Here is a 57,671-nt window from a genome sequence, read left to right as displayed (position 1 = left end):
CCGTTGTTATTGCTCGTAGTAGTATCAACTATCTGACCATTGGCATTTCTGAGAGTCAGGTTGACATTGGGAATTCCTGTTTCGCCTGAGTCTTGTCTGCCATTACTATTGTTGTCGTTGAAGATCAAGTCACCAATAGAACCGCCAGTGGGTCGCCGCAACCCAAAGTCAACGTTAGTCAGTGATTGACCTGGTTGCAGATTTACATTTACTTGAGAACTACCAGTGGTAATTTGCGGAAAGTTGAAGGGAGGGTTGACTGTGACTCTGTAGTTACCTCCTGGTAGATTAGTAAAATTGTAGATACCGTTGCCATTGGTGGTAGTTGTTTGGGTAGTATCATCGCCAGTTCCCAATATGCCATCATTTCCAGGAAGAGTCAGGGTAATAGGAACATTAGGAATTCCCGATTCGCCTGAGTCTTGTATACCGTTGCCATTTGTATCGTTGAATACGGTATCACCGATAGAACCGCGATCGCCAGTAAAGGCGTTGGGACGAAAACCAAAGTCGGCACTATCTAATCTTTGACTAGGTAAGAGGTTAATGTTGAAGGGGTTGATACCAGTGGTCAGAATATTACCTTGAGGCGGATTGGCACTTACTTGGTAATTACCTGGTGCCAAATTAGGGAAGCTGTATTTACCATTACCATCGGTGGTAGCAGTTCGCGTAGTACCATTTGGCAGTGTTAATGTAACTGCAACGTTCGAGATACCTGGTTCATTATTGTCTTGTGTACCATTACCATTGGTATCGCTGAAAACGGTATCGCCAATCGACCCATCAGTAGGCGGACGAAAACCAAAATCAACGGTATCGATATTTTGATTGGCAGCGAGGTTGACAGCGCCAGGTTGTAGAGTCGGAGTAAAGCCAGCAGGCGGATTGGTAACTGCTACTGTGTAATTGCCAGCCGGGACATTAATAAATCTGTAGACACCGTTGGTATCAGTTTTAGTAGTGGTAATTACGTTTCCATTGGTATCTCTAAGTACAAGATTGAGGTTAGCAATTCCTGGTTCTCCAGGTTCAGCAACGCCGTTACCGTTAGTATCGCTAAATACAAAATCTCCAATCGAACCCGTACCTTGTGCCTGTGGAGTAAAACCAAAATCAGCTTGATCGTAATTTTGTCCAGAAGCTAAAGCAATGGGATTGGGCTGGGTGAGAGTGGGTGTAAAGCCATTAGGTGGTTTAGAGACGGCAACTGTATATTGACCCGCAGCTAAATTAGGAAAGCTGTATTTACCATTATTATCAGTAGTTGTAGTGCCAACTACGTTACCGTTGCGATCTTTGACATTGAGTTCAACACCACTAATTCCATTTTCACCAGGGTCTTGGCGATTGTTGGCGTTGGTGTCATTGAAGACAGTATCGCCTATTGTACCCGGAAGTACACATATACTAATTTTATTTAGACCCACAGTTTCATCTTGTCTGGGTTCACCAAATTCTCTTCCGGCTTCGTAGAGTACCCGAATTTGGTTGATAGCACCAGAGGGTGTAATCTCAACGTTGGCATCGCTAGTATTCGGGAAAGCATTTTCTCTAATTCCTTCTGCAAGGACGCTGTTACCGTTATTAGTTACTCTAGTATTTGGACCGATCGCTCTACCAGTTAAGGGAACAGATGCAGTTCCATTAGATGCTGTGACTGTAATCCGATCTTGAAATATTCTCTGAATTTGCGATGGAGGATCGAAATCTCGTGCACCATCTCGGTCAACATCCATAAAAAGTAGCGGAGTTGCCAAGGTGACTGGTTGAGAGAAGGTAATGATGAGTGTGGAATTACCTTGTGTTGGGTTTTTGCCCAAACCGATATTCCAACGCAGATGCGATCCTAAGATTCCGCCGTAGATATCTGTAGGTGAGGGTGTATCAATTCTTGTTACTTGATTATCAGAGTTAACATTGAAATTTTGGGTGTCAGTGACTGTTCCCAGAGGTGCAGGGTTATCGATAAACTGAAAAGTAGCTCTAACACCGCTAGCCGTTAGGTTTTGAGTTAAAAATTCTGCAAGATTAGTGGTAGGACTCCACTCAAAAGTTGCAGGTTGTGTACCACCTGGACAGCTATTTGCTTGGGCTAACACCTTTTTACTGGAAAGACCGCCTACAAGAGGAACCTGAGGCACAGTAAACAGTAGTGTCAGGAATGTACCTCTTAAGGGTTTAACTAAATTTTTCAATAAAGGTTTCATTTCTGGCTTCCTAAACAAGATGTAGATTTTTGACCAAAAAATATAGTGAGATAAGGTTTTTAAAGGTAGGTTTTGTAGATTTTGGGTTTTGATGGAGGCGTAAAGCAGAAATTTGCAGGGGAAATTCTGATTCCCCTACCCAGTTCCTACCTTCTGCTTCTATCTGGTTCTAATTGCAGGTCTTGTTCTTGGCCTTCAATGATGATGTCAATCCCTCTAACATCTTTGTAGATGATTTCGGCACGGCGATCGCGTGCGTAATCTAGGCGGCTACTACCTTCACTGACTCTTTGACTTTCACCCAAGGTACGGATGGTCATCCGTTCTGGGGGAATACCTTGGCGTAATAAGTAATTTCTCGTAGCTAAGGCTCTTCTTCTACCCAAAGCTAAGTTATAATCATCACTAGCGCGAGGATCAGTGTGACCTTGAATTTCGATGATGATCAGGGGATTCTGCTTTAATACTTGCGCCACGCGATCAAGGACGATCGCACTTGCAGGGCTAATAAAAGATTTATCTAAAGCAAAGTGAACATTTCTTGGTGCCCGTATCCGCAGAGGAGTGGGTGGTATTACCGTCGGTGGTGTTGGCGGTTGGGGTGGCGCTGGTCTGGAAGTACATTGAGGAATGGGGTTTTGTTTACCTGCGGGTGGAAGACTAGGTGTAGCGCCTCTGGGGCCAATAAAGGCAGCGATCGCAGGTTCGGAGGTGCCGTATTTTGGATCTGTGGCGATCGCACTGACTATATCCCCCGCCCGTAGATTTGCAACTGTGATACTAAAATTCCCCTTTTCGTCTACAGGTATGTTAGCTAATGGCTGGCTAAGTGCCCCGTAACCTGGTTGATAAAGTGCTTGCTTACCTTGTTGATAATCTCCTAAACGATAAATAGTCACCTCAGAACCAGGATCGGCTTTACCTTGTAAGGTGACACTATTACCACTAGGTAAAAATTCTCGTGTTTTAAATTCTGGGGCATTAATTGCACCGTTACCTGTATCGAGGCGGCGATTGCCAGAATTGCGTTTAGGATTTGGCCCGTCTCCCCTTTGCCAATCACTTACGTCTAAATCTCTTTGGGCATTCAGGTCAATACTCAAACCTTCTAATGCCGCAAACGAGTTATTTTGAATAATATTGCGATCGCTTTGGGGAAAAGCTGTTACCACTACCCCAGGTCCAGTTTGATAGGAAATTTCATTACCTGTCACTTGATGATCGCTGCCCATCAAGTAAACAGCTGCTCGCCGCAAACGTCTGCCATTATAAGTGATGCGGTTATTACGGATTTCTAAATCACCTTGTGGTTTAAATAAATACACTCCGGCGCCATCATTGGCACAAATTAAGTTACTAGTAATTTGGGATTTGCTCACCACACCTTCTATCCGTAAGGCATCAGGCATCCCAGCAATTCCATTACCGACAATAATATTTTCTTGAATTAAGGTATTTTCTGCTCGCACCGAGGTAATAATAGCGCTGCCATCATGGTAGTAAATTCGGTTGCGACGAATTGTTGCTCCTTGAGAATTAAATACGTAAACTCCGAAAGCTGATGTTTTTTCTGGGACTGACTCAGCAGTAGTCAGCCCTAACCAGTTATTCTCGATGACCACGTTTTTTGGTGGCACATCCTTGTCATAGAAGGGAAAATTGCTGTTAGGAGGTTGTTGTTGGCTGGTATCAGGAGGCGGTAGACGGTGGGCAATAACAATATCCCCAGGTGGCGTAGTCAAAGTTACGGGTTTGGGAACACCATCGTAAACTAAAAGATTTCCTAATTGCTGCTTAATTGGGCTGGCATTGAATCCGTAAAGGCTCAAACCGCGAATCGTCACACCATCGGCGACGACAGTTAAACCGCGAAATATTTCTTTGTCAGGTGCAGGTGCGATCGCTACTACAGGAATTGGAATAGCAATTTCTGCTGTGGCTGAAGTTGAAGCGTTATATCCAGGCTGAGTAGCGCCATCTATAACTAGTCCTGGACTTGCTAGATCTGGCAGTTGTGACTGTAAAACAATGGTGGTTGCGTTTGTAGGTAGACTAAACTCAATCCGTGAACCACCAGTTAGAGGTTGCACTAGCGCTTTTTCTGCACTGCTAAGTTGAGCAACTGATAACGTACCATTTACCAGCTGGATGGCTTCGCGTAAAGTCAACTGGTCATCAGGTTGAACATTACCATCTTGGTTGCTGTTAACGACTACCCGTAGAGAAGTGGGAAAAGGAAGTTGTGGTGATGGCGTAAGTGTTTGGCTGAGTGCGACTTCGGAAGTTAAGAGGCAGAAGATCAGAGGAGAAACGAACCGCAGAGGGCGCAAAGGACACGGAGAAAAAAGAGTTTGAGAGAGATTTTGCGTTGATGCTGAGATAGTATTTTTTTGAGTTTGGGAGCTGACGCAGAAGAAGTTGTTTCTAAATAAGCTGGATTTTGTCTGTTTTTCTTTGTCATCTTTGAGTTTCCACCAAGGGAAATCTTGTAGCCATCGGACTTTCAAACTGGACATCACTCACTCCTATACACCTTGAACCTGGGCTGCTACTTCATTGCTTGTGGCTGATATCGAACCACAGATAAATATCAGTATTTATCTGTGTTCATCTGTGGTTCCTTTTTGATGCGGATTTTTGCTAGAAGTTTAGAAATTTCACTGTTTGATGTATCTGGCTTAACCGCTTGTTGCTGTGATTGCTTGAGAGAATTAATCAGCTCACTCTTAGACGCATTGGGCTGTACCTGGGCTGTCGGTTGTACTTCCGATTCTTGCTCCTGTTTAGGTACGGGTTTTTGTAATCCAAAGCCGCCTAAAAGTTCGTTCAGCTTCAAACTGATGTTTAGATAAATACCGCCTTCAGAACGGTAGCCAGTAAAATCTCGGTCATCAACGCTGCCAAAGCTGTAGCCTAAACCCACTCGCAAATCGGGAGTTAAGTAATATCCAGACTCTAAAGCTACGCCGAATTCGTTGTAGTTGCCGCCGCTATTGGAGGTTTGTCCAATCCAGCGTCCTTCCACTGCTAAATCGGTACGATAACCCAGTCTGTAAGTTGCGCGTAGCTGGGCCAAGTTGACATCAGCATCGTAGCGATCGCCATCAAAGAAGGTAACACCATTACGGAGGGCGTATTTACCATAAAACTCCCATCGCCAGTCAGGAGCATAGATAGCTTCTGCGGAGAAGATATGTCCTGTAGCTGTACTACCTGTTAATTGTGTTTCGGGAATGGAGTCATAGTTTTGCCGCCACTCATACTTCAGTAAGGCGTTGAATTTATCGCTACTCGGATCGCGGTAAGCTAAACCGAGTTTTAAGTTGGCGGTGTCGCCCAATTCTTGGAATCTGATTCCGTCTGTAATCACTCCTACAGTAGAGGGAAGAAAGACGTTAGCTTCACCTGCTTGTTGATAGCGAACTAATGCTGTTAAAGCTGGTGAGAGTTTCCCCGCAGCAGCAGCAGAAATTACCAGATTGTTGCCTTCATCCCCATCACGATACTCAAACCTCGTGCTGGCTTGGAATTGGGGATTATCGGTGTACTCTAGCCCCACACTATAGACGGAACCGGAAAATAGGCCCAACGAGGAAGCTGTTTGACCAACTGCATAGTATTGACCGAATTGAGAACCAGCAGCCGTGCCATTAAAGATGTTCTTGAATATATATTCGTAACCAACGTTAACCCGTAATCCTGGCGCAACGGCCCAGCGATGATTCAGTCCGACAGCACCTTGTCCTTGCAATCCGTTGAATGCTGATAACACTGAATAGCGACCGATCAAACTGGTATTGTCTGACAACTTGCGATCGAGGATCGTGTCTAGGGTAGTGATCGAGTTACCAGGAAGTAAGCTGCTGTCATCGTAGAATTGGTGAGCTAATCGCAGTGTTACTCCTGGATAGGCTTTCCAATCTAATCCTAAAGTTGTGCGGTTGGGATATAAGGGGTCGCTATTTCCCAAATTCAGTTCATTTTGCCCTTGAAAGGTTAAAGACTGTGTTAACGGAACTTTGAGACGAGAGACTAACTGATCGGCATCGCCACTAAATCGATTGCTGATCCGGTCTTCCCGAGAACGATTAACATACTCTAAACTCACATCCGCAACTCCCAGTCTTTGCAATATCCCAGCGCGGAAGGTTTTGAGCGTGTTGTTGACTGTTTCTCCCGGACGGGCTTGGGGCTGCGGATCAAATAAGTCAAAAAAGCCCAACAAGCTATTTAGACCAGCAGCAGCAGTACCATAATTTTCTTCAAAGTCGTAGGCAACATTAAAGCTGGTGGTGTCAGTTAATTTAGCGAGAACTGATGCCCCGTAGCGTGTTTGGCCTGGTGTAAAGCTAAAGGTGGAGTTATTGGTGAAGTTAGGTTCTACTGCTCGGTAGTAGGCTTGTCCTAATAAACTATCGCCGAGTTTGCCAAAGGCTTCTAAGCGGTAAGCAGAACCATTGAAATCTTGACCATTGACGAGGTTGCCATTAGAACGAGCATATTCCCCGACAATCTTACCGACATTGCCTAAAGATACTAAAAAATCTGTGCCAAACAGTTGAAAATCTTGGCTACCTTGGTCTTCTTGGAGGAAACTTGCACCGATAAAAGATTTGTTTTCCAAATCTTGGGAAATATTATATTGCAGCCGTCCACCGTAGAGTTTGGAATCTTGTCCGCCTTCGTTTTGGTAGGTGATGACAATACGTCTGACTAAGGTAGCCCCAAAAGGATTGAGTTCTGTAGCTAGGATGGGACGGCGAAATAGAAGTGTGCCGCGATCGTAATCAATTTCGTAATCTGGGCCACGGAACAACTGTTGACGCTCAATTACTGTACCGGGGCGATTAATTTCTTCTGCTTCTAAATAAACGGTTTCACTTCCCGGAACTAACAGCCGCTTGGAGAGGAAGTAATTCCCACTCAAACCGTTGGGGACGATAGTATCTCGTTGGAAGCCCTCAATATTGTTAGCGTACAAGCCAGTGATTTGGAGAGGGCCGAAGTTGTAGTTAGCTTTAAAACCGTGCAGCTGACGGGAGGTTGCTGTATAGAGTTGGGAAGCTCTAGCAAATTCTTGGGTGCTGTAGTCCCCCCACATTACATAGTCTGGATCTGCTCCCACTATTGAGGAACTGCGCTCGAAGCGAGCATAGAAACTATCAATAGAGGGTGTGGTGGATGTAAATGTGGAACTATCGCCGTAGACAGGATATTGCTGTTCGCAGAACTGAATTCCCCCAAATAGGCGGTTTCTGCCTTCGCAGTCTTGGTTAATTGGGCGTTCGCTGTTAAATGCACCTGTAAATAACCAATCTCCAACTTTACCTGTGGCGAAGACTGCGGCTGTCAAATCTACTTGGGTTCCCCCTAGTTTGTCAGGATTGAGAAAGTCTCGAAAACTTCCCCAATAATCAGTGCCACCAGGCCCAATGCGTAAATTGACTATCCCTGTTGCGAGTGAAGGACGTAGATAGGTGGTGAATTCTACTTGAGTGTAGGTTTCAATGGGTGCTTCGCCAACCCTATCCAACAGTGAAATATCTGTTTGTTGGGGAAATGATAAATCTCCGGGTTTTAGTTGGGGCGATAGCGAAGCGCTGCCGCCTACGGCAGATCGCGTTTTTATTTTCTCTACTGCTGCTCGAATCTTTACTTGTTGGGGTTTGATATCTGATTGCAGAGTTGCAGTAAATTCTCCACCTATGGCACGTACCTGAAATCCGCCTTGGTCTTTATCTTGATCTGCTCCGACAAATTTCCCGGCACTGCTGGTTAAAGTTACCATCAAATCCTCAGGAAGCAGTTGACCCTTGTCGTCGGTAATTTGCCCTTGCAGCTTGATTGTTGAGCGTCCATCGGCTTGGACTCGGGGATCGCCTACTGGTGTAATTTCAATTCGTACTTTACTGTTGGCATTCTGCGGCAGACTCGTTGGTGTTGTTGGTGGTGTCGGAATTGCTTGTGGTTGAGCAACAGGAGAGGCAGGGTTTTGCTGAAATTGGATTGCTGGATCTTGTGGAAATACCGAGCCTGGATCTGTTGTAGAAGGTGTAGTGACTGACGGCAAGGTTTGAGCGACTATCCGATCAACTTCTTTTTGCTCTTCTTCCGTGACTGCTTCTGAGGAAGCAACAGTTTGTGAATCGTTTTTATCTGTCTCTGTGGCAAAGGCTTGGTTGCTAGTTGCGGTTGCCTTCATTCCAAAAAAAGCAGGTGCGATGAATGCCAAAAAAGCCAGTAATATAACTTTTTTTCCCTTGCTTTGCAGAGCCAAGCGCAAAATAGATAATTGTTGCGTTTGGAAATTACCCCCGTGCGGGAGGTTGCATCTTCTTTGGGAAAGACTACCCAAATCTTTGCTAAATATTACCTCTAGCTTTATATTGTTCATCGCTTACCCCCTGAGAAAGCAGGCGTAACCCCAAAATTGACCCGTGCCAGACTACTCGGTGCTAATTTCACCATGCGTGACTGGCTATTTCTTTCGATGAAGTAGTTGTTAGGTGCCAGCGCATAGCCTGGTAAGCTAGTCAGATCCAGCGTTGCTGACCGATAACCCGATATAACATTTGCCAAAGAAAATAATCCATTGGCATCAGTGACGATGCGATTGCCATCATCCATATAAATCACGGCGTTTGGCACTCCAGGTTCGTTTGGTTGCTGTTCGCCGTCAAAGTTTTTATCAACAAATACCCGCCCGATTAGAGTGCCACAATCAGATACAATCCCTGGTCGAATCCGCAAAAGATGGCTGGATTGGTTACTTGTCAATGTACCTGCTTGAGCTTGCGCCAAGTTTCTGCCAGTTCCCCGAACCGCATCTGGTGTCACCTCAACCGCATACGCTACATTCAAGGTTTGATTTGGTTGTAATTCTGTCGCTGGGTTTAGTGAAATTGTCACCGCCCGATTGGCACTAGAATTAGCAGTTACGGAAACTGATGTATTTCCTATAGAACTTTTCAGTGATTTGGAAATAAATCGCAATCCCAAGGGAAGCCTATCTGTAACTGTAAGATTCCTTGCTGGCGATCTTCCTGTATTTCTAATAGCAAGGCGATAAATTACTGTATCACCTGGTTCTGCGGCAGATCTATCGCCTGTTTTGATAATTTCTAAAGCAGCTTGAGAAGCCGTTAATCTCACCTCATTTGAGCTGCGTCTTGGGAGACTATTTGCACCCGCACCAGCAGTATTTCTGATAACAGATACTTGAGCAAAAACTGGGATGCTTGCATAAGCAAGTATACCCAAGGAAAAAAAAGTACAAAAGAGGCCCTTATGCCTCAACCATGAGAAGGTAGATGTCATTGGAAGGCATCAAGCAACAACAAAGGTTTTTCTGAAATTTAAGCTTTTTTAATTAAACAAAGTTTATTTTTTTGATATTTAAATCTCTCAAAATTGCAATCATAGTGTTACTGAAAACTTTATTTTTCTATGGTTTTCAAATTTTTGGAGAACACAAAGCATGATCTTAGCTAAAAAACATTAAGGCTATCTAGCCTTTTACAAAACTCTAGTTAATACTAGCCTCTTTACAAAATCTTTAATTACTTGGTCATTACAGCATCTTATCAGAATGTGAAACTTTTAAAAAAAAGATATTAATTTTATGACATTTAATTTGCTGGAAATTTTATTTCTCGATGTTCAACCTTTTTTATTAACAGCGATGATGCTTGTAAGTTTTTTTAATCAACAAATTATATAGGAAAAGATTGACACGAAATGAATGTATGCAAATTACACAATAAAAATGCATACATCATCCTAAATCTATAAAATAAACATATACCTGCCGTCTATTAGCTCTCTGATGGACAAGAGGGTAATATTGAGCACAGGCTTTTAATCACTAGCATCTGTAGCCTTCAAAGCAAGAAATAAAATTCATATTTCTTCTTGAAGACCAAAGGCTATTTGATTGCTTAGCTAAGGTTTATACCTTGTTAAGCCCATTAAAATACTCTACTACTTCTTTGTCATTAGCTTTTACTTTTTATTAGAAAATCTATTTACAAATTCAAACACACATTAGGCTGCCATGTTAACAGCAATACTAGATATAGCTAGATATAGATCTATACATCAAAATACAGAAGATGTTAGTTACTGCGATCGCAGTGGCACCAGTTATAAAACTGTCATATTTAAGTAACACAAGTAAGCATGACAATGCTTTAAGTAGAGCTAGAATATTTAATTCAGATAGCTGCTGTTTATTAGCTAGCTAGTTAACTATTACTAAAGGAACAAGTATTCTTTTTTTATAACTCTAGGAAGATAACAATTGAGGTTAAATAATGTAGTTAGGATTCAGTCAAGATTAATGCATCCAAACTAATAGAAACTTATTAACGAAACTTTATAGGTCAAACTTATCTAAGTAAGGGTAGTAGTTTTTACCCTAGCAAAAATGATAAAAGGAAGCTAAGCTGTGCAACTGACTCTGAAGAAATTTTGTGAGGAGTGGCAATCGCACTCTCAGCAGCGTTACCCTGCAAATAGAGTGACAAAGCTGATCGGATGTAAAACAGCAACAAGTTAAATTGAAAATCAAGTATCATGCAAGCTGTCTACTCTATTAGTAGAGTTACCTACACGCAGGAGAGAAAAAAATGAGAGTTTGGCTTGCTTGCTTTTTTGTATTGTTTGCCTTGGCAGAACTGTTTGACTGGGTAAAAGAATTTACTCTGCCATTACCTATTTATATTTTGGGGGGGGCTTTTTTAGCCGTTGCTTCTAACTACGACAAAATTGTGGGATCTTACTTCAATGATGGAACTATCGAGCGATCGCCTGAACCACCACAGTTAGATTTATCACCCCAAGCCTTGAATCAGATTTCTTTAAGTCCCGTAGAAAATAAGACAGAGGGCAGAGGACTGGAGGCAGAAGGGTAAATGTGGAAAATAGGAAACAGCGGAAGAACAAATGACTAGCAACCAATCAACCGCTGATATATAAATAATTCCAGCCATGCATACTGTCTGATTCGCTAATTTGGATTGTTAATATTTTGGCTAACAGCCTAGCTTTTTCTTGATTATCTTTTTGATAATTGCATATATGAATATCAATTGTGACCTTTGCTTCCTCCGGCCAAAAGTGTAATGCTACATGAGATTCTGCAAGTAAAATAACTGCTGAAACTCCCTGTGGCTGGAATGCATAAGCAAGCTCACCAATAACAGTCAATTTCGCTGTCTTGGCAGCATTTTTGACAACTCTGATAAAATCTGCTGTATCCCAATGGAAAACATTCTGTGAAGCTGGCAGAATTGCGTAAAAATGATGGGATTGAATCACCTATGCAAGTTTTTGATTCTAAATAAGAGTTTTGAGCGTAGGAAATTTTAACTTACTATGGTTACCTAGAACTAGCATAGCGATCGCAGTACTTAAACAAGCCCCCTTTTTCGGTAAGGCGAATTTATTCTCAATCTGTTTGCCATGTGATTCCCATACTAAGGATGCTGTAAATGGTTGCCCAAATTCAAGAATTGGATGCCCAGCAGTGGGTGAAAACACGTTCTTCCCTCGATTCTAGCCAATCCACCTTCCTGATTTGGACAGGGAAAATTTACGCATTTATCCCTGGGGAAAAACGAAAACTCCTATTTAAAATAGTTGGAATGAGCGTGAGTAGATGCATAGCAACAGAAGAGGGTAAGTGGGATTTTACTTCTAGAGAACTGACATACTACCTTAACCCAGAGACAGGCGAGATATTGAACAAATGGGAAAATCCTTGGACAGGCGAGACAGTTACGGTAATGCACGTAGCGAATAACCCCGTGCAGGGTGAATTTAAGGGTAAATTTCCTGCCCAAGTAGAAGGTGACAGCACAACTTTTGTTTTTGATATCTTTCCCACTTACCCTAACCCCTTAGCAGCAGACTCTAAATTTGCCGAATACAGTCCACAACAAATTTATCAGGCAGCAGAATTATTTAAACTCACCGTGCCCACCGCAGATTTAGAGAACTCAGAAATGACTTCAGTTTCGCAACTTAAACTGAGTTGGGATCGGATTGGTCAGTGGCTTCCTTGGATGAAAATGGGCGATCGCCCTGGTCAACTCATCTATAGTGCAACTGGGAGTAAGGTAAATGGTTTTACCGAGTTACCCCAGTTGCTACAAGATGAAATCAATACTCGTGTCCCTCTGTACAAAAATGCCCCAAAATCATTTCTTGATGGTGAAGATATGACTTCTTGGCTATACTTTCAACAACACTTTGATGCTTACTTAGCTGGTGAAATGTTTCCCAAGTCGGTAGCAGAGGAATTTTAGCAAGAAAGCTTGCGATCGTCCGAGAAGCACAGTTAGCCGATGTACCAGCGGAGAACCAAGCGATATAGACGTTTAGAAACCGCACGCCACTTGCTATTTGCTACCCTGCGGGAACGCCAAGGGCGAACGCCTATATAGCCCAATACAGTTCAGTTAAGAAAATTCATTGACAACAAAGTTCACAAATAATTCCTAAACAAAAAACCGAACAATTATTTTGGAGGGGGCTTGGGGGACGCAACCGTCCCCCAATCGGGGGTTTGGGGGATTCTCCCCCAAATCTTGGTTTTTGTTCGACAGATGAGAACTATTATCACCTTAACTGAACCGTATTGCTATATAGCCAAGCCACTGCGTTGGACGGGTTTCCAAGGCAGTCCGTTCGGTAGCCGGACTTGTTCGCTGTTCGGCGGAGCCTTCCCGCAGGGTCAGCGTTCCCGAAGGGTAGGAACTGCCGTCGGCTTGAAGCAAGTGGCGCGCGAATTCTATTCGCCAAGGCTTAAGTTGACACAAGTGAGTGCAGATGTGCGATCGCTTCTTCCTGCACCATCAGCCGTGTAGCTTGGCGCAATTAAAATATTCCTTGGTTGCTTCCACCATCGACTTGCAGCATAACTCCATTCACAAACGAGGCGACGGGTGAACAAAGAAATACAGCTACGTTGGCAAACTCTTCTGGTTTACCCATGCGACCAGCAGGGATATTTGCATTGATAGCTGCAATTTCTGCTTCTTTTGTTGTGCCACTTTTAGCAATGCGGGCGTTGATTAATTCTTCTACTCGCTCTGTATATGTCCAGCCTGGTAAGATGCTGTTGACACGAATGCGATCGCTACCTAGTTCTTGGCTGAGTGTTTTAGTTAAACCAATTACTGCTAAACGAATTGAATTCGACAAAACGAGATTTTGAACTGGTTGTTTGGTCGAGGTTGAAGTAATAGTGAGAATCGCCGCAGCACTAGATTGGCGTAGGTAAGGTAAGGCAGATTTTACCAAGTGAACTGCACTGAGCAAATTCAGATTGATTGCGGCTTCCCATGCTGCAACATTAATATCATCAAACGTGCCAGCAGGTGGTCCCCCAGCATTGGTAACTAGGATATCTAACCCGCCAAATTTCTCTACTGTCGTACTAATTACGCGCTCAATGTCTGCTGGTTTAGTAACATCTGCACGCACAGCCAGCACTTGTGTACCTGTTTCGCTTTCGATCTCCACAGCAGCTTTATCAACTAACTCACTGCGCGCACAAATAGCCACTTTTGTACCCTCACAGGCAAATTGCCTTGCTGTAGCTTTACCCAGCCCTTTACTCCCAGCTGTTACTAAAGCTACTTTGCCATTAAGTTGTAAATCCATAATCTTTAGTCTTCTCAGTTAATTAATAAAAATAGCGATAGGTAATATTGTTTAAGATGACTGGAACTGATTGATGAGGATTTTTAATTCTAAATTCCAAACTACTCAAGTAAATCTGGTTGTTCGCGCACAATCCTGTTATAAAGGGGCTGAAAGCAGAACCAGCCATTAAAATGCGTGCCAACTTGGGTGTGTGTTAAACGTGCGCTATCATGTTCGATGATACTGGGTCTTCCCGCAGCCTCAGCCAAAAGTTGTGCTTGGCTTGAGCGTTCTAGGTTAATAAACCACCAAGCAGCTTCATCTACTGAATGACCCACAGTGAGCATACCGTGGTTACGTAAAATTACAGCTTTACAATGACCCAAGGTTTCAGCAATATGTTTACCTGCGGATGGATCTAGTGCATCATCTGTACAGTCATGAAATACACTATGGTCTTCGTAAAAAGCACAGGAATCTTGATTGAGAGGGTCAAGTGGGCGACCTAAGCTAGACCAAGCTTTACCATAAATTGAATGGGCATAAACTGTGGCGATCGCATCGGGTCTAGCTTCATAAATTCGGGAGTGAATGGCAAAAGCTTCTCGATTTACAGGCTGATCGCCTTTAACAACATCTCCGTCCTTATTTACTAATATCAGGTTGGAAACTCGAATCTGACTAAAATCTATCCCCAGAGGGTTGATCCAAAAATGATCTGTAAACTCTGGATCGCGAGCTGTAATATGACCATCTGTACCCTCATTCAAGTCATACCGATCAAACAGGCGAATTGCCGCAGCTAGGCGTTGTTTGCGGTGCAAGCGTTCATCTTCAACGCACTCGAATACAGGAGGTTTAGGTTTATCTAATTTAGACATATTATTTTTCCTAACTCTCAAGCAACTAAATTGTCTTTTAGCAATATCTATATTCCTCAATTTGCAAAGTTATCGGCATCAATACCGATTCTCTTGCTTTTGGTGACAACAATTCTATGACCGATTGCAGCAGTCAAAAAATGTTTATTTTAAGCTGTTGTACTGTTGTGCATGAACATCTTTATCGACGCTGCACGCTACTCGTTTGATTAACATTTAGGTCAATTTTGAAGCCTAGCTGCTCCAGTCTTGAGTGGGTTAGGGGTTCCTTCAGAATGATGGTAAATGGGTATCGCCGGAATACAGCAGCTTCACCTTGTGACAACAGCTTTCTGGCATAGCTGATGTGTATTGGGTATAAAGGTTGTTTGTCAACATCAAGGATAAAAACTTTAGTCATTATGGATAAATTTAGCCTAAGCAATAGTTACAAGGTTTTTCATTGAACTAAGCAACCATAGATAGCTGTCCTGTTGCCGTTGCACTTTTGCTCGTATTGTTAAAAAATTACGTCATGAATGTAGGCGATCGCATTTTCTACGAGCTTTCATCTTCAAATCAGTATAGTATTTACTCCAATGTCGTAGTAATTTACAAGAAATTTTGCTACCTATTTTATGACTAATAACAAGGGTAGACTCAATCGGAGTACCATAACGCCACACTTGGTAAAAAATTTCTCAGTAATATCTCTAAAGCGATCGCCAATATCTTGTCTGGTATAGCCTATGAGGAATATAGCAATAGATTAATGTGATGTTAAGTTTTGTAGACTCGTAATTGCTGACCGCAAAATAACCTAGTTTGCTAAGTTTTGTTTAAATGCAGTTTTAATCGCCCTGTTCAAGCTATGGTGCTTTGCTGTTAAAACATTAACCCAGACCGAATAACTTAGAAATTAGCGGCAATAACTTATTACCAGCTTCCACCAGCGAAGCCACAGCAGGTAAGCCTGTAAATATTCCTTTCAACATTGTGATTGCAGTCTTTGCAGTCTTTTTCGTTGCATTCTCTTGGGGCTTTTTCGCTGCTTCTGCCAAAGTTAACTAATGAGATTATTACTAATAGCGCATCAATTGACCAACGACGTTGTAGTCCCGCTTTGGCATAGCTGAAGTTTGCATCTTTTAAATTAGCATTGGTGAAGTTTGCCCCTCGGATGTCGGTATAACTAAAGTTTGCACCCGCAAGGTCTTTTCCTTGGAAGTTGCGTCCTCGGAGTTTTTGCCCGGAAAAGTCTAATCCCATGTTCCAATGCACGGAGAGGAGAAAATATTACTACACGCTTCAGCCTGTATATTCAGCAATGGTGAGATATTTTTTATCATTCTGGCTTAAAGGCGCAACTTTGAGGGTAAAAGCCGCAACTTCGAGGATAAAAGGCTCATCGTTGAGTGTAAAAGGTGCAAAATTGAGGTTGCAGGGACTACCAATTTCAAAAATACCCCCAAATGACAAGCGAAAATAAAGTACAGAGGTAGGGGCATCGGCAATGCCGTGCCCTGACGATAAGTAGGTACGCAAAAATATTTATATAATTGCAATTGCGGAAAGCCCAAACCCTTGCGATTGTTTCAGTTAGCTCTTGTGGGCAGTGCCCGTATTCGTCGCCATGTATGAACTGATACTGTACTTCCGACTTCTTTAATGACCCACCGCAGTGATGTATATCAGTAAATGAGTAACTGTGGCAATGTGGATATATAGCGGTTCTCGTGTGGATGCCATACATAATCGGGCACAGCAGTGCTATGCCCCTCGAATGGTGTGTATTCTATGCAATAGAGAACGCTATCGGCACAGTATAAACATTCACTTACAGGAAAGACTAATGGAACGCTCAAAAATAATTGCCATTATTACAGGTGCGATTTCTGTGCTTTTAGCGATCGCCTACCTAATTATTGTCCAAATCCTCGACTACCGAGACATGAAACCCGCTCCCATCAGCCAAGTTAACCAACCGTCCGCAATGGTTGCTTGTAGTTATGACAATAAATTTACCCAAATGTCAACTATCATTTAGCGGATTTTTAGAGACGCAATCAGCTGCGTCTCTTGTCATTTATGTCAATTAGAAAAAATCAATGAAAACTATTGATTCTTTGCAAGATTATCCATAGATATGAAGTAATAGTTATTATTCATTAATTAAATACTTACAACATATAAGAATTAGTTAGAGTAATTATCGTTCATTTGTTTATTCTAAGTATTTCCTTTTTGGCATAGATAAAGGTAAGCTATTTTTAACAAGATTAAGCAAAAATAAAATTGAATTGCTAGTGATGGCTAGGTTAGTTGCAATCAAAGCTGTTTGATTCGTAACGCCGAAGTTTTGTTGCAAATTATAGAGGTAAGTTCATGGCTCAGTTTCTCTTAGAGACTGTTTGGCTAGTTCCGTGCTATGCCTTAATAGGTGGGCTTTTAGCCGTTCCTTGGTCACCGGGGATCATTCGTCGCACTGGCCCAAGACCGGCAGGTTATGTCAATTTAGTAATGACATTTTTGGCGTTACTGCATAGCGCGATCGCATTTTTCGCCACTTGGAATCAGCCACCAATACAAGTATTTATACCTTGGCTTTCTACGGCTGGTTTAAATCTTACCATCGCTTTAGAAATTTCTTCTATAAGCGTGGGGGCGTTGATTGTAATCACTGGTTTAAATTTTTTAGCGCAAATTTATGCTATTGGTTACATGGAAATGGATTGGGGTTGGGGACGCTTCTATTCTTTATTAGGCTTATTTGAAGCGGGATTGTGCGCCCTGGCTTTGTGTAATAACTTGTTCTTTAGTTATGTAATTCTGGAAGTTCTGACTTTAGGAACCTACTTACTAGTTGGCTTATGGTTCAGTCAGCCTTTGGTAGTTAGCGGTGCGAGAGATGCTTTCCTTACCAAACGGGTAGGTGACTTGTTTCTACTGATGGGTGTGCTGGGACTATGGCCTTTAGCCGGAACTTGGAATTATACAGAATTAGCTCAATGGGCTGCAACTGCAAATGTTGACCCGACAATGATCGCACTGGTAGGTTTAGCCTTAATTGCCGGGCCAATGGGTAAATGTGCCCAATTCCCTCTGCATTTGTGGTTGGATGAGGCGATGGAAGGCCCGGTTCCCAGTACGATTTTGCGGAACTCGGTGGTAGTTGCGAGTGGTGCCTGGGTGCTGATTAAACTGCAACCTGTATTAACTTTGTCTCCCATAGTTTCCTCCGCCATAGTAGCGATTGGTGCAGTTACAGCGATAGGCGCTTCCTTAATTGCGATCGCCCAAGTTGATATTAAACGCTGTCAATCATATTCTGTCAGCGCTTATATGGGATTGATGTTTATCGCTGTCGGAACAAAACAAGACGAAGCGGCATTATTGTTAGTACTGACTCATGCTGTATCAGCCGCATTGTTGGTCATGAGTACCGGCGGAATTATCTGGAACAGCATCACCCAAAATGTTACCCAACTGGGTGGACTATGGTCACGCCGTCCAATCTCTGCAATAGCCTTTATCATTGGGACTTTAGGGTTAATTGGATTTCCACCCCTAGGCGGCTTTTGGGCGTTGATGGATTTAACAGATGGACTTTGGGGAAATCAACCTTGGTTGGTTGGTGTAATTATAGCCGTGAACGCTTTAACCGCCGTGAGTTTAACCAGAGAATTCGGTTTAATTTTTGCTGGTAAACCCAAACAGATGAGTGAGCGATCGCCTGAAGTACACTGGCCAATGGTATTACCGATGGTGACTTTACTAGGCTTTGTCTTACATCTACCATTAGTGTTGCAAAGCTTATCATTACTACCAGAATGGGTAATCCTCAATAAAGATGTTGCGCTGTTGTTAATTTGGTCAACTATTTTTGGTTGTGGTATCACTGGCGTAATTTATTTAGGTAATATTCCTAAACCAATTCGCCTACCTTGGCAACCTTTACAAGACTTGTTTGCATACGATTTTTACACTCCAACAATTTATCGGATGACGATTATTTTCAGCGTTGCTCAACTTTCCAAATTTGCCGATATGCTTGACCGATTTGTAGTTGATGGCATTGTAAATTTGGTTGGTTTGTTCTCACTATTAACTGGTGAAGGTCTGAAATATAGTACATCTGGACAAACCCAATTTTATGCTTTCACTGTACTTTTAGGTGTTGGTGTATTAGGCATGTGGGTAACTTGGCCATTCTGGGGAGTGCAGTTTTTAAATTTGATGTTTTAGGAATTAGGGACTAAGGATTAGAGAAGAGAGATTTTTTTGGCATTGATTGATTTAAAAAATTCTCAAGACTAATAAAAATACTAGCCTCTAACCCTTAGTCTCTATACTTAGACAATTTTTCAAGGCTATTCAGAACCTGATAATTTTTGAAGTGTGAGGAAAGACAATGACAAAAAAATATCGCCAAGCAAATGTTTCACGCAGAAATTTACTCAAGTTAAGTGCAGGTGCAATTAGCGCAGGAGTATTAGCAGCCGGAGTTGGTTCAAATTTGGTTGCACCAGAAAAAGCCTCAGCACAAAACAAACAAGATCTTAGCCCCGATGAAGCACTACAAGCATTATTGGATGGAAACGATCGGTTTGTAAAAGCAAAAAGACGCAACCCTAACCAAAGCCAATCCCGTTTACGCGAAGTTGCTAAAGGTCAAAAACCCTTTGCATCAATTTTAAGTTGTGCAGATTCACGAGTTCCTTCAGAAATTATTTTCGATCAGGGACTAGGAGATTTATTTGTCTGTCGTGTAGCTGGTAATATTGCAACAACAGAGGAAATTGGTAGCCTAGAATTTGGCAGCTTAGTTCTAGGTACCAAAGTCATTATGGTAGTAGGTCATGAAAGATGTGGTGCTGTAGATGCAACTATCAAAGGTGCCTCAGTACCAGGGCAAATAGGTAGTTTATTAGTTGCAATTCAACCTGCTGTAGAAAAATCTAAAGGGCAACCTGGAGATAAATTAGAAAATGCTTGTAAAGCTAATGTTTTAGGACAAATTGAGAAGTTAAAATCATCCCCAGTTCTCTCTGCGTTAATCAAAGAAGGCAAACTGAAAATAGTTGGTAGTTATTACGATTTAGATACTGGTAAAGTCAGCTTAGTTAGTTAGGTTTTTTGTCATTGGTCATTTGTGCTTTGACTCTTGACCATTGACCGTTGATAACTTGAAAAAATGCTCCTCTTTACTAATTTACCCAAATTGCCATGTTAAGTGTTTTGATTTTGCTCCCGATTTTGGCAGCAGCTATCATAGCAGTAATACCTAAAAATCTTCCCGCCAATGGTGTACGGTTAAGTGCATTATCCTTTGCTGCCATAGCTTTACTCTGGAATATTTTTATTTTGTTCAAATTTGATATCAGCAATCCGGGAATGCAATTTCAAGAGTATCTTCCTTGGAATGAAACTCTCGGTTTAAGCTATCAATTAGGTGTTGATGGGCTTTCTATATTGATGTTGGTATTAAATAGCCTGCTTACCTGGATTGCGATTTACAGCAGCAGCAAAGACACTCAAAGACCTCGGCTTTTTTACTCGTTAATTTTATTAGTTAGTGGTGGGGTAGCTGGTGCGTTTTTAGCAGAGAATTTACTGCTATTCTTCTTGTTCTATGAACTAGAATTAATTCCCTTCTATTTACTAATTTCGATTTGGGGAGGGGAAAAACGCGGTTATGCAGGTATCAAATTCCTGATTTACACTGCTGTTTCTGGGGCGCTAATTTTAGCAACTTTCTTAGGTATGGTATGGCTAACTGGTTCTACCAGTTTCGCCTTTGATGCAGTTTCTACTCAAACTCTCTCCGCCGGAATGCAAATTATTCTTCTAGCAGGAATAGTATTAGGTTTTGGCATTAAAATTCCCTTGGTTCCCTTCCATACCTGGTTACCTGATGCTTACGTGGAAGCTTCTTCCCCAATCGCGATTCTTTTGGGTGGTGTATTAGCAAAGCTGGGAACCTATGGACTGTTAAGATTTGGCATGGGTATGTTTCCACAAGCTTGGAGTACCATTGCACCAACTTTGGCAACTTGGGGTGCTGTTAGTGCAATTTATGGGGCAGTAGTTGCGATCGCCCAAAAAGATATCAAGCGCATGGTAGCATACAGTTCCATCGGTCACATGGGTTATATCTTGTTAGCTGGTGCTGCTAGTACTTCCCTGGCGCTAGTTGGCGCTGTCGCCCAAATGTTTAGCCACGGTTTGATTCTCGCTATCTTATTCCATCTGGTGGGAGTGGTGGAAACCAAAGTTGGGACTCGTGAGTTGGATAAACTCAATGGTTTAATGAGTCCAGTTCGGGGCTTACCTTTAATTAGTGCTTTATTGGTATTAAGTGGAATGGCGAGTGCTGGTATTCCCGGTTTAACAGGTTTCGTTGCAGAATTTATCGTTTTTCAGGGTAGTTTTTCAGCGTTTCCTATCCCCACCCTTTTGTGTGTCGTCGCCAGTGGTTTAACCGCGGTTTATTTTGTCATCCTTCTCAACCGCACCTGTTTTGGTAGACTCGACAATTTAGCTTATTATCCCAAAGTTCAATGGTTTGAGAAAACACCTGCGTTAATTTTGGCAGCGTTAATCATCTTTTTGGGAGTTCAACCTACTTGGCTAGTGCGTTGGAGTGAACCAACAACTACAGCAATGGTGGCTACAATTCCGGTGTTGGACAAAACCGTTAACTCTGAAATTGCTTTGAAACCATAAATTCTCATCTTCTCTATGCCTCTGCGTGAGATTTATTTTGAAAAATGAACCACAGAGACACAAAGGAGGACACTTCCGTGCGGGGGTTCCCCCCGTTGAGGAAAGTGTCCGTGACACAGAGAAAATAAGGAGAATTACGCATTGATATGCAGGAGGAAGGATGAATCTTAAATTAATTCCCAGCGCTTTAGTACTATTTCGCTTTTTAATTTCTCCCTTCCTTCTGTGGGATGCCCTTGATGGTAAAACCAGTATTTGGTTCATTGTTGGTTTTATCGCCGCCTTTATATCTGATATTTTCGATGGCATTATTGCGCGAAGACTTGGTATCAATACTGCCGAATTAAGACAAGCTGATAGTTGGGCTGATGTTTGTCTGTTTAGTTGCATATTTGTGAGTGCTTGGCTGGTATGCCAAGATGTTTTAATTGCTTATCGAGTGCCTTTACTGACAGTTGTTTTTGCCCAGTTGGTATGGTGGATAGTGAATTTAGTTAAATATGGTAAACCTGCTAGCTATCACACCTATTCAGCTAAGTTTTGGGGAATCACTCTTTGCATTGCGATTGTTTCTTTGTTTGGCTTTAACTACGCAGGAATCGCTTTATGGCTGACTTGTATTGCTGGTTTAGTCTACAGTATCGAAGAAATAGCTATGACAATTATTCTGCCAGTGTGGACTCATGATGTTTTGAGTATTTTTCATGCCTTGAAATTACGCGAAGAATTATTAGAGAATTTTTCAGTTAAATAGACCAATCTGTAGGGTTTTAGCCTTGCTAAACACCTACAAGACAAATGACTCAAAAAGGATTTAAATATGACAGCAACTTTTGATAAAGCAACTAAATTACCTCCTTCCCGCCATGAGTTTGCCGAAGTAATTCATCGCTTAGAATCTGGCGGTTCAATGTTGCCCGATACGCCAGAAAATTTGATGCAAATTATTGGCTTGTATAAAGCTTATGCAGTGCCGATGGATTTTTACTGGCGTGATTTACTTTATATAGCTGAACGCGAATTTTTAAACCCCTTTCCCTTCTTTAAATACTTCTTACCAAAAGAGTATTTAGACCGCCATAATCATTATGCTGGTGATGATGCCGATTTGCGAATTTGGCGCGGACAAGCTACAGCCCATCCTGAGTTATTAGCATTTATCGAAAAAGGTGAAACTGGCAAAATACCCAAATTATTTCATCATTTATTCCACGATCGCATTAACATGGAGTTTGCTGAAGCTTGTATGCGCGCTATGCTTTGGCATCGGCAGATGTATGCACCAGTAAACCAGTTTGATGCTTACCTAGATTCAGAAGAATATAAAGCTAACGCCGATAGGGCAATTAAAGCTTACTTCAAAGGTAATCCAGTGATGTTGACACTGCACAAGCTGTTTCCCGATTTGTTCATAGAACAGTGTCGCCAGATGTCTTACTACTCTAATTTAGGGTTATTCTGGGAAGTCATGGCCCCCGTGTTCTTTGAAATGTCAGATATCTACGACGAAGGCGGGTTTAAAGGTGTCCCCGACGCGATGAATTTTTTGGTAAATGGCATTTTTGCGATCGCAGGTCGTCCGATTTACCATCATGTATATATAGATGGGGAATGTTACGAAATCATTCCCAAATCCAAGGGTTTCACTTGGCTATACGAAGCCGCCTTACCTTATGTAGAAGCTGTTTTCTACCGCACCGCACCTTTTAGGGGAACAAAATCTTATAATGCTCAAGCAGGTCAAGTACCTGACGATCAAGAAGACTTTCACTATGGTATTCTCTACGCTGATGTCTTCCCAGTTGGTACGGCGGGTATTCCCCCCACATTGTTAATGCAAGATATGTTGCACTTCTTGCCTCAATATCTTGTGGATTATTACAAACAACATTGTCGTGGCGAAGAAGATATGTTGATTCAGTTGGGAGTGAGTTTCCAACGTTCAATGTATAATGTAACTTCGGCAGTAATTCAGGCATTAAGAACTGCACTTTTATATCCTTTAGATGATCAAAATCCCAAGCATTTACAAGCCAACCGGGATTTCTTTGAAATGCAGCTAAGTCGCTTTACTCGCGCTGATTACAATATGCGTGATGCTGCACGTTTACGTGATATTCAACGCCAGGATTACAGGTAAAAAATTCTCTGTGCCTCTGTGTCTCTGTGGTTTTTTACCACAGAGACATAAAGAAACTAAGAAAGTTCTGAAAATTTCCCATCAAGACGACGAAACAGAAATATCCAAATTGGTAGAGAACTGTTAATTGCAATCAGTCTTACTAAATGACCTGTGGTGACAACTTCAACATTATGATTCAATACTAAGGAAACTAGAATCATTTCTGCTGAACCTCCTGGCGCAGTAACTAATAGACAAGTTAACCAATCCCAAGATGTTAATTGCATAGCCAGCATAGCAGCGATCGCACCAGCAATTAAAGTCATTACTACAGACATCACAGCATAGCCTACAGTCCGTTTCCCAAAAGTAGGTTTATCTCCCCAATACTCACCGATGGTAATTCCTAATAGCATTTGACCAACTATATTAATCAGTGACGGTGGAGTAAAGTGAATATCATGAGCAAAAGGCAGCAAATTTAGCACAGGATTAAATCCTATGCCAATTAATAACGCACCAAAAAAATCGCCTGCGGGAAGCTTAAATAATATCGACAAATAAACTACAAAACTAGTTACCCCAAGTGATAACAAGAGTAATCCTAATTGTGATGGCTCGAAACTCAGGAGATTACTTTGAATAGGGATTGTTTGTGGATTCCAAGCATTACCAACTGTGGTTCTAGCGATAAAAGGAATCAGAAAAACTACAGAAGTAACGCGCAAGGCTTGAACTAATGCCACTAAGGTAACATTTCTGCCATAATCGGCGGCAATAGCTGCCATAATTCCCACACCACCGGGAACTGTAGCTAGCATTGCTGTTAACAAGTTAGTTTTGCTCAGACGGGAATAAATGTAGCCAATACCGCTACCACAAAGTAGAAGAAAAAATGTTAATAAAACAAAAATTGGAATTCCAGAAGCTACAGTAGCTAAATCACTATGGGTACTTGAGGCTCCAACTGTTAAACCTACTAATCCCATGCCAACCTTTCTGGCAGTCCGGTTAGGTTTGGGGGAATATTGATAGAAAATTCGACATCCCTGCAAAACTACAGTACCAGCAACAATCCCCCCAAATATCCAAGCAATTCCCCCAATGTGGAACCTTGCTAAACTTAAACCTAATGGCAATGCCAACAACATTTCTAAAACTAAAACCGCTAGTTGCTTGATAAATAGGTTTTGTGAAGCAACGGTAGGATTTTCAGCAGTGGATTCTTCCACAATGGGAGCAATGCTAAAGCTATGATTCATTGATAAAGCGCGTTTTTCATTAGTTTAACTTTGCCCATCAGCTAATGCGCTCGCGCAATACCCCAGCCAGCCTTTAAATTCAAATATTCTAACCAATGGTATAGGATTGGTATACACAAAGTATAGTCTTAGCATGATCAAAAGTAGTTACTAAATACTTTTTGTAGTTAATCTTACAGTAAAGACACAACATGAGTTGTGCCCTTACGTACAGACTGTATTTTTTCCAGAGTCTAGTTTTCTACTGTTTCAGCTATCTTGGCATCTGTATTTCATTAGTCTTCATCAAGAGCCGGGAAAGCTTCTTCTAACTGCCACAACTCATCTTTATATTGCATAAACCAAATACGAGTTGCTGGAGTCAATTGGCTCCAAATGATTTCAACAGGAATATGAGGAGATGCATATCGATACTGCTCACCAAGTAATTTGAGATTTTCTACCACATCAAGGGGAATACCGAACTCTCGCCAGTCAACGTTTACATGTCTGCCAGAAAGTCCTGCTGCGGGGTCGAAAATTAATTGTGCTGCTCTAACTAAATCAGCAAAGTGATTTGCTTTCAATCCGATTATTTGCTGAATTTGGGGTGATTCATTATGCTGTTGAGACATTGTCGCTGGAGTGGTGAAGATTAGTCGTTGGTTGAACTTACTGCCAGAGATTTTGCTCCCAATGCCTCTAGTCTAGCGCACAGCCGCTAAGGTGGATAGTTTGACCTGTAAAAATGGTAATTTTAAGCGCGCAGTTGAGCCACCATTGCTGCTGGATTCCAGTAAGCGCGAATAGTTTGAATTTTATCTGCTTCGTTAATCTCAAAAATCGTAATACCTTCAAAGGTTACTGATTTACCAGTTTTGCTCAACCCTCGCATTGTCCACTTAACTGCTGCTTCGTTACCAGCTACAAAAATATGCTCGGTTGTTGGTTCTAGTTTCTCAAATACTGCTTGCAATTGCCCAATAAATTGACGAAATCCCTCATGTACTTTTGCAGGTGGTTCACCAACAGGATCGTAACTTAATGCATCTTCAGCAAAGTTTTCTACCCAGCCTTCAGGATTCATAGTGGAAATATTGGCAAAGTAAGCAGCTACGACTTTTTCAATAGTTGCAGTTGTCATAGCATTAGTTCCCTTAATTACTGAAAGTTTAATTTGTCACTTATCATTTATTAGAAAAAACTATAGGAACATAGTTTAATTTTTAAAAAATCTAAGTATCTTTAGGGAGCATCTTTATTGATAACTGCTTTATTGGATGGATATCAACTAGGTATCTATTTTATAGAAGATGGTTTGGTAAAAACTGATGATTTATAGTTGAGTTTCAATTTTATATTCATGATTAAATCTACCATAAGTAAGATTAGCAAATTGGCTCATACTCACGATATTTAAATAGCATTTATCCTTTCCCAACCAGTATAGACATTGAAACGTTCTCCCCGCAGAAAGCCAATTAAAGTAATTCCGAATTCTTTAGCAACAGAAACAGCTAAACTGCTAGGAGCAGAAATAGAACAAACAATAGGTATCCCAGCAGCAGTAGATTTTTGTAAAATCTCAAAGCTAGAGCGTCCACTAACCATGAGAATATGATTATTTAAAGGTAAATCGTCACTAAGCAAAGCTGAACCAATCAATTTATCTAAAGCATTATGACGGCCAATATCTTCTTGCAAATTTAGCATTTGCCCTTGAGAATTGAACACAGCCGCAGCGTGCAAGCCTCCTGTAGCAGTAAAGATACATTGAGCAGATCTAAGCTGTTCTGGTAGGCTGTAAATAATTTCTGGTGTAACCACAGGGCCTAAGGGAATTATTGGACAACCCCGCAAACGCAAAGCTTCAAGGCTACCTTTACCGCACACACCACAAGCACTATTAGTATAAAAGTGTCGCTCCAACGGTTGTAAATCTGGAATCAAACCTTCTCGGAGTTCTATATTTACTATGTTGTAACGCTGCTCACCATCTACAGATTCATCGACGCAATAACTCATGCGTTGAATATCTTTTTTAGAGTTAATGACTCCTTCGCCGTATAAGAAACCAGCGGTTAATTCAAAATCGGCCCCTGGTGTTCGCATGGTAACAGCTATGGTGCGATTCTGAGAAACTAGCCGAATTTCCAAAGGTTCTTCAGTTGTGAGATGATCGATGCGGGTACGCATTTTACTATTTTCTACCACCCAGACAGTAGCTTTTGTCTTGCTTCTCAAAGGCTTAGTCATTAGTGAGTAAGTTTTAGTGTAACCTGGATGAAGCTGAATTCAGATTTTTTCCAAACGTGCGATCGCATTATAATCGGGTACTCCTTCTACAGAACGCTTACTTTTATCTAGAAGTATGTTTCCTTCTGGCCAATGTACTTGTAAGTTTCCCGGTTGAATCGGCGCTAAATAAACTTGTCCTTGTAACTGTCCTAAATCATTTTTTAGAATTACGCGATCGCCATCTTTTAAACCTAATTTTGCCGCATCGGAGGCATTCATTAATACTGCTTCTCGTACTGCCCCAGTAATCGCATCTTTGCGTTCTTGTACCATACTATTAAACTGCTTGCCCCGACGCGTTGCTACAAAGAAACAACCTGCTGGTAATTGTTTTTGAGGTGGAGATAAAGGTGTAAAATGTGCTTTGCCATTGGGTGTAGAAAAGCTCCAGCCAAAACACAGATGGGAACCACCATACTGAAATTGATCTCCCTGTTGCTGTAAGTGTTGGATTCCAGCGTATTGGGGAACAACTTGGGCAATTTCCTGGCGCATTATAGCTGTATTCTCAAAACCCAGCTTGTCTTTTAAATCTGGCCTTACCCGTTTTGCCAATTCCATAAATACTTGCCATTCTGGACGCGCTTCTCCAACGCGCGGCCCTGGAATTTCGGGGTTGAAAATTACTCGCCGTTCGGTGCTAGTTTCTGTTACTCCTCCTGGGATTTCGTAGCGAGTTGTAGCAGGTAAAAGCACTACTGTATCCGCAGGTTCCACTAACATTTGGCTAGAAAGCACAATATCCATATGCACCCGAAGTGGTATCCGCTGCAACGCACCTTCTACATAATCTGGTTCTGGCAATACTTCTAGGAAATTACCCCCTACAGAAAACAACACATCTAACTGTCCTTGATGCGCTGCATTAATCATTTCTGGAGCAATTAAACCTTGAGTTGCAGGTACTTCAAAACCCCATATCTGACTCAATTGAGCAGCATTTTCTGAAGTGATGGGTTTACCACCAGGAAAAACTGTAGCGTAACATCCCATTTCTGCGCCACCCTGTACTCCAGAGTGACCGCGAATTGGCATTAAACCGCAGCCTTCCCGACCGACAAAACCTTTAGTGAGTGCTAGGTTAATGATGCTTCGGACATTATCTTCGCCGCATTCATGCTGGGTGATTCCCATACTCCAGACAAATACAGCTTTGTTGGCTTTACCAACCATTTTGGCAAAGGCATACATTTCATCGCGAGTGCTTCCAGAAAGCCGTTCTAATTCTTCCCAAGATTGGCTGGCCAGCAATGCCTTGAGTTCTTCAAAACCGCTTGTATAACTGTCAATAAACGATTGGTCTATCCAGTCGTTAGCAATCATGTGCTTAATTGTGCCATTCAAAAATGCCATGTCTCCGCCCAAGCTGACCAGAAAGAAATCTTCAGCAAACTTAGTGCCAAATAAAGCACTTTCTACAATTGAGGGCACCCAATAGCGCTCCATTCCAGGCTCGCGGTAAGTGTTAATCACTACAATTTTTGTACTAGCTTTCTTGGCATAGTGGAGATACTTAACGGTGACAGGTTGATTGTTAGCAACATTAGAGCCAATGAAGACCAATAAATCCGTACCAATCCAGTCTTTATAGGAACAAGTAGTAGCCCCCACACCTAGAGCAGACTTAAGACCTGCTGTGCTAGGAGAATGACAGATACGGGCGGCATTATCAATATTGTTACATCCCATTGCCCGCACAGCTTTCTGGGTAGCGTAGTAGGTTTCGTTAACAGTGCCGCGACTGGTAATGTAAAAGCTCAGGCGGTTTGGTGTAGTAGCACGAATACGGCTGGCAATTACTTCTAGGGCATAATCCCAACTTACACGGCGAAAACCTTTTTCTCCTCGTTGACGAATCATTGGGTAAGGAAGCCTTCCGAGATCGCGCAACTGGGAACTTTTTTGAGCTTGCAACAGAGAAATATCCTTCAGCAGCGCTGGATCAAAAGCTGGCATAGTATTCATTTGTAATAGCCGCAGCCTTACATTGCACAGATGAATGCCATCCAGCGTCCAATCCTTCATCCCGGTGGTTCCCAAAGCGCAACCATCACAGACACCCTTATTTAAAATATTCCATGCATAAGGCAGCTGCTTACGTGACAACCACATTGCTCGAAAAACTTCCCAGTAGTTATTCGGATACTGTTCGCCAATACCAAAGGGCTTCCAACTTGCCCAATGTGAAGGTGTCCAATATTTCTTGGGTTTAGGCAACATGATGGGTATATGCAAGTGAACAACCGCCACTTCCAGGCTACCCTTTTGAGTAGCAAATGAGTAGTACGGTAATAAATTCGGATATTTGCAACTTACACAAAATCTCTTTTGGATAGGATTGACTCAAGAGCTGTGTAGTTTATGAAGATTGTTGATAAATCTAGGTTAGGTCACGTAGAAGAGCAAATGCGGGTTGGATTAAAGCCTTACATTATATGCTTTACAGCAATTTTAGCTAGATTTCAGAAATTCTTGTATTTGTAGGTGTAGTAAGTAATATCGATTTTCTAAGCTCACGACTTATGAATCGCTTTACATCTTTTATTCTTGCAGGCTCAATAGCATCTATAGCAACTTTGGCGATCGCTCAAACTACTGACGCGACTACATGCGCACTCTACCGTAATTGCTACTATCAGACTTCTCGTACCTATAAACCTCAGATTAAGAATGATGTAAACAAGAATCTCTACAAAAGTGGTATTTTGAGCATGTTCATTATTCTTGTGACAACGAGAATAGCAAAAACCGCGTTAGAGTCTTGGCTGACTAAAGCTTAAAACTGTCTCAACTGCTAACTTACATTGATATTTAGTGATTCTTGGACTTATTTTGCAAGATACCGATTAATTAAAATTAGGTTAAAAATCAAACCTATATCCTGGAAAGTAGAGATTTTTTCCCTACATTGTGAAATAGATTTCATAAAGTCTTTTACAACAATCAATTTTCTAGCAAAAAAACCATAGATTCACACAAGAGGTACACAGTTACTCATTAGTGTACATTGGTGTTTATCTATGGTTCCAAATTATTAATCATGATTTTTGCAAAATATCTATTGTGTTTTGCCCCTACTTAAATATTTATTGCATTACACTTTATAGTTTTTACAAAAAAAGTAATAACTAATAGGATAATTAAAAACAACTAGACTTAATTAAAGATAAATTCAAAATTATAGAATTCCGAATCTTGAATTTACCTTTAATTAAACTGTCACCTTTTCAGGTTTGCCATTTTTACTCTTCTTCCAGGTTAACAGTCCACCCATTCCTAAAGTCATAAGACCAAGAATTGTGCCTGGTTCTGGTACTGATTGCCTTAAGTTGTATAGCAGTAGAAGTTTAAAGTCCAATACGGTTCAGTTAAGGTGATAAGAGTTCTCATCTATCGAACAAAACCAAGATTTGAGGGAGAATCCCCCAAGCCCCCTCCAAAATAATTGTTCGGTTTTTTGTTTAGTAATTATTTGTGAGCTTTGTTGTCAATGAATTTTCTTAACTGAACTGTATTGGTTTAAAATCCTAGCAACCATCAGAGTAAAATGCGATGCCTACGCTAAGTCAAAAATATACCTTAACTAAAGTGCTTCTGGTGGGGAAATATCAGGCCCGACTATGACAGTAGTATTACTAGACTTGATTCCTGGCTTAGCATTTGCTTCAGTTTTCTGTTTTGACTGGGATAGGGATGAAGAGGGTTGATTATCAACATTCACATGCAGCGTTTTGTCAGAGTTGGCTTGTTGTGATACCAAAGATAATCCTCCTACGGCTCCAGCAACCAGCGCTGTATAACCAACATACAAATGCATCGGGCGGATTTCAAGCCCCGATCCCCCAGACGCTTTTTTCGCTTGACACCAAGAAGGCAAAACTGATTTGGCTGTCTCAAGTTTAGGTAAAGAAGCTGCTAAGGCTGTACCATTTAGCCCTAAAGCATTGCCTGTAATGCGAATAAAGCCACGAATAAATACATCTTCTGGTAATAATTCTAAATTCCCATTTTCTAAAGCTTCCATATGATGGAGTGGAATGTGAGTATATGCTTGCAGTTCCATCAAAGACAATCTTCTAGACTCACGAGCTTCCCTAAGTTGTTGGCTAATTTGACGCAAACTTACTGCATACTCTTCCGCTACAGTAAGCTTATTTTGTTCAGCATTAGAAGTTTGTTTATTCAGATTAAACCGCTTCATCCATGCTGCTGCTGGAAATTTAGATTCTCGGGTTTTTGCTAAATCTACAGGTATGCTTGTTTGTGAAGGTAAATTACCTACTTTACTATTTGCAATCGATTCTTGTGCTAGTGATTTGGTACTTATTAAACGCTGTGTCGAATGTTTTGATTCTTCTTGTTCAACACTCGCAGAAACACTAGTTACATCTGTTTGCGAACTACTATCTGTGACTTGCTGACCATGTGTTGCAAATTGCTGAAATGCTAAACCAATTGCTTCTCTACTGACAGCTTTAAATAAAAGTTTGGCTTGCTCGGCTGACGATCCTAGCAACTGCTGTAAGCTAGCTAAAGCGCGGCGATAAACCTTACTACGATGCAATTCGGCTTCAATTTCGCCAAGTAGCGATCGCAATTCATCTTGAGAAATTTCAATAGGAGTATTTCCAGGAATTGTTATTAAATATACAGGAGTCATAGCCATAATTTTAAGTCTCTTCCAGTACTGGAGTAGATAGTAGTTCCACCTGTATAATTCCTTCAACTATTGGCTCACTTATCCGGATTGTTGTGTATTAATTTTTTACGCTATTAGGGTTAAATTTTACAAAATAAAGATATTTTTTGATTGCATTAAATATTACCATAATAGCTACTATAGCCTGCGTAGATCTGTTATGTATATATGGATGCAATACAAACTGGTGCGCTCACGAAAGTTTCTTAAACAAGATAATATTAAAGTAGAGCCGCAATAAACCTACTATAAGAAATACTTTAAAAGTCGAGAAGAGAATTTACTATAGACGCTTGAATAATAGCTTTCTTAAGGTAATTTGAATTTGGCATAATTTCTACTAGCCTTTTAATTACCTGGGAACATAAACTTGTTGAACAAAATCATCTATCCATTGCATATATTCCACACCAGCTACATCTGCTACGTCATTGTGTCCTGCGTTAGGAACCAAAATCAGCTTTTTAGTTTCAGGTGCATTGGCATACAGTTTTTGGCTCATCAAAAACGGCACACTTGAATCGGCGGTGCCGTGAATAAATAAAACTGGCATTTTTAACTTTGGTAATTTTTTAATTGATTCAAAACGCTGTGTCAGAATTAAATTGACGGGGAACATCCAAAACAAGTTCCTGTAGGCTACTACCTCGCGAATGGAGGTGAAAGAACTTTCCACAATTAATCCAGCAGCATTCGGATGTTTGACTGCCAGATCAATGGCTATTGCACCTCCCAAAGAATGCCCGTAAATAAAGATCTGCCCTGGTGGAATCTGTAGTTGCTGTACTAGGTAATTCCAAGCTGTGGCTGCATCTTGATAAACTCTCCTTTCATTAGGAAAAGTACCTTCACTGCGGCCATAACCTCGATAGTCAATAAGCAATACAGAAAAGCCTAGTTGATAAAACCGATAGGCATGAGCAATATTTGCACCAATATTGATACCGTTACCGTGTAGATACAGTAATACTTTGGCATTCGAGTGCTTAGCTTTGAGCCACCAACCGTGGATGTGTTCCACTCTACGCGATCGCATCGGTACTGGTAACCAAACTTCTTCATAAGCAACATTAAACAGCTCTGGTGTCTCTTGAATGACATTAGAAGGAAAAAAGATGAACCGTGGTTGCTGAATAAAAAGCAACAGACAAAATCCACAATAGGCGATCGCCGCAATAATACCTAAACAAAGTAGCACCTTTAATAATAAATCTAATGGTAGTTGCAGCTCGTCTCTTCTCATATAGATAATTAAGTAAAATTACTAATACTCATAAACACGAAATTTTTCCTAACTGGTGCTTAGAAATTGTCCAGCTAGGATAAACCCGAACAGAAAATTTTAATGAGTTGGAATTCTCAGTAAGATTATATACAAAAATTTACAAAAATACACTATAGAAGATAGTAAGTTTTCAAACAAGACTGAGAATAAATAACTTAGGAGAAATTTAGGCAGGTGCCATAGTGGGTTACGGCATCACAGATGAAAACATCGTAGCGCTGTGTCTATTGCAATTAAATAAATATCCAGATGTCTGTCTTACCAAAAGTCTTTCTATATTCTGTTTTTAGATAATTTATTTTTTAGTATTTCTTGTTTTCTAGCGGTGAGAGATCAGAATTCCCGAATTTTTGAAAAATCGGGAATCTCGTAGCTCGTCATAATTAATGTAGTTGAGTACTATTGCTTCATAAAAAGCCTCTATTTTTAAGAAAGTTGTGGTTGACGAATATGCCAGGTACTTGATTGCTCATAGGCGTGAGCTACCTGAAACAGTTGATCTTCTCGCAGCACTCTGCCAATTAGCTGTAATCCAATAGGTAGCCCTTGCTCATCGAATCCGCACGGTACACTTAGGCCTGGTAAACCCGCAAGGTTAACAGGAATAGTCATCAAGTCAGTTAAGTACATACTCAAAGGATCTGTAGTTTTTTCTCCTGCTTTAAATGCTGTAGTGGGAGCAGTAGGACAAACTAACACATCAACTTGTTCAAATGCTCTTTCAAAGTCTTGCTTAATCAGAGTGCGGACTTTTTGAGCTTTAAGATAGTAAGCATCGTAATAGCCAGCAGAAAGGGCATAAGTGCCAATCATAATCCGCCGTTTTACTTCTGTACCAAAACCAGACGCGCGGGTACGAGTGTACATCGACAGCAGATTCTCTGCATCAGGAGCACGCAAACCATACTTGACACCATCATAGCGAGCTAAGTTGGCGGAAGCTTCCGATGGGGCAATGATGTAGTAGCTAGGTAAGCCATAGCGGAAGCGGGGACAGGAAACCACGTGAATTTCTGCTCCCAAATGTTGTAATTGATCGATCGCTTTGGTAACTGCTTGTTCTACCACCGAGTCTAAGCCTTCACCAAAAGTTTCTTTGATGATACCTATTCTCAACTTTCTTCTTGCTTTCAAGTCTGGTTTTAAGCTAGCCGCATAATCAGGAATTTCTACTTTCAGGCTAGTTGAATCTTTGGGATCGTAACCTGCGATCGCATTTAATAATATTGCCGCATCTTCTACTGTGCGGCCAAATGGCCCGATTTGATCCAAAGATGAAGCATAAGCCACCAAACCGTAACGAGAAACTAATCCGTAAGTCGGTTTTAGCCCTACTACACCGCAAAAAGAAGCAGGTTGGCGAATTGAGCCGCCAGTATCAGAACCAAGGGCAACAACACATTCTTCTGCCGCCACAGCCGCTGCTGAACCACCCGAAGAACCACCAGGAATTCGCGACAAATCCCAAGGATTAGCCGTCACTTGGTAGGCAGAGTTTTCTGTGGAACTGCCCATTGCAAACTCATCCAAGTTTGTTTTTCCTACCATGACAGCGCCAGCATCTGCTAATTTTTGCGTTACCGTTGATTCATAAGGCGGCACAAAATTTTCTAAAATCCGGGAGGCGCAAGTGGTGGTTATCCCTTTGGTACAGAGATTATCTTTGATACCAATAGGAATTCCTGCTAGCAGTCCAATTTCTTCACCAGCAGCGATTTTTGCATCCACTGCACGAGCCTGCTCCAACGCCTGCTGTGCAGTTACACACAAGAAACTGTGCAATTTCGGCTCTAACGCTTGAATGCGGTCTAAAGCTTCTTGGGTAATTTCAACGGCAGAACGTTCTTTTTTAATTAGTTGTTCGTGCAACTCGCGGATGGATGCCATGATTGCTCCCTTTGTGACTCAAGTCCTTGATTTTAGTACATTATGATTGGGCATGGGTCATTGGGAATTGGGTATGGGGGAGGCAGTGCGGTCTTGGGGTTTCTCCAAGTGGAGCAACTGCCATCATTGGTTATTTCCCCTAGTTCCCAGTACCTAAATTTTGCCTATTTTCGTGTAAGAGTATAGCAGTGTTCGCCCTGGAATAGATTTTGTAGTATGGGCATTGGCTAGTCTAAAATCTTGATAACTTTACAAATTAAAGAATTTTATAGATTTACTTAAGGAATTAATAAAAATATGGTCAAAATAGTTACACGTAAATCTTTGGGCGAACAAAATGTTTATGACATAGGAGTTAAGCGGGACCATAATTTTGCCATCAAAAATGGTTTGATAGCTTCCAATTGTTTCAATAAATCTCATTCAACTGCCTATGGTTATGTAACTTATCAAACAGCATATTTAAAAGCTAATTATCCGTTGGAATATATGGCGGCACTGTTAACGGCTAACAGTGGTGATACCGACAAGGTGCAAAAATATATTGCCACCTGTATGAGTATGAATATTCAAATCGAGCCGCCAGATATTAATCGCTCTGGTGTAGATTTTACGCCAGCAGCAGGAAAAATATTGTTTGGATTTTCGGCAGTTCGGAATGTGGGGCAGAATGCGATCGCCTCTATTTTAGAAGCCAGAAACGAAGGTGGAGAGTTTAAATCTCTGGGGGATTTTTGCGATCGCGTGGATCTGCGTGCTGTTAACCGCCGGACTTTGGAGTCGCTAATTTCTTGCGGCGCTTTTGACAAAATTCAATCTAACCGTCATCAGCTGACCCAAGATCTACCACTGGTTTATGACTGGGCACAATCCCGTGCCAAAGATCGAGCCAGCGGTCAGGGAAGTATCTTTGATTTATTAGGAGGATTTTCTTCTAATAATAAAACTGCCAATAATGCGTTTGAAATTGCGCCAAAAGCCCAAGCTGTTGACGATTTTCCGCCACAAAAAAAATTACAGATGGAAAAAGAACTTTTGGGTTTTTATGTATCAGACCATCCCCTCAAATCTCTTAAACAATCATCTCTAGTTTTGGCTCCAATTAACCTATCGCAGCTTGGTGAACAAAGGGAAGATACACTGCTTTGTGCAGTTGTTATGCTCAATAATGTAAAAAAAGTGATCACCAAAAAAGGCGATCCAATGGCAATTTTGCAAATCGAAGATTTAACTACTCAATCAGAAGCAGTAGTTTTTCCCAAAACCTACGAACGTATTAGTTCTCTGCTCGTAGTTGATGCCAGATTGATTATCTGGGGAAAAGTAGACCGAAGAGACGAACAAACTCAATTTATTGTTGAAGATGCTGAAGTAGTTGATACTGTAAAACTGGTAATGGTGGAATTGTCTCCCCTACAAGCAGACAATATTGAAGAACGCGATCGCTTAAGAACTATTTTGAAAGAACAATCAGGAGACAAAGATAAGGCAAAAATACCTGTGATTGGCATAGTACAAGCTGGAAATTCTCGTCAACTTGTCCGTTTTGGTAGACAATTTTGGGTACAAGATTCTCTTAGCGCTGTTATAGCTCTTCAAAATGCTAGATTCCCAGCTCATATCAAACCGCTTACTGGTAGTTGAAGCTAGTAAATCACAATTTAACTAGGTTTTATAAAAGACTACCTGTATAGGGTCATTACTGAGAATTTTTGAATTAGATTGACATAAGATTTACTACTCCGTCAACAGTATATAGCCGGAGACAAAAGGCTGTTTAGTCGGTTTTTTGGTTACTTATGCGGATGATAACTTCCTTTAATACATGGTATCTTTTGATGCCATGCCATTTAGGCAGTAGCCAGGGGAAGGAGCTAAGTCTTGATGATCGTGAATGATCTAACTAAATTTGTCTCATATTGTAAAAGAATTCAACCCCAAACGCAGGAAGATATCAAAAAATTTTTTGAAGGGGTGATTTTTTTTCCATATGACAAAGAACTTCTATTACAAGCTTATTTATTTCTAAATCTCAACAAATTTTTTCCTTCCTGCTCTGAATTGTTGTTATTTGAAAAATCACCCATTGCAGATTATACCGATTTAGGAAAATGTGATTTTGTTTACCTTACAAATCAAGGTAATCTGTTTTTAATTGAAACTAAATTTATTGATACAGAAGCAACAGGAGCGACAGAAAGAAAAAGAAGGAATAAGCATAGGAATAAAGTTTTTGAGCAGGTTATTACTTTAAAAAGCCGATTTAGTGAATATTGGCATATCAAACCTGAGCAATTGGAATGTGGTGTTTTTACCACAGATCCAGAAGTTGATTGGAGAGGTAATGGTGTGAATGTAATAACTAAATCAGTAACTATAGAGTATCTTGAAGAATGGCGGAAAAATTATCAAATGAATAACTAAATTTTTAATTGTTTGCATTGGAGAATACTACCAGCAGATTTGAAAAGTTTAGTTTACAAGAATTATAGCTTCACAATCTCCTAGCCATATAGCCATCCTAGTCACACTGAGAACTAAGAGTTAATTCGGCGACCTTGTTTGTTTTTATTATTCATAGGCTTTATTCCTTTTGATATTCACAGACTATTCTCCGAAATATAAATCTCTACACACTCATGGTTTTGGAAATAATCTATGTCAGTTTATGTAGGTAATCTTGCTAACGAAGTTACAGAAGAGAGTTTGAGCGCTATGTTTGTAGAATCAGGCAGGAATACTTGAGCCTTTTTAATACAAAATATTATTCTTTTGCAAGATAAATTTTTTAGCAAGGACGGGTTTTCAAGGCGCAAATCTCAGATACAAATTTTATAGTACAAAAATACTATTTAACTGTTAAAATGCCTAAAAAGCCAAATTAGTTTTGTTAGAGGAATGATGAGAGAAATTAAAGACAGCGACAAAAAACCTGTCGCTATTCCTATTTCACCGTTACAGGTAAAAACAATAACTACTGCGATCGCGCCATTGCAATTTCCAGAGCATGATATTGGCAATGAATGGGAGCGTCTAGTAGTGCAAGTACAATGCATCAATCAAATGGCCGCACAGTTGGAAGCAATGATTTTGGAATTCAAAACGATAGCTGGCACACTGCAAAAGAAAAGTCAGCCATACAAAAGCATTTGTCAGTATTTGCCAGTTAGCGTTCCTTGGATACTACAAAAACCAGACGAGTCATTTATCCTGACGATGCGAAAAGTTGATATCTTTCAAGCAGAAAGAGAAGCAGCACAGCTAGCACAGCAACTTCGTCAGCACAGCAAAAAAAAAGAATGGCGATCGCAGTAGCACAGAAAACTGAAGAACTATAACTTTTTCCCAAGGCTGTTAATCAACAAATCTTAAAGATATGTAGGTACAACTAAACCCCAACCCGTAAACTGTAAAAGTTATGCTGATTAAAGTGGTAGTCGATCATTCTTTCCCAAAGTCGCTAATACCACACGCCATTGTAGTCTGCAAAAACTTTACTTCCAAGGCGCAAAGGCGGAACTGTCCTAATAGTTGCACTCAAGAAAATAACGATAATGCAATATCTGGGACGATTAATCAGCACATAAAAGAGGTAAGGAAAAAGTGTTAAGAACTCTTTTGGTGATCGCCATTGGTTTCTTACCATCCCTGTTCTCCCTGTGGATAATTCGCAAAACTCATTTGCGGACACGTTTAAGGATGAGACAAGCAGCCATGAACGTTACGGGAGTGCGGGTAAGGCAGGATATTAGACAAGTCGAAGGCGATGCCTGCGGCAATTCTTTTGGGGAACGCTACTATCTAGAAGGCGTAGGTTATTTAGTTGGCGACATCAGCTGCAAATTTAATGCGAGATCCGGCTATATCCGCTGTGCTGTTAATCCCAACGGTCCATGCCAGGGATGCCGTCACTACGAACCCAGGGAATTGGTTGGTAGTGAGCATAGGACTTAAAAACATCCAACCCCATGCACTTTTCTTTCATAGGAAAGACTTAAGAAAAGTTATCTAATTTAGACGACGTACTCTTAAAGAAACTTTTCAGAGAATAGTTAAATTTTGCAAACTAATTGATATTAGATAATCAAATGATGACATCAATTAATGCTTCAATATGACATTTTATGGATAATTGACAACAAAGCAATACAGTTCAGATAAGCCTGTTTTTTCTTGCAGACTTAGCATAACAAGTAAGTTAGAGCCTAAATTCTATGACCATTTATTTTTACACCGTTCGCGAACAATATGGCTGTTTCTCCAACTTTTCACCCCACGGCTTTGAGTTAGATGAATTATATTGGCCTACCAGCGAACACTATTTCCAAGCACAAAAGTTTGTCGGAACCTTGCATGTAGAACAAATCCGGTTAGTAAAAAATCCTAAGGAAGCAGCAAGAATGGGGCGTGAAAGAAGCCGTCCTCTGCGCCAAGATTGGGAACAAGTTAAGGACGACGTGATGCGCAAGGCTGTACTACGTAAATTTGAAACTCATACAGATATTAGAGAAATTCTGCTTTCTACAGGTAATGAAGAAATCATCGAAAACTCTCCTATTGATTTTTATTGGGGTTGTGGATCTGATGGAAGTGGTAAAAATATGTTGGGAATAATTTTAATGGAAGTTAGAGAAATACTTCGTTCCATCTAAAGTGCAGAGGTTGGAGTAGATCTGTAAAATAATATTGTTTCCTTCTACTGACTTTAATTTTTAAAGGACTCTTAACTCAGACTTAAAACAATTATATTTGCATAACAAACAACTAAAAATTTAGTCATCTCTCAGAGGAGTAAAGCATTTATGTCTTTCTCAAAACACAAAAAGAGATATTGCAAATGGTTTTGGGATGAATCCTTAGGAGGCGAATATGATCATTGGGGCACTAGCACTTACTTTATGGAAGTTGGGCATGATTTATATGCCGTAAGGCAAATAGAAATTTACGAAAACGGTAATATCTTGACTTATGATAGCAGCCATTTAACAGATAACTATGGCATGTTATGCGATAAGCAATTCAATGAAGAGGATCTCCGAGAATTTGCTATTACTAAGGCAGAATTTGAACAAATTTGGAATACCAAAATCCCTATGAATCGTTCAGTAGCCGAGATGAGACAACAATAGCCTACTTGCATAAAGATTTACTCAGGAATTTTGGGCATACTAAAAGATATCACCAAACTTAACAGGACTTGGTCGATGTCTACAGGCGAAAAAAATATAGACCCCTTAAAAGTACCAAAGAAATCTGGAAAATTAAGGAAGAGTAACACGATTACCCATGAATTTGACCAAGGTTTATCAGAAGAAACAATTTTTTCCCAAGAAAGTAATTCTCAGCTATTAGAAGCATCTAAACTAATGCGGCAAGGAGTCAAAAAGCAGCAAGCTGGCGATTTAATTGCTGCAATGAAGTTTTTAGAAGAATCTCTAGTGCTGTTTCACGCAGTAGGGAATTCCCAAAAACAGGGAAAAGTGCTTTCTTTGTTAGCATTAACAGCTTATACGTCAGGGGACTACCAGAAAACTATCTCCTACTGCCAACAATCTCTTTCCTTAATGAAGGACAACTCAGATTTAGCTGTGCGGATGCAAGTGCTTTCTCATTTGGGTAATGCTTACCGTCACCTCAACGACTATGACAAAGCTATTCAGTTTTTAGAAGAAAGTTTGAAAATCACCCAGCAGCAGCAAGATAAGCGGAGTCAAGTAGCGGCTCTAAATAATCTGGGTTTGGTTTATAAAGCTGTAGGTAACGTTGCAAGAGCAATTAGGTATCAAGAGCAAAGTTTAGAAATTGTTCAAGAACTTCAAGACAATTGGGGCGAAGAACAAGTACTCAAAAATTTAGGCAATGCTTGGTATGCATTGGACGATTATCCAAAAGCGATCGCTTACTATGAAAAGTGTGTAGTCATATCACGCTCTCTGAAAAATCTGCGTAGTGCTGTTCATGTACTCAAAAATCTGGGTAATGCCTGCTATGCCTTGGGTGATTATGCTAAAGCTATTATTTATTACGAAGAGCGTTGGCAATTAGCCAAAGAACTTCAAGACAAGCGAAGTGAGGAACAGTCCCTAGGGAGTTTAGGAGTTGCTTGTGAAGCTTTAGGTGATTACTCTAAAGCAATCACATACCATGAACAACGTTTGCTCTTAGCCAAGGCTATCAAAGACCGTCGCAGCCAAGAACAAGCCCTTGCCAGTTTAAGAGTTGCTTGTTATGCCTTAGGTGATTATGCCAAAGCAATGCAATACCAAACAATGGATCTTGACTGAAAATACTTTTGCTTTGCTCATGACTAATTGCTGCTGAAATGAACCGATACAACTGATACAATAAAGGTTCTGTAAATAACAATTTTCAGCAACAGTTGATTACAAACAAATCTCCTACAACAGAAGTATTGCACCTAGCTTAGACAGGTGCTACTGACCCCAACTTCCAGATTGCCATGAGCAGCGAAACCCAACTCAGCCTATTTGACGATTCAAGCTTTAACCAAAGAGATCTGATTCCTACAGACGGCAAAATTCCTATACCTTCTAATACCTATTCCGATATGACAGAGTTGGCACTGCACTGCAATCAGTGCCATCGTTGTGGATTGGGAGACAATCGCACTCATGCTGTCGTTGGCCGTGGGAACCTCAAGGCACCAATTATGGTTGTGGGGGAAGCTCCAGGGCAAAATGAAGACGAAACAGGGTTACCATTTGTAGGTAGATCGGGGCAGCTGCTAGAGAAAATATTGGCATCTGTGAGTTTAAGTACTGAGAATGATGTATATATTGCCAATATCAATAAATGTCGTCCACCAGAGAATCGGGTTCCTACTACTGAAGAAATGGCGGCTTGCTTGCCCTACTTATTAGAACAAATTCGCCTCGTAGATCCAAAAATTATTCTGTTAACTGGTGCAACTGCGGTTAAAGGCTTAACAGGCGATAAGCGTGGCATTACTAAAATTCGCGGACAGTGGATAGAGTGGCAAGGACGTTTGTGTATGCCAATTTTCCACCCTTCCTACTTACTGCGGAATCCTTCTCGGGAAGTTGGCGGTCCCAAATGGTTGATGTGGCAAGATATACAAGCAGTGCGGGCTAAATACGATGAAATTCGTTAAAAAGGTTTACTGCGCATCCGTATACTTCCTGCTTGACAATCCCGCAGCCAAATATTAATCGCTTGCGCAATAGCGCTGTTGCTACTATCTCGTGGCGGAGATGGCGGTTGTTGCTTTGGAGATGAACCAGTTTGGGTAAACATCATTACCAAACGCCAACCATTTTGAGTTTTAGTCAACAACAGCCAGTGGAATTCTTGTAATTCCACCGCTTTTCCATCTATATACTGCCGTTCTAAAGTAGTAAAGAAAACCTGCTCGACTCCTGACGCTGCACTTTTGGAGGTATCTGCGGTGTCAATCCCAGGATTTAGCGGCAAGGGCGTAAACTCGGGTCTACCTGCTACTAGCATATAGCTGTAAACTTCACTACTTCTGCTACGACGACGGGCACGTTGCGTAACACGGTTGGTGTAACTAGGTAAATCTCGTAGTATATAAGTAATTAAAGTATCTAAATTTTTTTCTGAGCAAGCGGACCCTACTTTATTATTAACCACATCTTTGTAAGATGACGGAGATTGGTTCTGCGACAATGCTGAGTTATCAATACTACTTGCTATTACCAGCCAGAAACCCCAAACTATCAACCACAAGTTACCCATGCCCTTTCTGATTGAAGAGGACGCGGAGACTGAAGAATATCTTTTATTGAATGTGAATGGTTTCACGAAAGCGGTCCAAGACTCCGACTTTATCACCGTACCCCTTTGTCCCCGCGTCTTCTTTATTCCTACCTTCATGCCACTGTAGTTATCTCTTCAGAAATTCTCTTCCAAGCTAACTCAGGGTCAGCAGCAGTGGTAATAGGACGCCCAATTACTAGGTAATCTGCGCCTGCTTTGATTGCTTGTGCTGGGGTGAGCGATCGCTTTTGATCTGCCTTGTCTGCCCAAGTAGGACGGACTCCAGGACAAACTAACAGAAAATCATCCCCGCAAGTTTGTCGTAGTTGTGCCACTTCCTGAGGTGAACACACTGCCCCATCCAATCCGGTTTCTTGAGCTATTAGTGCCATCTCTAGGGTATATTCTGGCAGTTCTAGGGGAATTTTTAAATCGAATGCCAACTGTCTAGCAGAAATACTTGTCAGCAGCGTAATAGCAAGTAATTTTGGCGGTTGCACACCCGCCTGTGCTGCCCCTGTTCGTACTGCCTCAGTTGCCGCTTTTAGGGCATCCTTACCAGCAGTAGCATGAATTGTCAGCAAATCTACCCCATAACGAGCCGCAGCCTGAGAAGCACCAGCAACAGTGTTGGGGATGTCATGAAACTTTAAATCCAGGAAAATGCGCTTTTGCCGGGACTTAAGCAGTTCGAGGATTTTAGGCCCAGTGCTGGTAAATAACTCCAAACCAACTTTCCAGAAACCAACTTGGGGAAGCTGATCCACAAGGGCGATCGCACTCTGCAAATCTGACACATCCAAAGGTACAATAATTCGCTGCTTGGCTTTCATCGGCGTTTATCGGTGTTTATCGGCGGTTCATTTCATACATTAAGGTACTAAGCGCACAAACTTGTTTTTCCCCACTTGCAGAACTCTTCCAGATAATTCGCTGGGCTGCCCAAAACTAGTATCAACATTAGTAATGCGATCGCCATCTAAATACACTCCACCCTCTTGAATTTTCCGCTTGCCTTCCCCGCTACTTTTGCACAAGCCACTAGCATTGAGTAGATAAGCCAACTTTACGGGAAACTGGGGTATGTCAGCTAAAGAAAATTCTGGTAATGCACCTTTTTGACCACCACTGTCTACTACTTCTTTAGCCTTATTCGCTGCTGCTTCGCCGTGATATTGTTTAACAACTTCCCATGCTAGAAGTAATTGGCGATCGCGTGGTTTTTCGGGCAGTTTCTCTAAAGCTAAATCTGTCAGCATCTCAAAATATTGTTCTAGTAGTTGATCGGGTACTCCCTGCAATTTCTGATATTTATCAGATGGGTGTTCTGATAAGCCCACATAATTACCTAAGGACTTAGACATTTTCTGCACGCCATCCGTACCAATCAAAATCGGCAGCAATAATCCAAACTGGGGTTTTTGTCCAAAATGACGTTGTAAATCTCGCCCCACAGCAATGTTAAATTTCTGGTCAGTCCCACCCAACTCCACATCTGCTTCAACAGCAACAGAATCATATCCCTGCATCAACGGATAAAGGAACTCATGGAGGAAAATCGGATTCTCTTTTTTATAACGTTCTGCAAATCCTTCCTTGGCCAACATCTGCCCCACCGTCATCGTAGAGAGTAACTCTAAAATTTTCCCCAAATCAAGTAGAGAGAGCCATTCGGAGTTATAGCGTACCTCTAATCTCCCAGGTGTGTCAAAATCCAATATAGGACGTACTTGATCGAGATAAGTCTGGGCATTTTGCGCTACCTCTGCCTCTGTCAGTTGGCGACGCACCTCAGATTTACCAGTCGGATCGCCAATGCGAGCCGTAAAATCCCCAATAATCAGAACTGCTGTATGACCTGCATCTTGAAAAGCTCGCAGTTTTCTTACCGGTATGCTATGACCAAGATGAATATCAGCACCCGTTGGATCAATGCCCAATTTGACCCTTAAAGGTCTGCTTGTAGTTGCCAAGCGCTTTTCTAAATTTTCACTTTCGTTGTCAGCATCAGTTGGTTGTGGGAAAATTTCCACAATACCACGACGCAACCAAGCAAAATCTTGCGCCATACTAGGAGATTCGCTATTAATTAAGCTTTGGGCTGGAGAAGTTAGGTTGGTTGTATTCACTGGCAATTTGTCCGTTCTCTTATCTGCCAAACTACTATAATTGCAAAAAATCAACCGCCTTGCTTCGCCAAATCAATTACATTTATATTTACGAGTGAGGAAGTGAAATCGCCGTGTCGTCTAGGACTTTTGAAGACAAGGAAGCCCAAAATAAGGCTTCATCAGGTTTTGAGTTTTTGAAAGGAGTAGGTCAGGTAGCTGGCGGAACTCTACTATCAATCACGATGCTGACAAGTTCAATTGTAGCGGGAGGATTGGTGGGTTTGGCTATTAGTTTCCGTAATTTGCCGGATGTCAGGCAATTACGTAACTTCTTTCCTTCAGAAACTACTTATATTTATGATTTAAAAGGCAAGCTGTTAACGAGTGTTCATGGGGAAGCCAACCGAGAAGTTGTACCTTTAGATAAAATTTCCCCAAATCTCAAAAGAGCAGTATTAGCAAGTGAAGATGGTCATTTCTACAATCATCATGGTATTAATCCTACTGGTGTAGGTCGTGCCATAGTTGTTAACTCGATCGCTGGTGGAGTCAAAGAAGGCGGCTCTACCATCACGATGCAATTAGTGAAAAACATATTTTTGTCTCAAAAGCGTGCCTTTACCCGTAAGATAGCGGAAGCAGTGCTGGCAATTCGCCTAGAGCAAATTCTTTCCAAAGACCAAATTCTAGAAATGTACCTCAATCAAGTTTATTGGGGTCATAACAATTATGGTGTACAAACAGCAGCACGCAGTTACTTTAACAAGTCATCAGAATTTTTAACATTGGGTGAATCGGCGATGATGGCCGGTTTAATTCAAGCACCAGAAGAATTTAGCCCGTTTGTCAGTATGAAAATGGCAAAACAGAAACAAAAAGAAGTTTTAGGGCGAATGCTGGACTTGAATTGGATTAGCCAGAAAGAGTACGACGATGCCCTGAAACAAGAAATCAAACTTGGAAAAATTCGGTCGTTTCAAGGTAGTGCCTTACCTTATGTAACCAATACTGTGTCACAAGAATTAGCGAAAAAGTTCGGACGCGACGCACTACTTAAAGGTGGTATGCGAGTCCAAACTACAGTTGATGCCGACTTCCAAAAAATGGCAGAACAAACCGTCGCTAAGTGGCATGAAACACTCGAAGGCGAAGGGTTATCTAAGAATCAAATGGCTCTAGTGGCAATTGATCCCCGTACACATTTCGTCAAAGCTTTAGTAGGCGGCGTAGATTCCAAAATCAGCGAGTTTAACCGCGCTACCCAAGCTCAGCGTCAGCCAGGATCTTCTTTCAAACCTTTTGTTTACTACACTGCGTTTGCTTCTGGAAAGTTTACACCAGACACAACAGTGGTCGATGCCCCAGTTAGCTATCGAGATGGTGACGGTTGGTACTACCCAAAAAATTATGATGGTGGTTTTGGGGGAGCGATGTCAATTCGCACTGCGCTCTCACAATCTCGTAATATCCCCGTAATTAAAGTAGGTAAAGCTGTGGGGATGAATAAAGTTATCGAAACTTGCCGCACCTTGGGGATTATGAGTCCGATGGAACCGGTGACTTCTTTGCCTCTAGGAGCAATTGGTGTCACTCCTCTAGAAATGGCTAGTGCCTATGCTACCTTTGCTAATTATGGCTGGCAATCACCACCAACGGTAATTGCGCGTGTTACTGATAGTAGCGGTAACGTTCTACTAGATAACACGCCCAAGCCTCAGTTAGTTCTCGATCCTTGGGCATCGGCAGCAATTCTCAATGTCATGCAATCGGTAATTGAGAGTGGAACTGGTAAAAATGCTGCTATAGGCCGCCCGGCTGCGGGTAAGACGGGTACAACATCCTCAGAAAAAGATATTTGGTTTGTGGGTACAGTGCCCCAGTTAACTACTGCTGTTTGGGTAGGTAGGGACGACAACAGACAATTAGCCCACGGTGCTACAGGTGGCGTAATGGTAGCTCCCATCTGGCGCGACTTTATGCAAAAGGCGCTCAAGGATGTACCCGCAGAGAGCTTTAAATCGCCCTCCCAATTTACTCGCCCCAAAGCCCAATAATTTCGGATTCTAGATTTTAGATTGGCAATTAATCCAAAATCTAGAATCTGTCTTGAAAAGTTTGCTCAACGGGGGGGAACCTCTGCACGCAACGCCAGTTGCTACCCTGCGGGAAGCCACTCTCCGGGTGTCTACAAGTCGGGTTCCCCGACGCCAGTTGCTACAACGGAGGTTCCCTCCGCAACGCACTGGCTCAACTTTTCGCAAAATCTAAAATTGCTCAGGGCTGTTTTTCTAGCTCGGCTTTCATTCTCTGTAGAGTGAGATGCATTTGGTCAAACATTTGCTGAGGAGTAACCCCAAACTGACCTAGCTGAGTTTTCATCTGTTCCATAGTCATTTGCGCCATGAAATCTTCTGAGAGCTCGAAGCGCTTCATAAAGATGCGATAGCGATCCATCATGGCTTCCATTTGCTCAATAAACAGCTTTTTGCCCTCACGGTCAAATTTGCCGTAGTTGTTACCAAGCTTGATTAGCGCTTGATAATCGTCAAACAGCTGCTTTGCTTCCTGCTGAACTATCTCAGAGTCAAAGAATCCCATTTTGTTTAATATTCAACTGAGTGCTAACACTCAGTAAATTATGGTTTTGCTTATATTTTTATTCTAATCTAGGGTAATAATCTAGGGAATAAGCTACGGTTTCATTACGGTTATTTACCGAAATTTCAACACTTGACTCAAAAATGTTGGCGCGCTATAAACAAACTTAATAAAGCGGCAATGCTCACAGACGTTGCCATTGATCTTGGATCTACATTTTCATTTAGTTTAATGTTCAACTTGGAAGCGTACTTTAACGCTAGCGGCTGTTGGGGATTAAGTTTTAATGCTTGACGAATATAAACCGTTGCCATTCCCGGAAAATTCTGTTGGAAATGTACAACGCCGAGTAATGCATGATAGTCACTATTTTGTGGTTCTAGCTTGATAGCATCGCGCAGTTCTTGTACAGATCTTGTCCAGTTCGCTAAGTTGGCATACTGAATAGCTCGTTGGTAATGACGTTGAGCGTATTTTTTCAAAACTGGTTGAACACTATTGTTTTTATCTAATTTCTGTTCCACAGGCTAGGCTCTAACTTGCTGATTTATGAAAATCTGTAATGTTGGCTGCAATAGATCGCGGTTGTGAAACAACTAACTAAACTAAAAACTTATAATTTCAATTTGTTGATGAAGATTTACTTGACCTAAAATTTTGATTTTATTGTATTAATGTTTGAGATATTTTTTAAGCGTAGTTGTATTATACGATATTACATAAAAGAGGATGAAATAAGCTCAGAAGCACAATGGATTTGGAAAAGTTCTCTGGGTAAAGTTTATCTGAATATACCCTACATCTGAGTAGCAGCTCCTCTATAGCGGAGATCAATACAATAGATTTATATATTGACTGTTAAGTAGGAGAGCACCAATACAGCAGTTATCCAGGTACTTTGCTACGATAACTATCTAATTGTAGGAAATGTGGTTATGGTAAATTGGAGAATATGTTAACTAAGCGCAAAAGCCGCAGTGTTGCCGCTATTTTAGCTTTTTCCGGCACGCTAACAATTTCAGGATTACATAAGTTTTATTTAGGACAGCCTTTTTGGGGACTGTTATATGTTTTGCTTTCTTGGACACCAATTCCTAAGGTAGCTAGCGCTATTGAGGGAGTTTGGTACTTAGCTCAAGACGAAGAAGCTTTTGATCGGAATTTTAATTTTGGTAAGTCAGCAATTAAGAACTCACAACAAGTCAGCAATCAAGTTGGAGCACTTGCAGACGCCTTGCGTGAGTTGGATGCTCTGCGTCAAGATGGACTGATTTCTGAGTATGAATTTGAGCAAAAGCGCCGCCAGATGCTAGACCAAATTTCTTGAAACCAGCGAAAATTATGAAAAACTGGCTACCTTTAAATTCCAGGTTGCAAAAACTTCGTGCCAAGCTGCTCAACGACCCCTACTACAGACTACAATCTGGGGAAGAACTTCAGATGGCGGTACAACTAGGTATTCAGATTGATGCTAATCAAGCAACTGTAGATGACTGGTTACGCTTACCTGGGTTGTCAATTCACCAAGCGCGATCGCTAGTAGAAATTTCACGTTCAGGTGTTAAATTCTATTGTATTGAAGATATTGCTGCGGCTTTAGCTATTCCTGTACAACGGCTAGAACCACTAAAGCCACTGCTCAATTTTGTTTACTATGACGAAGAATCTTTAGAATGTCTTGCACCTTTAGTTAATCCAAATATAGCAACAGTTGAGAGTTTAGCAAAAATACCTTTTATCGATATTTCTCTGGCGCAAGCAGTCGTGCAAAATCGTCTATCTGCTGGACCTTACCGCAACTTAGTTGATTTCCAGCAGCGCTTGGCGCTATCACCAGATGCGATCGCTCAGTTAATGTATTATTTAAGATTTTAAGTAGTCAGTTATCAGCCTGTTCACTGTTAACTGACTACTGACTAATTAAATAAATCCAACCCGGTTGAGAGGCCAAAACCGAAATGTCGCTCGACCAATAATATTTTTTCTGGGTAAAAAACCCCAGTAGCGAGAGTCGTTACTATCGTTACGATTGTCTCCCATAACAAAAAACTCGCCTTCTGGAACTGTCTGTGGCGGGTAAGGACTATTTGGTGGTTCAGCAATGTAGTCTTCTTCTAAAGCTTGACCGTTGAGGTAAACTTTCCCACGAGCAACGCTCACTATCTCTCCAGGTTCACCAATGATACGCTTAATAAAAGCTTGGTCTTTAGGATATCCACGACGTTGAAGTTCTGCTGGTGGCTGAAAAACAATGATATCCCCAGTTTTGGGAGGATGAAGGCGGTAAGAGATTTTTTCCACAACTAGGCGATCGCCTGTATGTAAAGTGGGTAACATTGAATCAGAAGGAATGTAGCGTGGTTCGGCAATAAAAGTCCTAATCACAAATGCCAAACATAAAGCGATCGCTATTAAAATTAGATTTTCCTGCGAACTCCGCCATATTTTTGACGACGCTGGTGTATCTTTTACATCACTTTCGTGAGGAGCCATAGAATTTTTCAGCCAGTTAAAAAAGTGGAACAAATACCTTGATTATTTGGACGGTCAAGGTATACTTGTAATCAAGCTGGGTTCTCAGCAATAACCCTTATAAGCATTAATCATAAGGCTATCGCATCTACCAATTATAGGCAAAAACGCTGAGAATAATCTGGAGCCTGTCTAATCCGATACAAGCACAAAATTAGATATAGCAATTAGGTAATTCAAATACCATTACCTAACCTTTGCAATTATAAGGCAAGGCTTTAGAACATTCTCCGTTTAATTGTCTTCTCCTGAAAAGTAAGCTAGTTGCCGACTGGTGGAGCGATACAGCCAGTCGGTTTTTTCTTATCTGACTCGAACACCAAGCTGTTTATTCCAGTGAAGTGATTTATCTGCTTTTTGTAGAGGAGATTCTGGTATTTGACCCACCGATACACCATAAGACCAGTTTGGGGGACAGATAGCAATATAGCGAGCATAGCCACCTAAACCACCTTTAAATTTGGGATATCCAATCGTTACTAGCGCACCTGTTTCCGGTACTCGATCGAGATTCGCCACACCTTCAGCTTGAGTATAGCCGTTATGCAATAACCAGGCTTCTCCTTCCAAGGTTGGCGTACTATCTGTATCCAGCGGTTCATGTCCGTGAAACAAAATATGGCGTTGTAAGTGTAGGAACTTGAGAGCATCAAGACTTACCCCAGGAAACTTAGTTCTAGTAGCTAGTTCTGGATTTGGCCATTCCTTAGACCAGTCAGAACGCACAAACACAACCGATCCTTCAAGAATCTTACCATGCCTGCGTTCCCAAGCCTGAATATCCTTCACTGTGAGATGATAATTGGGGTCTTGAGCTACTTTGTCTTGGATGGGAATCACCACCAAAGGACGCACAGCAAAAGTTGCAGGTAACTCATCAATAGCTGGATATTCAGGGTTCCAGTGCGCAGGTGGATCGAGTTGAGTACCTAACTGATCGGTAGATAAATCATAATGGGTAGCTTCAAAGCCATCTTTTTTGTAATTGTATGGTTGCAGAGTTTTAGGATTAATTGTTGGTTCAAACTTAGAAGTACCAAATCCTGACCATACAGGAATATTAGGCGTAATTGTATGGGTAAGGTCAACATATTTGGCTGTTTTCAAAGACTGTTGATATACCTGCCATAGGGGAGGTTGGGGTTGTGCAGCATTGATGGATAAGCACAGCACAAGTGTAAAGAAAATTGCTAAACCCAAAAAGGCAAATTTTTGCATACAGTTTGCTCTCAATTATGAGCAATACAATCACTCAACTGAAATTTCATGGGGCTTAATAATCTGCAAGAAAAACTTAGTCAAATGACAAAAGTATCATATCGCCTTCTTGTGCTGCTTTATTAAAAAACTGGCATAGTTGATTATATAAATGGAGATAGTGTGGCTCCATGTAGGTTTTGCTTTCTCGATCTACATATAGCTGATTAAGACGCTGTTGCAACTCATTAAAGCAGATATGGCTTAACACTTCAGCTATCTCGTAAACTTCATTAACTGTAAAATAACGTACCATGCCATAAGTTGCTTCTCAATGTGTTGCTGTCCCTCCCATGAATACTTGATGAAGCAAAGTTGTAATATTAGTTTTGTGTTCCTTGTATGGGAAATCGCCTGTGAACATGAAGTAAAGTGACTGCCAGTACTTATCAAGATCTAGATAGCGATCGCTATTTTTTAATGCTTCAAAATATGCATAAATTTCTTCATCTGTGTCGAAATTGCCACCAAAATAAATGTTTTTATAATAAACATCATGGTGTAATCTTTCAAACTCTTCAGGAGTAACGCGCCTGTAACTAAGTTCGATACCCATATACACAAAAATTATTTATCAAAAAAAATCAAATCTTATGGTAAAAATTCATAATTCTGACATACAAATTACTACGTAATTATTAAATTTTTAGGAATGATTTAGTATGGCTATGTAGGATTCATATATTTTTTTGGAAATAGACGTAGATTTTTTCAAAAATTAAATTGGATTCCTATATATCCACATAATAGAAAGCAACTACAATTTATCAATTATTACTAAACCATCTTCGGTAAACTGTATTACAAGTTCATTCTCATTCAGTAAAGCAGTTCCTAGCAAAGGTCGTTTTCCCGTTGCAAGTACATTAACTTCCCGTTCTTCGCCATTCCAGATAATGGTAGCTTGATGTACTGGCAAGATTACACTGCTATTGTCAGCTAAAGTTGCATACATATCATACACAAAAGGAAACCCTAACAGACTAACTGCTTCTGGGGGTAGGGCGAGAAACTCTGTGAAACCTGTATCTATAACAAACTCAATAGTAAAATCTGGTTGATTTGACAGTCGGAATATCACATTAACTGTTGCACGTCCGTTCTTGACAATACCAGAAATCACCGATAATCACGCTCCATTTCACCACTGAAGGAAGCAGCAACTTTATAGCCTATGCGAATGCCAAAAAGTCGAGCTAATGGGTGTTTATTACGTAAATATCGGGCTGATTCTATACCTATTTTATCAACTGCATATTCCCCTGTTTCTATGTCAATGATCACCATCTTACCGATGTTTTCTTCTGTTTCCACTTGTTGACGAATGCCATTTTCATAAAGTTCTTTGGCACGTTTAGCAACTTCTTCGCGGCTTAAAAGTATGGCTTCCACAGGTTTTTTCCTATGTTACTAATGTAGAGTAATTATACTACAAAAAAATTGCCAAAGTCCTGACTACAAACTGTAATTTGTTTATGCCTAGCTAGTTATGAAAAAATATGATTTTTCAATACACTGATGTACTTGTCGCTCTTGCAACTGTGAATTTTGAAAGTTTAGTGAGTTTCTATACACAAGTTTTGGGGCAAAATCCTACAACTCTGGTTCCCAATGCTTATGCTGAATTTCTGTTTTCTGGTTTGCGGCTAGGTATTTTTAAACCTAAAAGCACACACGAGGCTGAATTTGAAACTACAGCCAAAAGTAAGATAAGTTTGTGTTTAGAGGTGAGTAACCTGGAAGCTGCGATCGCTCACCTTACGGCCTTGGGATATCCCCCACCCGGAAATATTACAGTTGCTTCCCACGGTAGAGAAATCTATGCCTATGACCCCGATGGCAACCGTTTGATTCTACATCAAGCAGTTACACAAAGTTATGAGTCCTGAATCATGAGTTATTAGGGACGAATGACAAATTACAAATGACCAATGACAAAGGACAAATGACCAATGGCTTTAACTCAAAACTATAAATTAAACGTGATCCAATGGTATCCGGGTCACATTGCCAAGGCTGAAAAGAATCTAAAAGAACAGCTAAAGCGAGTAGATGTGGTATTGGAAGTACGAGATGCACGTATTCCCTTAGCGACACACCATCCTCAAATTGGTGAGTGGGTGGGGAATAAGACGCGGTTGTTAGTGCTGAACCGGGTGGATATGATTTCTTCCCAAGTGCGATCGCTGTGGGGTGATTATTTTAAACGTCAGGGAGAAGTAGCATATTTTACCAATGCTCAACATGGTCAAGGTGTAGCAGCAGTGTTAAAAGCAGCACAAGCGGCTGGAGTAGAACTCAATCAAAGAAGACGCGATCGCGGGATGTTACCCCGTCCAGTTCGCGCGGTGGTGATTGGTTTTCCGAATGTTGGTAAATCAGCGTTAATTAACCGTCTGTTGGGTAAACGGGTAGTTGAAAGTGCAGCTCGTCCTGGTGTGACTCGTCAACTCCGCTGGGTGCGAATCTCCGACCAGTTAGAATTACTAGATGCTCCCGGTGTTATTCCTCTGAAGCTGGAAGATCAAGAAGCCGCATTAAAATTAGCGATTTGCGATGATATTGGTGAAGCATCTTACGATAATCAACTAGTAGCATCAGAACTTGTAAACATACTTAATTATCTACAAGATGTAGCTACTAATTTATTACCACAAAAACCATTAGAAGCACGCTACGAACTTGACTCTTCACCCCACACAGGAGAAGCATACTTGCAAGCTTTAGCAGAACATCGCTACACAGGCGATGTGGAAAGAGCCGCTAGGCATCTGTTAACAGATTATCGTAAAGGATTATTGGGTGAAATTCCTTTGGAAGTACCCCCAAACTAAATTATTCAAAATGTAGACTGGAAAATTTTACTATTTAGCAGGACAGGAGTTTTTTGTCCGACTTTTCCAAATCCAACCTGGCTCTGGAGAACTAATTTCTATCCAGCCACCCTCTGTTCTGCCAGTAGTTGTGACTTTAGTACCTGCTTTCACAACTTTGCCGGTTTTCCTTTGTCCAGACCCAGATAAAGAGCGTAAGTTTGATGAACTAACAACCATCAGACAACTTTTTTTCTGTTCAGGTGGCTTTGTATCATTAGCTACTTGCTTAACTTCATTTTGAGCAGGCTCTGAAGATGGTTTTTGTGAGTGATTAGCAGACATAATACCAACAGCAACTACTGCGATCGCTCCACCAGCCCCGATTAGCAATCGTGATCTTGGAGAGGATTTAGGAATAGAACGCCAGTGAAACGGCGAACTACTAGGCGATCGCGCTGGATTGGTAGTCATAGTTGACAGTTCATTCTGGGCCTCAGAGGCTCGTAGGGTAGATGGAGCGGTGATAAATTGTGGTGTAGAACCAGAGGGAGTTTCGTTATCTGGCGGAATGTAGCTAGGCTTTGCCAGTTCCTGTAGATAGTGCATGACTTTGGTTGCAGTCACATAACCATCTTTCAAATAGTGACCTACTACCTGGGTAACAACAGCTGCTACAGCGGCTGGTGTGTTGGCATTAGTTATGGAAGTGAGTGCTTGGAGTGCATCGGTTGCTGACTGATAGCGGTATTTGAAGTAATGGCGGATCATCTTATTCAAGATTGATGCCAATTGATCGCTGACTTGAGCATGATGCTGCCATAATATTTCTCCACTGACGGCATCCTCTCCTAATTGCTTGGGATTCAAGCCTGTTAGAGCTTGGATACAAGTCATACCTAGTGCATAAATGTCGCTACAAGGACGTGGCCTGCCTTGTCCCTGCTCACTTGGCATATAACCTGGGGTTCCAACAGCAACAGTGTCGTTTTTAAGCTGTTCTGGAGTCATCAGTGAGTAACTCTTAATTTGTTTTACAGCCCCAAAATCAACCAAGACGATTGTATTGTCACAAGCACGACGGATTAAATTTTCGGGTTTGAGATCTCGATGAATCACCCCATGACTATGAATAAATTCTAGGATAGGTAAAACATCTTGCAGTAGTTTAATTACCTGCTCTTCACTCCACCTGTCGGCAGCCATTTCTAAAGACAGTGGTTGTCCGTCGATCAACTCCTGCACTAAGTAAAATTCTTCGTTTTCCTCAAAGTAAGCTAAAAGTCGGGGAATCTGGTCATTATGTCCCAGCTTTTCTAAAGTTTCGGCTTCTCTATTAAACAAGCGTCGAGCTAATGGCAAAAATTCGGGGTCGCTAGTAACAGGTTTGAGATGTTTAACGACGCAAGTTGGGTTTCCAGGACGGCGAGTATCTAGGGCTATATAAGTATGACCAAATCCGCCTTTGCCTAATAGTTCGACCACTTGGTAACGGTGGTCTAATAATCTGCCGATCATGGTATAGCTGGACTGAGGTTAACTGTTAACTAGAATACACTTTTTCCTAAAAGAAGAAGTTTCTTGGGAATTTCTTCATAACGCTGATGTATATCTGAATATAATTGTTCCGTAATATTCACTACATTATAGTTGTCGAAATGCCATTAATAGTGTCATAAAGATAAAGCCAAGGGCTGATAGTTAATATATCCCCGGTCTTAGCCATGCTCTAACCTCCAAATTCCAGAACAGATATTTCACACTCATGACTGAACTCAAACTACGTCTACAAGAGGGAGATACTGAAACAACGGTTTCAGTGGATCAAGATGTATTCACTATTGGCCGTTTACCGGAATGTAACTTATATCTACCTTTTGGGGGGGTCTCTCGTAACCATGCCCAGATTGTGAAAACTGCTGATGGGGTGTGGACTATTGCGGATATGGGCAGTAAAAATGGGACACAAGTGAATGAACGTATACTTACTCGTCCCCAACAGTTGCATCACGGTGATGTTGTTTGGTTGGGTAATGTGAGTTTACTCGTTTTGGTCATAGATCCTGCGGCAGAGCCGATGATTAAGCGTGAGCCAATCAAGGATAGGGATGGGGATAATACTGAGCAAAAAACGATTCTACGGAACGTCAAACAACTACAACAGCAATGGATACAAGCTGATAGCAAGGATGGTGATATCAACAATAAGGATATAACCATTGCCCGACTTAAAGACTTGGTAGATATCGCAAAAAATCTTTGTGCAGCCACATCTATAGAAGAGATTTTCTTCCAAGTGCAAGAAGTGGTGTTTCGTTACCTAGACAGCATCGATCGCTTGGGATTATTAATTGATGTCAATGGTGGGGGAAATCTGGAATTGATGAATGCTGCTACCAGAAACGCTTCCCAACAACAAAATCTAGCAGCTGATGGTAGTTGGATTAGTCGTAGTATTTGCCAAAAGGTATTTGAAGAAAAAGTTGTCATTCAATCTGCTGATACCCATAAAGATGAACGCTTTTCTGGAGAACACAGCGTTTTGGTTAAAGGAATTCGCAGCGTCATGGCGGTGCCGTTATGGGATGAGAATAAAGTTGTTGGCGTTCTCTACGCAGATGCACATCTATCTTCTTACCATTGGGCTAATGAAGGTGAAGAAGAACTCAGCTTTTTTTCGGCTTTAGCTAACCTTGTAGCTTCTAGCGTGCAACGCTGGCTATTAGTAGATAAACTCAAAAACGAAGAAGTAATTCGTCACAGGCTAGAACGTTATCACTCTCCGGCTGTAGTTCAGCAGTTAATATCTGTAGGTAGGTTACCAGATGGGCGTTTATCTCCCGCAGAAAGCGAAATTAGCATTTTATTTGCGGACTTAGTTGGTTTTACTGCCATTTCTGAAAGAGTAACACCAACCGCGATCGCTCAATTACTTAATAATTTATTTGAAGAGATGCTGCAAGAAGTGTTTGGCTATGGTGGCACTTTAGATAAATATATTGGTGATTGTATTATGGCGTTCTTTGGCGCTCCCGAACCCCAACCAGATCATGCCGAACGTGCAATTGCGGCTGCCAAGGGTATGCTAACTCGCTTAGAACGTCTGAATATGAATGGTTTTTGGCAAGAACCTCTACAATTACGTATTGCAATTAATAGCGGTAAAGCAGTTGTAGGAGATGTTGGTAGCTCTCAACGGGTTGAATATACGGCTTTAGGGGCTACTATTAACCTGGCTGCACGCATGGAAGCAGTTTGTCCTCCTGGTGAATGCGTGATTAGTGAAGTTACTTACAAAATGCTTTCACAACCCTTAGACTTTCAAGAAATGGGAAGCTATAGTTTCAAAGGTATTAATCGTTTAATTAAGGTTTACCAAACAACTATGCAGAAATAAAGCAGCAGGCAGAAAATTAGGTTATTTGTAGTTTATATAATGTGAACTTAAAATTAAGGCAAAATCGGATTTTCACACACAATATTATTTGATGAATATGGTTTAATTTTTTCGGTTTTGCAATTAATATTCCAGGCTTTTTTTATATTTTTTAATGACTCTTTATCTTTCCATAAGTAAGTAGGCACGAAAAAACCAAACTATGTGAAGATAAGTAAATACGGAGAA

At 41.1% G+C, this 57,671-nt stretch carries 53 protein-coding genes and 1 pseudogene (1 of these 54 running past the window's edge); 24 read left to right on the top strand and 30 right to left on the bottom strand.

Going from position 1 to position 57,671, the window contains the following annotated elements; genetic code table 11:
- From BV375_RS33380 to BV375_RS33365, 4 genes are all read right to left on the bottom strand, one after another.
- Positions 1 to 2,210 carry the 5' portion of an SdrD B-like domain-containing protein gene (locus tag BV375_RS33380; RefSeq protein ID WP_086768569.1) on the bottom strand. 628 nt of this gene lie to the left of the window's left edge, so 2,210 of the gene's 2,838 nt are visible here — the first part of the coding sequence; its start codon is at positions 2,208 to 2,210; the stop codon falls past the left edge of the window.
- Positions 2,211 to 2,356: 146 nt separating this feature from the next.
- Positions 2,357 to 4,726 (bottom strand): OmpA family protein, encoded by a 2,370-nt coding sequence (locus tag BV375_RS33375; protein WP_243714134.1) that lies wholly within the window; start codon positions 4,724 to 4,726, stop codon positions 2,357 to 2,359.
- 74 nt (positions 4,727 to 4,800) lie between these two features.
- Positions 4,801 to 8,604: a hypothetical protein gene (locus tag BV375_RS33370; protein ID WP_243714133.1), complete on the bottom strand. Its 3,804-nt coding sequence runs from the start codon at positions 8,602 to 8,604 to the stop codon at positions 4,801 to 4,803.
- Complete coding sequence (locus BV375_RS33365) at positions 8,601 to 9,527, bottom strand: DUF11 domain-containing protein (RefSeq protein ID WP_086768567.1); 927 nt, start codon at positions 9,525 to 9,527, stop codon at positions 8,601 to 8,603. Before BV375_RS33365 ends, BV375_RS33370 begins: the two co-directional genes overlap by 4 nt.
- A gap of 1,310 nt (positions 9,528 to 10,837) precedes the next feature.
- Between BV375_RS33365 and BV375_RS33360 the strand changes: the two genes are divergently transcribed.
- The gene (locus BV375_RS33360) at positions 10,838 to 11,122 is read left to right on the top strand and encodes a hypothetical protein (protein WP_086768565.1); all 285 of its coding nucleotides are present in this window, start codon (positions 10,838 to 10,840) and stop codon (positions 11,120 to 11,122) included.
- A 46-nt stretch (positions 11,123 to 11,168) separates the two neighbouring features.
- Here the strand turns inward: BV375_RS33360 and BV375_RS33355 are convergent, their stop codons facing one another.
- Positions 11,169 to 11,528: an S-adenosylmethionine decarboxylase gene (locus tag BV375_RS33355; protein WP_086768563.1), complete on the bottom strand. Its 360-nt coding sequence runs from the start codon at positions 11,526 to 11,528 to the stop codon at positions 11,169 to 11,171.
- Positions 11,529 to 11,701: 173 nt separating this feature from the next.
- Here BV375_RS33355 and BV375_RS33350 point away from each other — a divergent pair, with 173 nt between their 5' ends.
- The gene (locus BV375_RS33350; protein ID WP_086768561.1) at positions 11,702 to 12,517 is read left to right on the top strand and encodes a DUF1838 domain-containing protein; all 816 of its coding nucleotides are present in this window, start codon (positions 11,702 to 11,704) and stop codon (positions 12,515 to 12,517) included.
- Positions 12,518 to 12,817: 300 nt separating this feature from the next.
- Positions 12,818 to 13,078 (top strand): hypothetical protein, encoded by a 261-nt coding sequence (locus BV375_RS36375; RefSeq protein WP_134075983.1) that lies wholly within the window; start codon positions 12,818 to 12,820, stop codon positions 13,076 to 13,078.
- Between the two features lie 10 nt (positions 13,079 to 13,088).
- Here the strand turns inward: BV375_RS36375 and BV375_RS33345 are convergent, their stop codons facing one another.
- The 5 genes from BV375_RS33345 to BV375_RS33325 form a co-directional block, all read right to left on the bottom strand.
- Complete coding sequence (locus BV375_RS33345; protein WP_086768559.1) at positions 13,089 to 13,877, bottom strand: SDR family oxidoreductase; 789 nt, start codon at positions 13,875 to 13,877, stop codon at positions 13,089 to 13,091.
- A gap of 101 nt (positions 13,878 to 13,978) precedes the next feature.
- Positions 13,979 to 14,761: a class II aldolase/adducin family protein gene (locus BV375_RS33340; RefSeq protein WP_279432990.1), complete on the bottom strand. Its 783-nt coding sequence runs from the start codon at positions 14,759 to 14,761 to the stop codon at positions 13,979 to 13,981.
- Between the two features lie 160 nt (positions 14,762 to 14,921).
- Entirely contained in the window at positions 14,922 to 15,140 is a 219-nt protein-coding gene (locus BV375_RS33335) for an RRXRR domain-containing protein (RefSeq protein ID WP_086768555.1), read from the bottom strand.
- 515 nt (positions 15,141 to 15,655) lie between these two features.
- Positions 15,656 to 15,988 carry a pentapeptide repeat-containing protein gene (locus tag BV375_RS39075; protein WP_339376858.1) on the bottom strand — a complete coding sequence of 111 codons (333 nt, stop codon included), beginning with the start codon at positions 15,986 to 15,988 and terminating at the stop codon, positions 15,656 to 15,658.
- A gap of 39 nt (positions 15,989 to 16,027) precedes the next feature.
- On the bottom strand, positions 16,028 to 16,264 hold the full coding sequence (locus BV375_RS33325; RefSeq protein ID WP_086768553.1) for a hypothetical protein: 237 nt from the start codon (positions 16,262 to 16,264) through the stop codon (positions 16,028 to 16,030).
- A 307-nt stretch (positions 16,265 to 16,571) separates the two neighbouring features.
- Here BV375_RS33325 and BV375_RS33320 point away from each other — a divergent pair, with 307 nt between their 5' ends.
- The 6 genes from BV375_RS33320 to BV375_RS33295 all read left to right on the top strand — a co-directional run bounded on the left by BV375_RS33320 (position 16,572) and on the right by BV375_RS33295 (position 23,585).
- Positions 16,572 to 16,766: a hypothetical protein gene (locus BV375_RS33320; RefSeq protein ID WP_086768551.1), complete on the top strand. Its 195-nt coding sequence runs from the start codon at positions 16,572 to 16,574 to the stop codon at positions 16,764 to 16,766.
- Positions 16,767 to 17,104: 338 nt separating this feature from the next.
- The gene (locus BV375_RS33315) at positions 17,105 to 18,964 is read left to right on the top strand and encodes an NAD(P)H-quinone oxidoreductase subunit F (RefSeq protein WP_086768548.1); all 1,860 of its coding nucleotides are present in this window, start codon (positions 17,105 to 17,107) and stop codon (positions 18,962 to 18,964) included.
- Between the two features lie 166 nt (positions 18,965 to 19,130).
- The gene (locus BV375_RS33310; RefSeq protein ID WP_086768546.1) at positions 19,131 to 19,850 is read left to right on the top strand and encodes a carbonic anhydrase; all 720 of its coding nucleotides are present in this window, start codon (positions 19,131 to 19,133) and stop codon (positions 19,848 to 19,850) included.
- Between the two features lie 95 nt (positions 19,851 to 19,945).
- Positions 19,946 to 21,445 (top strand): NADH-quinone oxidoreductase subunit M, encoded by a 1,500-nt coding sequence (locus BV375_RS33305; RefSeq protein ID WP_086768544.1) that lies wholly within the window; start codon positions 19,946 to 19,948, stop codon positions 21,443 to 21,445.
- Between the two features lie 160 nt (positions 21,446 to 21,605).
- Positions 21,606 to 22,199, top strand: coding sequence for a CDP-alcohol phosphatidyltransferase family protein (locus BV375_RS33300; RefSeq protein WP_086768542.1), 594 nt, complete (start codon positions 21,606 to 21,608; stop codon positions 22,197 to 22,199).
- A 66-nt stretch (positions 22,200 to 22,265) separates the two neighbouring features.
- Complete coding sequence (locus BV375_RS33295; protein ID WP_086768540.1) at positions 22,266 to 23,585, top strand: CO2 hydration protein; 1,320 nt, start codon at positions 22,266 to 22,268, stop codon at positions 23,583 to 23,585.
- A gap of 56 nt (positions 23,586 to 23,641) precedes the next feature.
- Here BV375_RS33295 and BV375_RS33290 read toward each other — a convergent pair whose 3' ends face one another.
- The 5 genes from BV375_RS33290 to BV375_RS33270 form a co-directional block, all read right to left on the bottom strand.
- A complete protein-coding gene (locus tag BV375_RS33290) occupies positions 23,642 to 24,829 on the bottom strand; it encodes an AbrB family transcriptional regulator (RefSeq protein ID WP_086768538.1) in 1,188 nt (395 codons plus the stop codon).
- Positions 24,830 to 25,104: 275 nt separating this feature from the next.
- Positions 25,105 to 25,443: a hypothetical protein gene (locus BV375_RS33285; RefSeq protein WP_086768536.1), complete on the bottom strand. Its 339-nt coding sequence runs from the start codon at positions 25,441 to 25,443 to the stop codon at positions 25,105 to 25,107.
- A 122-nt stretch (positions 25,444 to 25,565) separates the two neighbouring features.
- Entirely contained in the window at positions 25,566 to 25,952 is a 387-nt protein-coding gene (locus BV375_RS33280) for a nuclear transport factor 2 family protein (protein ID WP_086768534.1), read from the bottom strand.
- A 272-nt stretch (positions 25,953 to 26,224) separates the two neighbouring features.
- Complete coding sequence (fdhD, locus tag BV375_RS33275) at positions 26,225 to 27,064, bottom strand: formate dehydrogenase accessory sulfurtransferase FdhD (RefSeq protein WP_086768532.1); 840 nt, start codon at positions 27,062 to 27,064, stop codon at positions 26,225 to 26,227.
- A gap of 39 nt (positions 27,065 to 27,103) precedes the next feature.
- The gene (locus BV375_RS33270; RefSeq protein ID WP_086768530.1) at positions 27,104 to 29,326 is read right to left on the bottom strand and encodes an FdhF/YdeP family oxidoreductase; all 2,223 of its coding nucleotides are present in this window, start codon (positions 29,324 to 29,326) and stop codon (positions 27,104 to 27,106) included.
- Positions 29,327 to 29,628: 302 nt separating this feature from the next.
- On the opposite strand from BV375_RS33270, the gene BV375_RS36370 reads away from it, so the two are divergent.
- Complete coding sequence (locus tag BV375_RS36370; RefSeq protein ID WP_143842286.1) at positions 29,629 to 29,886, top strand: hypothetical protein; 258 nt, start codon at positions 29,629 to 29,631, stop codon at positions 29,884 to 29,886.
- A gap of 431 nt (positions 29,887 to 30,317) precedes the next feature.
- Here the strand turns inward: BV375_RS36370 and BV375_RS33265 are convergent, their stop codons facing one another.
- From BV375_RS33265 to gatA, 4 genes are all read right to left on the bottom strand, one after another.
- Positions 30,318 to 30,464 (bottom strand): PEP-CTERM sorting domain-containing protein, encoded by a 147-nt coding sequence (locus tag BV375_RS33265; protein WP_086768528.1) that lies wholly within the window; start codon positions 30,462 to 30,464, stop codon positions 30,318 to 30,320.
- A 225-nt stretch (positions 30,465 to 30,689) separates the two neighbouring features.
- On the bottom strand, positions 30,690 to 31,772 hold the full coding sequence (locus BV375_RS33260; protein ID WP_086768526.1) for a helix-turn-helix domain-containing protein: 1,083 nt from the start codon (positions 31,770 to 31,772) through the stop codon (positions 30,690 to 30,692).
- A 385-nt stretch (positions 31,773 to 32,157) separates the two neighbouring features.
- The gene (locus BV375_RS33255) at positions 32,158 to 33,048 is read right to left on the bottom strand and encodes an alpha/beta fold hydrolase (protein WP_086768524.1); all 891 of its coding nucleotides are present in this window, start codon (positions 33,046 to 33,048) and stop codon (positions 32,158 to 32,160) included.
- Between the two features lie 468 nt (positions 33,049 to 33,516).
- Positions 33,517 to 34,977: an Asp-tRNA(Asn)/Glu-tRNA(Gln) amidotransferase subunit GatA gene (gatA, locus tag BV375_RS33250; RefSeq protein WP_086768521.1), complete on the bottom strand. Its 1,461-nt coding sequence runs from the start codon at positions 34,975 to 34,977 to the stop codon at positions 33,517 to 33,519.
- A 297-nt stretch (positions 34,978 to 35,274) separates the two neighbouring features.
- Between gatA and BV375_RS33245 the strand changes: the two genes are divergently transcribed.
- From BV375_RS33245 to BV375_RS33210, 8 genes are all read left to right on the top strand, one after another.
- Positions 35,275 to 36,621: an OB-fold nucleic acid binding domain-containing protein gene (locus BV375_RS33245; RefSeq protein ID WP_086768518.1), complete on the top strand. Its 1,347-nt coding sequence runs from the start codon at positions 35,275 to 35,277 to the stop codon at positions 36,619 to 36,621.
- A gap of 240 nt (positions 36,622 to 36,861) precedes the next feature.
- Positions 36,862 to 37,401, top strand: a complete 540-nt coding sequence (locus BV375_RS33240) for a hypothetical protein (RefSeq protein WP_086768516.1) — start codon at positions 36,862 to 36,864, stop codon at positions 37,399 to 37,401.
- A 474-nt stretch (positions 37,402 to 37,875) separates the two neighbouring features.
- A complete protein-coding gene (locus BV375_RS33235; protein ID WP_243714132.1) occupies positions 37,876 to 38,292 on the top strand; it encodes a hypothetical protein in 417 nt (138 codons plus the stop codon).
- Positions 38,293 to 38,580: 288 nt separating this feature from the next.
- A complete protein-coding gene (locus BV375_RS33230; protein ID WP_086768511.1) occupies positions 38,581 to 38,931 on the top strand; it encodes a DUF6464 family protein in 351 nt (116 codons plus the stop codon).
- Positions 38,932 to 39,191: 260 nt separating this feature from the next.
- Entirely contained in the window at positions 39,192 to 39,629 is a 438-nt protein-coding gene (locus BV375_RS33225) for an NADAR family protein (protein ID WP_086768508.1), read from the top strand.
- Positions 39,630 to 39,779: 150 nt separating this feature from the next.
- A complete protein-coding gene (locus tag BV375_RS33220) occupies positions 39,780 to 40,106 on the top strand; it encodes a hypothetical protein (RefSeq protein WP_086768506.1) in 327 nt (108 codons plus the stop codon).
- Between the two features lie 75 nt (positions 40,107 to 40,181).
- Positions 40,182 to 41,261 carry a tetratricopeptide repeat protein gene (locus tag BV375_RS33215; RefSeq protein WP_086768504.1) on the top strand — a complete coding sequence of 360 codons (1,080 nt, stop codon included), beginning with the start codon at positions 40,182 to 40,184 and terminating at the stop codon, positions 41,259 to 41,261.
- A 176-nt stretch (positions 41,262 to 41,437) separates the two neighbouring features.
- Complete coding sequence (locus BV375_RS33210; RefSeq protein WP_086768502.1) at positions 41,438 to 42,109, top strand: uracil-DNA glycosylase; 672 nt, start codon at positions 41,438 to 41,440, stop codon at positions 42,107 to 42,109.
- Here the strand turns inward: BV375_RS33210 and BV375_RS33205 are convergent.
- The 3 genes from BV375_RS33205 to tyrS form a co-directional block, all read right to left on the bottom strand.
- A complete protein-coding gene (locus BV375_RS33205; protein ID WP_086768500.1) occupies positions 42,106 to 42,714 on the bottom strand; it encodes a hypothetical protein in 609 nt (202 codons plus the stop codon). The two genes, BV375_RS33210 and BV375_RS33205, sit on opposite strands and share 4 nt — an antisense overlap.
- Positions 42,715 to 42,848: 134 nt before the next feature.
- Positions 42,849 to 43,568, bottom strand: a complete 720-nt coding sequence (pyrF, locus tag BV375_RS33200; RefSeq protein ID WP_086768498.1) for an orotidine-5'-phosphate decarboxylase — start codon at positions 43,566 to 43,568, stop codon at positions 42,849 to 42,851.
- A 39-nt stretch (positions 43,569 to 43,607) separates the two neighbouring features.
- Complete coding sequence (gene tyrS / locus BV375_RS33195; protein WP_208099230.1) at positions 43,608 to 44,804, bottom strand: tyrosine--tRNA ligase; 1,197 nt, start codon at positions 44,802 to 44,804, stop codon at positions 43,608 to 43,610.
- 173 nt (positions 44,805 to 44,977) lie between these two features.
- Between tyrS and BV375_RS33190 the strand changes: the two genes are divergently transcribed.
- The gene (locus tag BV375_RS33190) at positions 44,978 to 46,900 is read left to right on the top strand and encodes a transglycosylase domain-containing protein (RefSeq protein WP_086768494.1); all 1,923 of its coding nucleotides are present in this window, start codon (positions 44,978 to 44,980) and stop codon (positions 46,898 to 46,900) included.
- Between the two features lie 220 nt (positions 46,901 to 47,120).
- Here the strand turns inward: BV375_RS33190 and BV375_RS33185 are convergent, their stop codons facing one another.
- Together BV375_RS33185 and BV375_RS33180 are read right to left on the bottom strand one after the other, a co-directional pair.
- The gene (locus BV375_RS33185; protein ID WP_086768492.1) at positions 47,121 to 47,444 is read right to left on the bottom strand and encodes a DUF1825 family protein; all 324 of its coding nucleotides are present in this window, start codon (positions 47,442 to 47,444) and stop codon (positions 47,121 to 47,123) included.
- 137 nt (positions 47,445 to 47,581) lie between these two features.
- A complete protein-coding gene (locus BV375_RS33180) occupies positions 47,582 to 47,968 on the bottom strand; it encodes a hypothetical protein (protein WP_086768490.1) in 387 nt (128 codons plus the stop codon).
- Positions 47,969 to 48,396: 428 nt separating this feature from the next.
- On the opposite strand from BV375_RS33180, the gene BV375_RS33175 reads away from it, so the two are divergent.
- On the top strand, positions 48,397 to 48,771 hold the full coding sequence (locus tag BV375_RS33175; RefSeq protein WP_086768488.1) for an NINE protein: 375 nt from the start codon (positions 48,397 to 48,399) through the stop codon (positions 48,769 to 48,771).
- 14 nt (positions 48,772 to 48,785) lie between these two features.
- Positions 48,786 to 49,319, top strand: a complete 534-nt coding sequence (locus BV375_RS33170) for a ComEA family DNA-binding protein (protein WP_086768571.1) — start codon at positions 48,786 to 48,788, stop codon at positions 49,317 to 49,319.
- A gap of 45 nt (positions 49,320 to 49,364) precedes the next feature.
- Here the strand turns inward: BV375_RS33170 and lepB are convergent, their stop codons facing one another.
- The 5 genes and pseudogenes from lepB to BV375_RS33145 form a co-directional block, all read right to left on the bottom strand.
- Positions 49,365 to 49,937 (bottom strand): signal peptidase I, encoded by a 573-nt coding sequence (gene lepB, locus BV375_RS33165; protein ID WP_086768485.1) that lies wholly within the window; start codon positions 49,935 to 49,937, stop codon positions 49,365 to 49,367.
- 342 nt (positions 49,938 to 50,279) lie between these two features.
- Positions 50,280 to 51,194 (bottom strand): cyclase family protein, encoded by a 915-nt coding sequence (locus tag BV375_RS33160; protein WP_086768483.1) that lies wholly within the window; start codon positions 51,192 to 51,194, stop codon positions 50,280 to 50,282.
- A gap of 76 nt (positions 51,195 to 51,270) precedes the next feature.
- A pseudogene (locus BV375_RS33155) lies at positions 51,271 to 51,789 on the bottom strand (DUF1877 family protein).
- Between the two features lie 201 nt (positions 51,790 to 51,990).
- Positions 51,991 to 52,356, bottom strand: coding sequence for a clan AA aspartic protease (locus BV375_RS33150; RefSeq protein ID WP_086768481.1), 366 nt, complete (start codon positions 52,354 to 52,356; stop codon positions 51,991 to 51,993).
- A complete protein-coding gene (locus BV375_RS33145; RefSeq protein ID WP_086768479.1) occupies positions 52,353 to 52,625 on the bottom strand; it encodes a hypothetical protein in 273 nt (90 codons plus the stop codon). Before BV375_RS33145 ends, BV375_RS33150 begins: the two co-directional genes overlap by 4 nt.
- 107 nt (positions 52,626 to 52,732) lie before the next feature.
- On the opposite strand from BV375_RS33145, the gene BV375_RS33140 reads away from it, so the two are divergent.
- Both BV375_RS33140 and ylqF read left to right on the top strand, forming a co-directional pair.
- Positions 52,733 to 53,122 (top strand): VOC family protein, encoded by a 390-nt coding sequence (locus tag BV375_RS33140; protein WP_086768477.1) that lies wholly within the window; start codon positions 52,733 to 52,735, stop codon positions 53,120 to 53,122.
- Positions 53,123 to 53,185: 63 nt separating this feature from the next.
- Entirely contained in the window at positions 53,186 to 54,067 is an 882-nt protein-coding gene (gene ylqF, locus BV375_RS33135; RefSeq protein ID WP_086768475.1) for a ribosome biogenesis GTPase YlqF, read from the top strand.
- A 30-nt stretch (positions 54,068 to 54,097) separates the two neighbouring features.
- Here the strand turns inward: ylqF and BV375_RS33130 are convergent, their stop codons facing one another.
- A complete protein-coding gene (locus BV375_RS33130; RefSeq protein ID WP_086768473.1) occupies positions 54,098 to 55,564 on the bottom strand; it encodes a serine/threonine protein kinase in 1,467 nt (488 codons plus the stop codon).
- 247 nt (positions 55,565 to 55,811) lie between these two features.
- On the opposite strand from BV375_RS33130, the gene BV375_RS33125 reads away from it, so the two are divergent.
- Positions 55,812 to 57,443 (top strand): adenylate/guanylate cyclase domain-containing protein, encoded by a 1,632-nt coding sequence (locus BV375_RS33125; RefSeq protein ID WP_086768471.1) that lies wholly within the window; start codon positions 55,812 to 55,814, stop codon positions 57,441 to 57,443.
- The last annotated feature ends 228 nt before the right edge of the window (positions 57,444 to 57,671 follow it).

Source organism: Nostoc sp. 106C, from assembly GCF_002154725.1.
Classification (GTDB): domain Bacteria; phylum Cyanobacteriota; class Cyanobacteriia; order Cyanobacteriales; family Nostocaceae; genus Aulosira.
Note: the sequence above shows the minus strand (reverse complement) of the source record. Positions and strands in the feature narration are given on the sequence as shown.

Bases quoted from the DNA above. Each gene is read 5' to 3' on its own strand.
- BV375_RS33295 (WP_086768540.1), top strand. From the start codon at position 22,266: ATGACAGCAACTTTTGATAAAGCAACTAAATTACCTCCTTCCCGCCAT.
- BV375_RS33350 (WP_086768561.1), top strand. From the start codon at position 11,702: ATGGTTGCCCAAATTCAAGAATTGGATGCCCAGCAGTGGGTGAAAACA.
- BV375_RS33345 (WP_086768559.1), bottom strand. From the start codon at position 13,877: ATGGATTTACAACTTAATGGCAAAGTAGCTTTAGTAACAGCTGGGAGT.
- BV375_RS33240 (WP_086768516.1), top strand. From the start codon at position 36,862: ATGATCGTGAATGATCTAACTAAATTTGTCTCATATTGTAAAAGAATT.
- pyrF (WP_086768498.1), bottom strand. From the start codon at position 43,568: ATGAAAGCCAAGCAGCGAATTATTGTACCTTTGGATGTGTCAGATTTG.
- BV375_RS33290 (WP_086768538.1), bottom strand. From the start codon at position 24,829: ATGAATCATAGCTTTAGCATTGCTCCCATTGTGGAAGAATCCACTGCT.
- BV375_RS33210 (WP_086768502.1), top strand. From the start codon at position 41,438: ATGAGCAGCGAAACCCAACTCAGCCTATTTGACGATTCAAGCTTTAAC.
- BV375_RS33205 (WP_086768500.1), bottom strand. From the start codon at position 42,714: ATGGGTAACTTGTGGTTGATAGTTTGGGGTTTCTGGCTGGTAATAGCA.
- BV375_RS33370 (WP_243714133.1), bottom strand. From the start codon at position 8,604: ATGAACAATATAAAGCTAGAGGTAATATTTAGCAAAGATTTGGGTAGT.
- gatA (WP_086768521.1), bottom strand. From the start codon at position 34,977: ATGGCATCCATCCGCGAGTTGCACGAACAACTAATTAAAAAAGAACGT.
- BV375_RS33160 (WP_086768483.1), bottom strand. From the start codon at position 51,194: ATGCAAAAATTTGCCTTTTTGGGTTTAGCAATTTTCTTTACACTTGTG.
- BV375_RS36370 (WP_143842286.1), top strand. From the start codon at position 29,629: ATGAATCGCTTTACATCTTTTATTCTTGCAGGCTCAATAGCATCTATA.
- BV375_RS33305 (WP_086768544.1), top strand. From the start codon at position 19,946: ATGTTAAGTGTTTTGATTTTGCTCCCGATTTTGGCAGCAGCTATCATA.
- BV375_RS33315 (WP_086768548.1), top strand. From the start codon at position 17,105: ATGGCTCAGTTTCTCTTAGAGACTGTTTGGCTAGTTCCGTGCTATGCC.
- ylqF (WP_086768475.1), top strand. From the start codon at position 53,186: ATGGCTTTAACTCAAAACTATAAATTAAACGTGATCCAATGGTATCCG.
- BV375_RS33140 (WP_086768477.1), top strand. From the start codon at position 52,733: ATGATTTTTCAATACACTGATGTACTTGTCGCTCTTGCAACTGTGAAT.
- BV375_RS33125 (WP_086768471.1), top strand. From the start codon at position 55,812: ATGACTGAACTCAAACTACGTCTACAAGAGGGAGATACTGAAACAACG.
- BV375_RS33320 (WP_086768551.1), top strand. From the start codon at position 16,572: ATGGAACGCTCAAAAATAATTGCCATTATTACAGGTGCGATTTCTGTG.
- BV375_RS33235 (WP_243714132.1), top strand. From the start codon at position 37,876: ATGATGAGAGAAATTAAAGACAGCGACAAAAAACCTGTCGCTATTCCT.
- BV375_RS33220 (WP_086768506.1), top strand. From the start codon at position 39,780: ATGTCTTTCTCAAAACACAAAAAGAGATATTGCAAATGGTTTTGGGAT.
- lepB (WP_086768485.1), bottom strand. From the start codon at position 49,937: ATGGCTCCTCACGAAAGTGATGTAAAAGATACACCAGCGTCGTCAAAA.
- BV375_RS33255 (WP_086768524.1), bottom strand. From the start codon at position 33,048: ATGAGAAGAGACGAGCTGCAACTACCATTAGATTTATTATTAAAGGTG.
- BV375_RS33245 (WP_086768518.1), top strand. From the start codon at position 35,275: ATGGTCAAAATAGTTACACGTAAATCTTTGGGCGAACAAAATGTTTAT.
- fdhD (WP_086768532.1), bottom strand. From the start codon at position 27,064: ATGACTAAGCCTTTGAGAAGCAAGACAAAAGCTACTGTCTGGGTGGTA.
- BV375_RS33170 (WP_086768571.1), top strand. From the start codon at position 48,786: ATGAAAAACTGGCTACCTTTAAATTCCAGGTTGCAAAAACTTCGTGCC.
- BV375_RS36375 (WP_134075983.1), top strand. From the start codon at position 12,818: ATGAGAACTATTATCACCTTAACTGAACCGTATTGCTATATAGCCAAG.
- BV375_RS33260 (WP_086768526.1), bottom strand. From the start codon at position 31,772: ATGGCTATGACTCCTGTATATTTAATAACAATTCCTGGAAATACTCCT.
- BV375_RS33285 (WP_086768536.1), bottom strand. From the start codon at position 25,443: ATGTCTCAACAGCATAATGAATCACCCCAAATTCAGCAAATAATCGGA.
- BV375_RS33375 (WP_243714134.1), bottom strand. From the start codon at position 4,726: ATGTCCAGTTTGAAAGTCCGATGGCTACAAGATTTCCCTTGGTGGAAA.
- BV375_RS33175 (WP_086768488.1), top strand. From the start codon at position 48,397: ATGTTAACTAAGCGCAAAAGCCGCAGTGTTGCCGCTATTTTAGCTTTT.
- BV375_RS33335 (WP_086768555.1), bottom strand. From the start codon at position 15,140: ATGACTAAAGTTTTTATCCTTGATGTTGACAAACAACCTTTATACCCA.
- BV375_RS33185 (WP_086768492.1), bottom strand. From the start codon at position 47,444: ATGGGATTCTTTGACTCTGAGATAGTTCAGCAGGAAGCAAAGCAGCTG.
- BV375_RS33215 (WP_086768504.1), top strand. From the start codon at position 40,182: ATGTCTACAGGCGAAAAAAATATAGACCCCTTAAAAGTACCAAAGAAA.
- BV375_RS33130 (WP_086768473.1), bottom strand. From the start codon at position 55,564: ATGATCGGCAGATTATTAGACCACCGTTACCAAGTGGTCGAACTATTA.
- BV375_RS33270 (WP_086768530.1), bottom strand. From the start codon at position 29,326: ATGTTGCCTAAACCCAAGAAATATTGGACACCTTCACATTGGGCAAGT.
- BV375_RS33300 (WP_086768542.1), top strand. From the start codon at position 21,606: ATGAATCTTAAATTAATTCCCAGCGCTTTAGTACTATTTCGCTTTTTA.
- BV375_RS33225 (WP_086768508.1), top strand. From the start codon at position 39,192: ATGACCATTTATTTTTACACCGTTCGCGAACAATATGGCTGTTTCTCC.
- BV375_RS33360 (WP_086768565.1), top strand. From the start codon at position 10,838: ATGAGAGTTTGGCTTGCTTGCTTTTTTGTATTGTTTGCCTTGGCAGAA.
- BV375_RS33280 (WP_086768534.1), bottom strand. From the start codon at position 25,952: ATGACAACTGCAACTATTGAAAAAGTCGTAGCTGCTTACTTTGCCAAT.
- BV375_RS33365 (WP_086768567.1), bottom strand. From the start codon at position 9,527: ATGACATCTACCTTCTCATGGTTGAGGCATAAGGGCCTCTTTTGTACT.
- BV375_RS39075 (WP_339376858.1), bottom strand. From the start codon at position 15,988: ATGGGATTAGACTTTTCCGGGCAAAAACTCCGAGGACGCAACTTCCAA.
- BV375_RS33310 (WP_086768546.1), top strand. From the start codon at position 19,131: ATGACAAAAAAATATCGCCAAGCAAATGTTTCACGCAGAAATTTACTC.
- tyrS (WP_208099230.1), bottom strand. From the start codon at position 44,804: ATGGCGCAAGATTTTGCTTGGTTGCGTCGTGGTATTGTGGAAATTTTC.